This window comes from Pedobacter sp. GW821-FHT01D05, from assembly GCF_059422505.1.
In genome coordinates, this window is the sequence record NZ_JBWKXA010000008.1 from 173,015 (window position 1) to 230,646 (window position 57,632).

At 39.1% G+C, this 57,632-nt stretch carries 55 protein-coding genes (1 of these 55 cut by a window edge); 20 read left to right on the forward strand and 35 right to left on the reverse strand.

Going from position 1 to position 57,632, the window contains the following annotated elements; genetic code table 11:
* Positions 1-2,350 carry the 5' portion of an outer membrane beta-barrel protein gene (locus AC07VK_RS23125; RefSeq protein ID WP_492963231.1) on the reverse strand. 35 nt of this gene lie to the left of the window's left edge, so 2,350 of the gene's 2,385 nt are visible here — the first part of the coding sequence; it begins with the start codon at positions 2,348-2,350; the stop codon falls past the left edge of the window.
* Between the two features lie 216 nt (positions 2,351-2,566).
* Positions 2,567-2,773: a hypothetical protein gene (locus tag AC07VK_RS23130; RefSeq protein ID WP_492963229.1), complete on the reverse strand. Its 207-nt coding sequence runs from the start codon at positions 2,771-2,773 to the stop codon at positions 2,567-2,569.
* A gap of 351 nt (positions 2,774-3,124) precedes the next feature.
* On the opposite strand from AC07VK_RS23130, the gene AC07VK_RS23135 reads away from it, so the two are divergent.
* Complete coding sequence (locus AC07VK_RS23135; RefSeq protein ID WP_492963227.1) at positions 3,125-3,877, forward strand: LytR/AlgR family response regulator transcription factor; 753 nt, start codon at positions 3,125-3,127, stop codon at positions 3,875-3,877.
* Between the two features lie 7 nt (positions 3,878-3,884).
* Here the strand turns inward: AC07VK_RS23135 and AC07VK_RS23140 are convergent, their stop codons facing one another.
* Positions 3,885-4,037: a hypothetical protein gene (locus AC07VK_RS23140; RefSeq protein ID WP_492963225.1), complete on the reverse strand. Its 153-nt coding sequence runs from the start codon at positions 4,035-4,037 to the stop codon at positions 3,885-3,887.
* Positions 4,038-4,126: 89 nt separating this feature from the next.
* Here AC07VK_RS23140 and AC07VK_RS23145 point away from each other — a divergent pair, with 89 nt between their 5' ends.
* Both AC07VK_RS23145 and AC07VK_RS23150 read left to right on the forward strand, forming a co-directional pair.
* The gene (locus AC07VK_RS23145) at positions 4,127-5,212 is read left to right on the forward strand and encodes a sensor histidine kinase (protein ID WP_492963223.1); all 1,086 of its coding nucleotides are present in this window, start codon (positions 4,127-4,129) and stop codon (positions 5,210-5,212) included.
* Positions 5,213-5,535: 323 nt separating this feature from the next.
* Positions 5,536-6,633, forward strand: a complete 1,098-nt coding sequence (locus AC07VK_RS23150; protein WP_492963221.1) for an acyltransferase family protein — start codon at positions 5,536-5,538, stop codon at positions 6,631-6,633.
* A 976-nt stretch (positions 6,634-7,609) separates the two neighbouring features.
* On the opposite strand, the gene AC07VK_RS23155 is transcribed toward AC07VK_RS23150, so the two are convergent.
* A complete protein-coding gene (locus tag AC07VK_RS23155; RefSeq protein ID WP_492963219.1) occupies positions 7,610-8,485 on the reverse strand; it encodes an alpha/beta fold hydrolase in 876 nt (291 codons plus the stop codon).
* A 546-nt stretch (positions 8,486-9,031) separates the two neighbouring features.
* Between AC07VK_RS23155 and AC07VK_RS23160 the strand changes: the two genes are divergently transcribed.
* Positions 9,032-9,283, forward strand: coding sequence for a hypothetical protein (locus AC07VK_RS23160; RefSeq protein ID WP_492954249.1), 252 nt, complete (start codon positions 9,032-9,034; stop codon positions 9,281-9,283).
* A 74-nt stretch (positions 9,284-9,357) separates the two neighbouring features.
* Positions 9,358-9,528, forward strand: coding sequence for a quinol oxidase subunit 4 (locus tag AC07VK_RS23165; protein WP_477580423.1), 171 nt, complete (start codon positions 9,358-9,360; stop codon positions 9,526-9,528).
* A gap of 51 nt (positions 9,529-9,579) precedes the next feature.
* Here AC07VK_RS23165 and AC07VK_RS23170 read toward each other — a convergent pair whose 3' ends face one another.
* On the reverse strand, positions 9,580-10,086 hold the full coding sequence (locus tag AC07VK_RS23170; RefSeq protein WP_492963217.1) for a hypothetical protein: 507 nt from the start codon (positions 10,084-10,086) through the stop codon (positions 9,580-9,582).
* 31 nt (positions 10,087-10,117) lie between these two features.
* A complete protein-coding gene (locus AC07VK_RS23175) occupies positions 10,118-10,915 on the reverse strand; it encodes a DUF4382 domain-containing protein (protein WP_492963215.1) in 798 nt (265 codons plus the stop codon).
* A 194-nt stretch (positions 10,916-11,109) separates the two neighbouring features.
* On the opposite strand from AC07VK_RS23175, the gene AC07VK_RS23180 reads away from it, so the two are divergent.
* The 4 genes from AC07VK_RS23180 to AC07VK_RS23195 are packed head-to-tail and all read left to right on the forward strand — an operon-like array spanning position 11,110 to position 14,258.
* A complete protein-coding gene (locus tag AC07VK_RS23180) occupies positions 11,110-11,397 on the forward strand; it encodes a hypothetical protein (RefSeq protein ID WP_492963213.1) in 288 nt (95 codons plus the stop codon).
* An 11-nt stretch (positions 11,398-11,408) separates the two neighbouring features.
* Positions 11,409-12,260 carry a hypothetical protein gene (locus AC07VK_RS23185; protein ID WP_492963211.1) on the forward strand — a complete coding sequence of 284 codons (852 nt, stop codon included), beginning with the start codon at positions 11,409-11,411 and terminating at the stop codon, positions 12,258-12,260.
* Between the two features lie 5 nt (positions 12,261-12,265).
* Positions 12,266-12,940, forward strand: a complete 675-nt coding sequence (locus tag AC07VK_RS23190; RefSeq protein ID WP_492963209.1) for a response regulator transcription factor — start codon at positions 12,266-12,268, stop codon at positions 12,938-12,940.
* Positions 12,876-14,258, forward strand: a complete 1,383-nt coding sequence (locus AC07VK_RS23195) for a sensor histidine kinase (RefSeq protein WP_492963207.1) — start codon at positions 12,876-12,878, stop codon at positions 14,256-14,258. The genes AC07VK_RS23190 and AC07VK_RS23195 overlap by 65 nt, the downstream gene beginning before the upstream one ends.
* Positions 14,259-14,343: 85 nt before the next feature.
* Here the strand turns inward: AC07VK_RS23195 and AC07VK_RS23200 are convergent, their stop codons facing one another.
* Entirely contained in the window at positions 14,344-14,730 is a 387-nt protein-coding gene (locus AC07VK_RS23200) for a hypothetical protein (protein WP_494939838.1), read from the reverse strand.
* A 159-nt stretch (positions 14,731-14,889) separates the two neighbouring features.
* On the opposite strand from AC07VK_RS23200, the gene AC07VK_RS23205 reads away from it, so the two are divergent.
* Positions 14,890-15,087 (forward strand): DUF6597 domain-containing transcriptional factor, encoded by a 198-nt coding sequence (locus AC07VK_RS23205; RefSeq protein WP_492963203.1) that lies wholly within the window; start codon positions 14,890-14,892, stop codon positions 15,085-15,087.
* A gap of 52 nt (positions 15,088-15,139) precedes the next feature.
* Here AC07VK_RS23205 and AC07VK_RS23210 read toward each other — a convergent pair whose 3' ends face one another.
* The 3 genes from AC07VK_RS23210 to AC07VK_RS23220 are packed head-to-tail and all read right to left on the reverse strand — an operon-like array spanning position 15,140 to position 16,277.
* Positions 15,140-15,283 carry a hypothetical protein gene (locus AC07VK_RS23210; protein WP_492963201.1) on the reverse strand — a complete coding sequence of 48 codons (144 nt, stop codon included), beginning with the start codon at positions 15,281-15,283 and terminating at the stop codon, positions 15,140-15,142.
* An 8-nt stretch (positions 15,284-15,291) separates the two neighbouring features.
* Positions 15,292-16,023 carry a DUF3667 domain-containing protein gene (locus AC07VK_RS23215; RefSeq protein ID WP_492963199.1) on the reverse strand — a complete coding sequence of 244 codons (732 nt, stop codon included), beginning with the start codon at positions 16,021-16,023 and terminating at the stop codon, positions 15,292-15,294.
* A gap of 5 nt (positions 16,024-16,028) precedes the next feature.
* On the reverse strand, positions 16,029-16,277 hold the full coding sequence (locus AC07VK_RS23220) for a hypothetical protein (RefSeq protein ID WP_492963198.1): 249 nt from the start codon (positions 16,275-16,277) through the stop codon (positions 16,029-16,031).
* An 85-nt stretch (positions 16,278-16,362) separates the two neighbouring features.
* Here AC07VK_RS23220 and AC07VK_RS23225 point away from each other — a divergent pair, with 85 nt between their 5' ends.
* Complete coding sequence (locus AC07VK_RS23225) at positions 16,363-17,121, forward strand: response regulator transcription factor (protein WP_492963196.1); 759 nt, start codon at positions 16,363-16,365, stop codon at positions 17,119-17,121.
* A gap of 73 nt (positions 17,122-17,194) precedes the next feature.
* Here AC07VK_RS23225 and AC07VK_RS23230 read toward each other — a convergent pair whose 3' ends face one another.
* Positions 17,195-17,935 (reverse strand): SDR family NAD(P)-dependent oxidoreductase, encoded by a 741-nt coding sequence (locus AC07VK_RS23230; protein ID WP_492954237.1) that lies wholly within the window; start codon positions 17,933-17,935, stop codon positions 17,195-17,197.
* A gap of 92 nt (positions 17,936-18,027) precedes the next feature.
* Here AC07VK_RS23230 and AC07VK_RS23235 point away from each other — a divergent pair, with 92 nt between their 5' ends.
* Together AC07VK_RS23235 and AC07VK_RS23240 are read left to right on the forward strand one after the other, a co-directional pair.
* Positions 18,028-18,420 carry a winged helix-turn-helix transcriptional regulator gene (locus AC07VK_RS23235; RefSeq protein ID WP_492954236.1) on the forward strand — a complete coding sequence of 131 codons (393 nt, stop codon included), beginning with the start codon at positions 18,028-18,030 and terminating at the stop codon, positions 18,418-18,420.
* 190 nt (positions 18,421-18,610) lie between these two features.
* Positions 18,611-19,069, forward strand: coding sequence for a DinB family protein (locus AC07VK_RS23240; RefSeq protein WP_492963194.1), 459 nt, complete (start codon positions 18,611-18,613; stop codon positions 19,067-19,069).
* Between the two features lie 321 nt (positions 19,070-19,390).
* Here the strand turns inward: AC07VK_RS23240 and AC07VK_RS23245 are convergent, their stop codons facing one another.
* The 10 genes from AC07VK_RS23245 to AC07VK_RS23290 all read right to left on the reverse strand — a co-directional run bounded on the left by AC07VK_RS23245 (position 19,391) and on the right by AC07VK_RS23290 (position 30,583).
* Positions 19,391-20,359, reverse strand: a complete 969-nt coding sequence (locus tag AC07VK_RS23245; protein WP_492954234.1) for a helix-turn-helix transcriptional regulator — start codon at positions 20,357-20,359, stop codon at positions 19,391-19,393.
* Between the two features lie 51 nt (positions 20,360-20,410).
* Positions 20,411-21,016 (reverse strand): YdeI/OmpD-associated family protein, encoded by a 606-nt coding sequence (locus AC07VK_RS23250; protein WP_492963192.1) that lies wholly within the window; start codon positions 21,014-21,016, stop codon positions 20,411-20,413.
* A gap of 92 nt (positions 21,017-21,108) precedes the next feature.
* A complete protein-coding gene (locus AC07VK_RS23255; protein WP_492954232.1) occupies positions 21,109-21,627 on the reverse strand; it encodes a DinB family protein in 519 nt (172 codons plus the stop codon).
* Positions 21,628-21,691: 64 nt separating this feature from the next.
* On the reverse strand, positions 21,692-24,175 hold the full coding sequence (locus AC07VK_RS23260; protein WP_492963190.1) for a mechanosensitive ion channel family protein: 2,484 nt from the start codon (positions 24,173-24,175) through the stop codon (positions 21,692-21,694).
* Positions 24,176-24,248: 73 nt separating this feature from the next.
* Positions 24,249-25,985: an STN and carboxypeptidase regulatory-like domain-containing protein gene (locus tag AC07VK_RS23265; RefSeq protein ID WP_492963188.1), complete on the reverse strand. Its 1,737-nt coding sequence runs from the start codon at positions 25,983-25,985 to the stop codon at positions 24,249-24,251.
* The gene (locus AC07VK_RS23270; RefSeq protein ID WP_492963186.1) at positions 25,985-26,944 is read right to left on the reverse strand and encodes a FecR family protein; all 960 of its coding nucleotides are present in this window, start codon (positions 26,942-26,944) and stop codon (positions 25,985-25,987) included. The genes AC07VK_RS23265 and AC07VK_RS23270 overlap by 1 nt, the downstream gene beginning before the upstream one ends.
* Positions 26,945-26,954: 10 nt before the next feature.
* On the reverse strand, positions 26,955-27,557 hold the full coding sequence (locus AC07VK_RS23275) for an RNA polymerase sigma-70 factor (RefSeq protein WP_492963184.1): 603 nt from the start codon (positions 27,555-27,557) through the stop codon (positions 26,955-26,957).
* 127 nt (positions 27,558-27,684) lie between these two features.
* Positions 27,685-28,779, reverse strand: coding sequence for a hypothetical protein (locus AC07VK_RS23280; RefSeq protein WP_492963182.1), 1,095 nt, complete (start codon positions 28,777-28,779; stop codon positions 27,685-27,687).
* Positions 28,780-28,948: 169 nt separating this feature from the next.
* Positions 28,949-29,743: an SDR family NAD(P)-dependent oxidoreductase gene (locus AC07VK_RS23285; RefSeq protein ID WP_492963180.1), complete on the reverse strand. Its 795-nt coding sequence runs from the start codon at positions 29,741-29,743 to the stop codon at positions 28,949-28,951.
* A gap of 264 nt (positions 29,744-30,007) precedes the next feature.
* Positions 30,008-30,583 (reverse strand): Crp/Fnr family transcriptional regulator, encoded by a 576-nt coding sequence (locus AC07VK_RS23290; protein WP_492954225.1) that lies wholly within the window; start codon positions 30,581-30,583, stop codon positions 30,008-30,010.
* Positions 30,584-30,703: 120 nt separating this feature from the next.
* On the opposite strand from AC07VK_RS23290, the gene AC07VK_RS23295 reads away from it, so the two are divergent.
* Positions 30,704-31,444, forward strand: a complete 741-nt coding sequence (locus tag AC07VK_RS23295; protein ID WP_492954224.1) for an SDR family oxidoreductase — start codon at positions 30,704-30,706, stop codon at positions 31,442-31,444.
* Positions 31,445-31,600: 156 nt separating this feature from the next.
* On the opposite strand, the gene AC07VK_RS23300 is transcribed toward AC07VK_RS23295, so the two are convergent.
* From AC07VK_RS23300 to AC07VK_RS23345, 10 genes are all read right to left on the reverse strand, one after another.
* A complete protein-coding gene (locus AC07VK_RS23300; RefSeq protein WP_492954223.1) occupies positions 31,601-31,963 on the reverse strand; it encodes a hypothetical protein in 363 nt (120 codons plus the stop codon).
* Positions 31,964-32,051: 88 nt separating this feature from the next.
* Positions 32,052-33,182 (reverse strand): sensor protein KdpD, encoded by a 1,131-nt coding sequence (locus tag AC07VK_RS23305; RefSeq protein WP_492954222.1) that lies wholly within the window; start codon positions 33,180-33,182, stop codon positions 32,052-32,054.
* A gap of 6 nt (positions 33,183-33,188) precedes the next feature.
* The gene (locus tag AC07VK_RS23310) at positions 33,189-33,437 is read right to left on the reverse strand and encodes a hypothetical protein (protein WP_492954221.1); all 249 of its coding nucleotides are present in this window, start codon (positions 33,435-33,437) and stop codon (positions 33,189-33,191) included.
* 223 nt (positions 33,438-33,660) lie between these two features.
* Positions 33,661-34,731, reverse strand: a complete 1,071-nt coding sequence (locus tag AC07VK_RS23315) for a porin (protein ID WP_492963178.1) — start codon at positions 34,729-34,731, stop codon at positions 33,661-33,663.
* Between the two features lie 251 nt (positions 34,732-34,982).
* On the reverse strand, positions 34,983-35,543 hold the full coding sequence (locus AC07VK_RS23320) for a K(+)-transporting ATPase subunit C (protein ID WP_492956258.1): 561 nt from the start codon (positions 35,541-35,543) through the stop codon (positions 34,983-34,985).
* Positions 35,544-35,651: 108 nt separating this feature from the next.
* Positions 35,652-37,679: a potassium-transporting ATPase subunit KdpB gene (gene kdpB, locus AC07VK_RS23325; protein ID WP_492956257.1), complete on the reverse strand. Its 2,028-nt coding sequence runs from the start codon at positions 37,677-37,679 to the stop codon at positions 35,652-35,654.
* A 116-nt stretch (positions 37,680-37,795) separates the two neighbouring features.
* Positions 37,796-39,514: a potassium-transporting ATPase subunit KdpA gene (kdpA, locus tag AC07VK_RS23330; RefSeq protein ID WP_492963176.1), complete on the reverse strand. Its 1,719-nt coding sequence runs from the start codon at positions 39,512-39,514 to the stop codon at positions 37,796-37,798.
* Positions 39,515-39,553: 39 nt separating this feature from the next.
* Positions 39,554-39,631: a potassium-transporting ATPase subunit F gene (locus AC07VK_RS23335; protein ID WP_082035969.1), complete on the reverse strand. Its 78-nt coding sequence runs from the start codon at positions 39,629-39,631 to the stop codon at positions 39,554-39,556.
* Positions 39,632-40,221: 590 nt separating this feature from the next.
* Entirely contained in the window at positions 40,222-41,325 is a 1,104-nt protein-coding gene (locus tag AC07VK_RS23340; RefSeq protein WP_492963174.1) for a M20/M25/M40 family metallo-hydrolase, read from the reverse strand.
* Positions 41,326-41,344: 19 nt separating this feature from the next.
* Positions 41,345-41,950, reverse strand: coding sequence for an N-acetyltransferase (locus tag AC07VK_RS23345; protein WP_492963172.1), 606 nt, complete (start codon positions 41,948-41,950; stop codon positions 41,345-41,347).
* Positions 41,951-42,207: 257 nt separating this feature from the next.
* Between AC07VK_RS23345 and AC07VK_RS23350 the strand changes: the two genes are divergently transcribed.
* Together AC07VK_RS23350 and AC07VK_RS23355 are read left to right on the forward strand one after the other, a co-directional pair.
* Positions 42,208-42,405 (forward strand): cold-shock protein, encoded by a 198-nt coding sequence (locus tag AC07VK_RS23350; RefSeq protein ID WP_492956253.1) that lies wholly within the window; start codon positions 42,208-42,210, stop codon positions 42,403-42,405.
* Between the two features lie 93 nt (positions 42,406-42,498).
* Entirely contained in the window at positions 42,499-43,137 is a 639-nt protein-coding gene (locus AC07VK_RS23355; RefSeq protein WP_492956252.1) for a Crp/Fnr family transcriptional regulator, read from the forward strand.
* A 437-nt stretch (positions 43,138-43,574) separates the two neighbouring features.
* Here the strand turns inward: AC07VK_RS23355 and AC07VK_RS23360 are convergent, their stop codons facing one another.
* From AC07VK_RS23360 to AC07VK_RS23370, 3 genes are read right to left on the reverse strand one after another with little or no spacing between them, the layout of a single operon-like run.
* Positions 43,575-45,974, reverse strand: coding sequence for a hypothetical protein (locus AC07VK_RS23360; RefSeq protein WP_492963170.1), 2,400 nt, complete (start codon positions 45,972-45,974; stop codon positions 43,575-43,577).
* A 47-nt stretch (positions 45,975-46,021) separates the two neighbouring features.
* Positions 46,022-47,758 (reverse strand): RagB/SusD family nutrient uptake outer membrane protein, encoded by a 1,737-nt coding sequence (locus tag AC07VK_RS23365; RefSeq protein WP_492963168.1) that lies wholly within the window; start codon positions 47,756-47,758, stop codon positions 46,022-46,024.
* A gap of 10 nt (positions 47,759-47,768) precedes the next feature.
* Entirely contained in the window at positions 47,769-50,834 is a 3,066-nt protein-coding gene (locus tag AC07VK_RS23370) for a SusC/RagA family TonB-linked outer membrane protein (protein ID WP_492963166.1), read from the reverse strand.
* Positions 50,835-51,008: 174 nt separating this feature from the next.
* Here AC07VK_RS23370 and AC07VK_RS23375 point away from each other — a divergent pair, with 174 nt between their 5' ends.
* From AC07VK_RS23375 to AC07VK_RS23390, 4 genes are all read left to right on the forward strand, one after another.
* The gene (locus AC07VK_RS23375) at positions 51,009-52,307 is read left to right on the forward strand and encodes a hypothetical protein (RefSeq protein ID WP_492963164.1); all 1,299 of its coding nucleotides are present in this window, start codon (positions 51,009-51,011) and stop codon (positions 52,305-52,307) included.
* 129 nt (positions 52,308-52,436) lie between these two features.
* On the forward strand, positions 52,437-53,621 hold the full coding sequence (locus AC07VK_RS23380; protein WP_492963162.1) for a glycosyltransferase family 87 protein: 1,185 nt from the start codon (positions 52,437-52,439) through the stop codon (positions 53,619-53,621).
* Positions 53,618-54,550, forward strand: a complete 933-nt coding sequence (locus AC07VK_RS23385) for a glycosyltransferase family 2 protein (RefSeq protein WP_492956250.1) — start codon at positions 53,618-53,620, stop codon at positions 54,548-54,550. Before AC07VK_RS23380 ends, AC07VK_RS23385 begins: the two co-directional genes overlap by 4 nt.
* A 1-nt stretch (position 54,551) precedes the next feature.
* Positions 54,552-55,334 carry a polysaccharide deacetylase family protein gene (locus AC07VK_RS23390; protein WP_492963160.1) on the forward strand — a complete coding sequence of 261 codons (783 nt, stop codon included), beginning with the start codon at positions 54,552-54,554 and terminating at the stop codon, positions 55,332-55,334.
* Between the two features lie 24 nt (positions 55,335-55,358).
* Here the strand turns inward: AC07VK_RS23390 and AC07VK_RS23395 are convergent, their stop codons facing one another.
* Positions 55,359-57,125 carry a S8 family peptidase gene (locus AC07VK_RS23395; protein ID WP_492963464.1) on the reverse strand — a complete coding sequence of 589 codons (1,767 nt, stop codon included), beginning with the start codon at positions 57,123-57,125 and terminating at the stop codon, positions 55,359-55,361.
* Positions 57,126-57,632 lie beyond the last annotated feature (507 nt).

Here is a 57,632-nt window from a genome sequence, read left to right on the forward strand (position 1 = left end):
TATTTCGTTTAACCTGTATTTGCGCCTTGCCAAAACGGTAACTCAATCCCACATCGAATTTCCTCAGGTAGCTCTGATTTTCCCTGATCTGAAAAGAGTTATACGTGCTCGCCTCGGTAATTAGATACCTATATTTATGAAAGATATTGGCTGCAGAAAAGGAAATGTTCATCCTATTCTTTAGCAAATCCTTGCTTATACTTGCTGAATAATTGTAGAGGCTTGGCGTACTGCCCTGCAACAATAATATCCCATTATTGTAAGAGCCAGTAAGGCTTACACGATAATTGCTGCTAAACCGTTTGGATACAGAAAGGAAAGTATTAAAGTTCATTCTATCCGTTTTATAATAACCATCTATTAATTGTGCGCTCAAAGCTAGGTAGTATAGCGATAGATTGGTATTTACCGATATGTTTTTAGCGATAGTAAAGCTTAAATTGGCATCAAATCCTATCTTATCACTTTTCCCACCATTTCCGAAGGTCTCATTGTAGATATTAAGGGTCTGATCAAAGTAGTTAATAATTTCTACCTTATTTCTCGCTATGGCATAATTTAAGCCCAAATCTAAAGAGAGCTTGCCCGCATAATTAAAATTGAGCTCCAGAATATTACTGATCGACGGTTCCAGATCTGGATTACCATAGCTGACGCTATTAACACTGATCGTATTTCTAAAAGGGTTCAAATGCCAGATATTTGGCCTATAGATCCTGTTGGTGTAATTTAAGGTAAGTGAGCTAAACTTGGTGAGTTTATGCTGCAGCGCAACAAAGGGAATAAAGTTCGTGTAGGTTCGATCAATCTCATTATCTGAAATACCGCTGCTCTCCAAAGTGGTCAGTTCAATCCTAAACCCTAATTTGTAATCTATTTTATTGGTCTTAAACGCTGCTGTATTATAATAGCTATATACGTTCTGCTGGTAGCTAAAATCATTAGAGAGCTTAGTATAGTTCAAACTGGATTGTCTGTTAGAATAGAAATCACTAAAATTCTCTCTGAATATTGATTTAAGGCCTGCCTCAAGCTTTACCTTTTTCTCTACGGAAGTAAAATCGACCTGTGCAATATGCTCATTTCTTCCAGATCCGTTGTACTGGTTAAAATTATACCCAGCTACATTGATGATAGGTAAGAGCTGCGATTCACCATCTAAGAAATCTGCGCTCCTGGCAAAATTATAGGAAAATGTGAGTAGGCGATTTTTATGTTTTCTAAACTTGAGTTCGTAATTGAGCGCTGCATCTACTCCATTGGTAATACTTTGATTGGTATAACCCAGGCGGTAACTGCTCTGTAACTGATTGATATTGGACTTGGTTAAGCGATCAGCAGTACTAGTGGCGTTAAAATGGTTTAAACCAAGGGTTAATGTTAAGAGGTGCAGACTATCAATCTCATAGCTAGAGGAAAGTACACCAGATTGAAAACTGCTCTTACTGGTATTCTCGCCAGATTCGCTTAAGATGGGGGCAGCTGTATTATCGGCATACCGCAGCAGGCTTGAGCTGGTATTTGGCCTTTTTTGGTCGCTGATATTGGCCGATAAATTGACGGTAAACTTGTTTTTTTTAAATGAGATAGAGGTATTTCCGCTAGGTCCGCCTGGGGCACTATATCTCATGCCAAGTCTCACATTGTATTGATCCACTTGCTTTTTAACCATAATAATATTGATAATGCCCCCTACTCCTTCTGCATCATATTTAGATGATGGAACAGTCATTACCTCTATGCTAACAATATCGCTCGCCGGTATACCTTTTAGCACATCTGCGATATTTTTGGAGAACAGTGTAGATGGCTTGCCGTTGATGAGTATCCTAAAATCACTCTCCCCCTTTAAGGTTATTCCTGCTGGGCCACCCATACTGATAAAAGGTACTTTCCTAAACATATCAAAAGTAGAAAGGAACTTACGCTCCGGATCTGCATCAACCTGATAAACGATTTTATCGATCTCCCTTTTGACCAAGGGAGAAGTACTTACTATATTAACCTCATCTAAGAGGATTGTTTTCTTTTTTAGCTTAATTTCTAAGGAGGTATTAGCACTAATGGTTATTGGCACGAGATTTTCCTCAAAACCCACCTTACTTATAATTAGGCTATAACTGCCTGGTCTAATATTTTGAAATTGGAATACTCCATCTTTTGTGGTTGTAAGGGAAATAGAATCTAAGGTTCTTAACGGCCTTAACCTTACTGTTGCCGAAGTAATGTTCTCCGCTGTTGTCAAGTCCTTTACTATGCCTTTGAGAGTATATTGAGTGTCTTGAGCAGAAGCGTTCAAGCTTGCTATTGACAGGATAAAAATGAGGCACCTTAGTGGGTTGCATAACATATAGAGGGGCAAGTGGGTAAAGATCAACTGGTGTTTGGTATTGGATCAGCATTATGATTACATTTTGGTTATCAATAACACCAAGGTAATGGTAAGGGGTATTGGTTATAATATGCTATATTCCTTGTTTTCAATGTAAATAATATCCGGAGCAGTGATTTGCTCCGGATACTGAGACCGTTTGTAAGGCACGTTGTGGGCATGCCTCATATGCTATTACGGCTGTACTTCTACTTCTGCACTTCCTGAAACAAATACTTTGTCTGGGAAGTTCTGGCCATTCATTCCGCAAACTGTAGTCTCTTCGTAAAAGCAGTTACCATCTGTTGCAGCCTGAGTAGCATTAGCCTCTTTTGCAGTTAGCATTAATGCTCCTTGGGCGAACATTAAACCCATTGCGAATAATAAAACTTTTCTTTTCATTTTGTTTTTTGTTTTGTGGTTAATAAAAGATTTGTCCATAGTTCTCTCTTTTAGATGTTTTTTAAAAAAGATTTATACCAAAAGGATGATTTTCTATATATAACCCGTTGCTTTTTATAAATCAATCGGATGTGTAGACGCTATGGCAGCATTTTGAAATAGGTAATTTGGGATCATCTATCGAATGCTGGGATATGATGCGAGCCTATCAAGACCAGAGGCAAAAAAATGTACCATTTCCAATAAATGCAGCCTTACTAAACTTTTTTTCATTAAAAATGTCGATTTTACAATTAGAAAGCCTATTTTACATAAGTAATTATGGTGAGAAAATCTATCTGCTCTTGATGAATGTTTAATTGTGTTATTATCGACGACGAACCTCATGCGCTCGAGGGGCTCAAGGTCTATATAGAAAAGATTCCAAATTTAAATCTAGTGGGCTGGTATACCAACCCTGTTGAGGCGCTCATTAATATCCGCAAGGGTGATCCACTAGACCTCATCTTATTGGACGTAGACATGCCGGAAATATCTGGGATTGAACTGGCCAAGCTGGTAAGAAAGATGACCTCTAAGCTGGTATTTACCACAGCCCACACCAAATACGGCTACGATGCTTTTGAGGTCAAGGCAGATGAGTATCTCTTAAAGCCATTTTCGTTGGCCCGTTTCATGGAAGTCATCCACGAGCTGTTTCCAGAAGCCGATGGCATTAGGCCCAATGGCCTTGTAAGCAACATTCCAGAGGATTTTTTCTTTGTAAAAAGTAAGGAGGATAACCTCAAAATCGTGAAGATCCGGTATTTGGATATCATTGCCGTAGAAAGCAAGCTCAACTATATCCTCATCCATATGAAAGAGCGGAGCGTACTCACCTACATGTCTCTTACTGAAATAGCGGGCCGACTGGCGGCGCAAAAAGGATTTCTGCAATTTCAGAGAAGCTTTATTATCAATACTGACCATATTAACACCATAGAGGGGAACATGATCAGTATGGACAACGGAAAAAAGATCACCGTAGGCGATTACTTTAAAAAGGATTTTCATGAATTTGTATCCAAGCTCTTGTTAAAAACCAAGCGAAAGGGGCAATCCTGAACTTGAATTAATGGATGATTCCGGTTAGAGTAATGGAGATCGTGTTGGTAGTTGGATCGCCATTGGTGGTGGGCTCGGTATTGATGCCACTTGCAAATGATCCATTTGCCTTAAAAATAAAAATTGTACGCTTGGCCAGTTTAATTTGTTTTTGTTTCATCTTTTTGATTGAAACTTAGCTCATGCGTTTGTATGATCGAAAATTGTTATATATAAGGTTTGTTTTTCTATCTATAAAGCATATTTGGTATGAAAGTAGGGATAAAGGAAAGTTGGCTACATGTACTCATATGGTCTATTTTCATTGCTTATGAGAGTATAGTTGTAGGCATCGTCTTTGGGGTATTCGGTAATCCCTTAACTTATATTGCCCATTACGTTGTCATTATTAGCTACTTTTATCTTCTTTCTATTCTTTTGCTTCCTTGGGCCTTGAGACAAAAGGGGAAAGTGTTCTTGAGTGTACCGATAATGTTCTGTGCAGCAATAGCGGGTTATGTTATGGTAAACTTTTGGGTAGATCAGTTATTGCTGTCGATCGGTTCCATTAGCCATGTTGATAAGATCATCTTCAATAAGGGATATATTTTAAAGGAGCTCTACAGATGCATTTATTTTACCGGTTTTTCTACAGCTTACTTTTTTCTGTACAATTATCATCGGGAAAAGAATAAGACCACTGCCCTGGAAAAAATGCGTTTAGAGGATATGATTGCAGAAGAAAAGACGCAACTGGCACTGTCCAAGGCTCAAAATGATTTCTTAAGGGCACAGGTGAATCCGCATTTTTTATTCAACTCATTAAACTGCGTTTATCATAATATCGATCCAGATCCAAAACTGGCCAAAGAGGCTGTGATCATGCTATCTGAGATCATGCGCTATGCTGTCGAGACCTCACATAGCGAAGGACTCATTACGGTTGCCCAAGAGGTAAGCCAGGTGAATAAGTTGATTAGATTGAACCAATTGCGAAAAGTGAGAACACAATTTTTGCAGGTCTATGTTGAAGAGGAGGCTCGGCAATATCTCATGATCCCTTTAGTGATCTTAACGCTTACCGAAAATATATTTAAGCATGGTCAGCTTAGCGATCCCGATCAAGAAGCCGTGATAGCTATATTTACTGGTGAAGGTTTCTTACATATTCAATCCAGCAATAAGGTCAACCCTTCTGCTGTAGCAAATAGTACCAAAACTGGTATACTCAATATTCAGGAGAGACTAAACCATGCTTATGAGGGGCATTTCAGCTTTACCTATGGCACTAATCCAAATGGAATCTTCAATGCTAGTGTAGCCATTAGCCTTGAAGCACTTAATAAACAAATTTGAAGAGATATATTCTAAAACCAGCGTTTCTCAGAATCATCCCAACAATAACCTGGGATCTTTGATAATGCCAAAGTCCTTCAAATATTCTTTCGGCCTAACTAAAATTGATATAAGCGATAATGAAGTTGGTAGTATACTTCACCTTTTTACCTCACATCTAGCGCATGCTTTCCCAATAGCGTTAAAAGGGTATCGCACGTGGTTTATCAGGCAATACATTTGACTTTTCTTAGCTTAATTCATTACGTATCATTGTAGATGCAAAGTTATGGGATAAAGAATGTTGGTTATTTTTATGGCTTGCAATTTTTACAAGCCCTTAAATGAGTACTAATCTAAATGAGCTGGCCACTAAGCCACATTACCCTATATTAGACGGCCTTCGCGGTGTGGCCGCCATAATTGTTGTCACCTTTCACTTAACTGAGCCCTTAGGAACCGGGCACCTCGATATTCTGGTTAACCATGGTTATCTGGCTGTAGATTTTTTCTTTTTATTATCGGGTTTTGTAATGGGCTACGCTTACGACGACCGATGGAATAAAATGAGTGTGGGCAGTTTTTTCAAACGCCGTATTATACGTTTACAACCCATGGTGATTTTGGGGATGACCCTGGGCGCTATCGGATTCTATTTTACAGATTCTACCATATGGCCGCTCATTCATACTATTCCGCTCTGGAAAATGCTGTTGGTACTCCTTATTGGCTACACCATCCTACCTATACCACTATCGCTTGATATTCGCGGCTGGCAAGAGATGCACCCCATGAATAGTGTGGGCTGGTCATTATTTTTTGAATACATTGCAAATATTTTATATGCAGTATGGATCAGAAAGTTTTCCAAAACGGCATTAAGTATCTTAGTAATTATTGCGGCTATCGCACTGGCACATCTGGCCATTACAAACGGCGACGTTAGCGGCGGCTGGACACTGAATGTAGAACAGGTACGTATTGGCTTTACCCGTACCCTATACCCTTTCTTTGCGGGTTTATTACTTTCGCGTGTCGCCAAGCCCACCCAAATTAAAAATGCCTTTTTATGGTGCAGCCTTTTAGTGGCGCTGGTACTTTATATGCCACGCATTGGCGGTGCAGCGCATCTTTGGATGAACGGTATTTATGAATCAGTCTGCATTATAATCTTGTTCCCACTTATCGTATACATTGGCGCCAGTGGGATGCTGCACACACAAAGGGAGCACAGGATCTGCAAATTTTTAGGCGATATATCCTATCCACTTTACTTGGTACATTATCCACTGGTTTATTTTTACGTGGCCTGGATCAGCAACCATAAAGGCACAACCATTGTGCAGGCATGGCCTTATGCTTTGCTCATTTTAATCGGCAGTGTGGTTTTAGCATATGTAACCTTAAAATGGTACGATGAACCAGTGCGCAAATGGTTATGACAAAAGTTTGCCTAAGATTAGATTAGGTTTAAAAGAAGCTGTATCATCAATATAGAATCATCATTCTGTGGGTTAATTTTGTATAAAAATCAATATGGATGGATGACAGCATTGTTTTTGAAGTGATAGGCTGCGAAGAATCGTCATTGATAGAGGTTAGTATTTAGCCAAAAACAAAGGAGTTGGATGATAGGATTTGGCGGTTCGTCATTCCCAACTCGATTGGGAATCGTAATGCAAGCGCTTTAAGATTAGCTTCGCTGAGCACTGCGTGGTTACAGCCTGCGCCTATCGTGTGGACACATCTTTTGTTAATTCTAAATTTGTTTTTTAGTACACATTCATTAAGGCGGTCGTCCTGCTGAATTTATTTCAGCATCTTTCCTGCTATTATTAACTCTAGACACAAATATTGACGTTTCCCGCTCTATGCCGCGGTGGCATGGTACTTTGGAGCGCCAAAGTACCCAAAGCGCTCTGTCAATCCAACAATGGCCTTTCACACAGTCCTACACATATCAAAAAAACAGCGGCACTTCGTTTTGTGTTCAATACTTCTTTAAAACTTTAAATTAGCGTTTATGAACACAAAACCACTGCGTTTTAGGTTTGGCAATGCTATTTGTTCTTTACTGCGACTGTTTTTTTGCTTTCTCCGGCCCTTGGGATTGACGGGCGTTCTTCGGTAAAACCTATGTATGATTAAAGCAGGTCAGCATAACGCCTAAAAACCCATAAATCAAAAATGTGTCCACACGATAAGCCTGCGCGGGAAAGACGACCACTCTATTAAAGTCTGTCATTGATGACCTATCGAAGTCCCTGTTTAAATGCTATATAAAGCGTTTCAACCGCTATTGGTCTTAGCATCTCGCTAAGACCATGTTTAAATACTTTTAAGGCGTTTCGATAATCTCAACCTGACAAATTCGAATGGAATCACAACTTGTGACACAGGCTCTTCTTTTGGCTTATATTACTTTAAAAAATCATTTAGGTAAGCCGATATTGTTTTCGTCTGCATCATTAAGCTCACATGCCCCTGACCAGGAACAATGGCCAAATGCGATTTTGGCATCGCCCCCATATCGGCAAATTTGTCGCCGCCCAGTAATTGGTAGGTTTTACTCAACTCTACTTTATCCAGGCCATCATTATCTCCTGCGATGATTAATACGGGTGAAGTAATTTTCGCAATATTGGCGTCGCCCATATCGAATGTTGTTCCGGCAAAAACAATCATCTGTTCTATGAATTTTGTCCATTTTGTTTTGTCGGGCGCTACGGCATCATATGCCGTTTTCATCGGGGTATTTGCAAACATTTCAGGTTTCATATTTTTAAATGCACCTGCTATTTCAGGTCTCCAGCCAGTACTTTTATAAGTTGAAGAAATGATTACTAATTTTTTTACGCGTTTAGGATTTTGTATGGTCAACTTATAAGCTATAGAGCCACCCATACTGTACCCTACAACATCGGCACTGTCTACTTTTAAATGTTTCATTACACCTTCCACATCATCGGCCAGCACAGCCTGGTCTAATTTCCGGTCTGAAAAAGGTGTGTGCCCATGTCCTTGCAACTCGATGGCAATTACTTTTCTGGTTTTCGACAGTTCAGGTATTAATTCACCCCAGTTTGTTTCGATGGTCATAAAAGCACCATGCAGTAACACCAGTGGTTTACCCTCACCGTATACTTCGTAATAAACTTTAAGGCCGCTAACTGGTGCATAACCACTCTCGGCAGGTTTAAGTTGTTGCCCTTTTAATTGAGGTGCTACAAACATGATAATGGCGAGGAACAGTACTGATTTAAGCATATTACCTGTTTGGATTAGATTTTTCATAACGCTATTTAAATTTAGTTTGAACGATATTAACGATACAAATATGAGGTTCATCTGAGATTTTAACGCGACGTAAAAACGACAACTTCGGTGGCGAATTGCGACATTGTAGATATGAGGGTTAATGCCAATATGCTTAGAAAATTGCAAATGCCCCAGCTAATGGTGTATTGTCATCCTGAGGATATTTTATTGTATAAATATAGATGACAGCGTATTTATATTGCGGCGATAGGCTGTGAGGAATCGTCATTCCCAACTTGATTGGGAACCACGGAGTGCTCATTAATGCCTCTGAAAAAAGGAAAACTTATGAATAATCGTAATGCAATAAGCTTTAAGATTCCTGCCTGCGCAGGAATGACGACCTTTCTTTTGGAATCTGTCAATATAGCTTGTCGAAGGATTTAGTTAAATAACCTTTTGATTAGACTCATTTTTCGATGAGCTTTTTTTATTGAACCTGATCTACCGCTTTTAGTAGTTGCAGCTATCGTGTATATTTGAGCATTAGCTACGAGTGATTACGTTCAAAAACCAGGCAAAATGACACCAAAAGAATTAACGGAATTAACAGATGAGGAGTTGCTGCAAGAAGCAAAAAAAAGGAAATCGGCAGCCATAACCAATGCAATATTAATTGGATTTCTGATCGGTGTTGTATTTTTCAGCGTGTTGAAAAACAGTTTGGGTTTTTTGACGCTCATCCCTTTATTTTTCATCTATAAATTGGCAAATAATTCGAAATATGATAACAAAGAATTAGAAAACCTTTTAAAAGAAAGAGGATTGAAATGAAGGACAGTGGCCAGGAGATCTCTTTTCATTGAAGAACGGTCAGCAATTGGCACAGTTATCGCTTAGTCATGATTATGAAACAGATATATCTTATTGTAGCGTTATCGGTAATGCTGCTTACCAGTGCTTGTTATAGTACCAGAACTGCTGGTAATAGCGGAAAAGTTCCTCCAGGGCAAGCCAAAAAAGGAACAGGTTCAAAATCTGCCAGACCTTTTGCTCCGGGGCAACAAAAAAGAAATTAAAAAAGAAAACCCTCCAAATTTGGAGGGTTTCTTTCTTTATTACACAAACAACTAATGTTTTCCCTTACCGTTTCCATGGCCTTTGCCATTTCCGTTTCCTTTATTAAAATGCGGTGAGGGTTTTCCTTTATTGCCTTTATAAACTTTGGCATTACCCTTAGCCGATGAATATTTCTGGCCTTTGCTTTTTCCGATCGCCGCTTGGCCATGGTTGCCTTTAAATTTGGCATATTTTACTTTGTGGGTTTCGAAATAACGGTAAGGTTGAGGCGAGTTAATTACAACCTTGTAGCCATTATATAAATCATAGCCCCTATATCTCGGTGGAAGGGATGTGGTAAAAACCCAGCCTCCTGCACCCATATAAATAAACTGTTTTTTAGGCACATAATAATAGCTCTCAATATCGGGCAGGTAGTAATAATCTACATAATCGTAGCCAGTTGGACCCCATGCAGGCTGTGCACCTATGTTTATATTTACACTTACCTGGGCCTGAGCTTTAAAAGTAAGGCTGCTGCTTACTACAAGTAACAACAGCAAGAATAGCTTTTTCATCGTTTTAAATTTAAATATGAATAATGGGGTTTTACTGTCTTAAAGTAACCGTGCCCAACAATGTGTTTTGCCCTAAAGCCACTTTAACAGCAGTAATGGTACTATCTCTATAACCAACAACCGGTGCAAATTTAACCGAGTAGGTACCTGAAGATAAGCCACCTACAGTAAATTTACCGGTTAAAGGGTCGGCCACGGTACCTACAGTATCTGTACCAGCAATAACCAATACTTCAGGATAGCTTGCTAAAGGCAAAACAGTTCCCGAAATTAATCCGGTAGTTGCTGCTGCAATTCCGCGTACCACTGGTTTTAATAAATATTTTCCGTTTCCGGTGCTTACGATAGATTTCGCCGCATCAAAGTCTAACAGTAATGTATAAGCAGCGCCTTCAACCAATTCTGGATTAGCGGTTAATTTCACCTTCCAGCCAGATGTTTGCGCGCTCGGCGTTTTAAGTTCCTGCTGAACACCATTTACTACGATTGTATTTCCGGTTTCGTTAAGTACCAGTCTGATTTCGGTAATTTCTCCTGATGGCATTTCGCCCGAAGCAACCAAAATATCAGGATTACTGGTGCCGATCCTAAAATCAAGAATATCGAATATACCGGTACTTGCTGCAAATACATAAGGTTTATCGCCCGATACCAGTACAATCTCTTTTACACTTAAATTAATCTTATCGAAGTTGCCCGGGGCATCGGTCATTTTAATCTGAACTTTAGTTGTTCCCTGGCTTGATTCATTTTTTTTACATCCATAAAAGGCAATCATCCCGATTACGGCGAAGACAGCTAAAATGGTATTTACAAAATTTGTTTTCATAACTGTAGATTTTATTTAAAGTTTTACGCTTCAAAGTTGATGGCCGAAGATGAAAGCAACATGAAATTTAAAATTTATTTTTTTCATCTTAATTTCATGTTGCCAGTCTACTTTTGAAATGTGAGCGCACCATGTATGGTGGTTTTTAGGTAGGGTTTACCTCTTAGGGGGTAAACTTTTTTTATATTTATAAAATGATCCGATTCGCCGTTATTTTTTGCCTGGCTTTTGCCCCCTTATCGGGTGTTTTTGCCGTGCAACAAGATTCTACCACTTTAGCTGTTTCAAACCCACAGAAAGAACAAGTGATTAAAAAACAGGATAAAGAAAAAAAAGACAAACAGCCTGAAAATCAAAAACCAGAGCCACTACAGATCAAAGAAGTACCAAAAGCCAAAAGACAGGTAAAACCCATGGCCGTAAAGCCTAATGTAAAGGTAAAACCCATCAAGATTATTAAACCTAAGATTAAAAGGCCTTAAAGGATAAATCTATGCGCATCCGTCTCTTAATTTTCTTCTCATTTTTGGTCATATCGAATGTAAAGGCACAGCAGGATTCTACAAAAGCTACGCTTACACTTGCGGCCATGTACAATAGTAACATTAACTATTACGGACAGGTTACTCCTGAAAAATACCCGTATGTACTCTTTAATGCTACCTTACGGTTTCCAAGCGGTTTATATTTTTCGGGCGGTGGTTATAAACTCTTAAACTATGGATCAACCATTTCGGAAACAGATTTGGGCGTAGGTTACGATTATGATTTTAATGAAAAATTTACCGCTGGACTTGCCTATACCCATTCTTTTTTTCCGGCTAATTCTCCTTTGCTCCAGGCATCCAACAACAATAACATCAATGCATCGGCCGCCTACCAATGGCCCTGGTTTAAAACCGATCTTAGTCTCGATTTGGCCTTCGGAAAGCAAACCGATGGATTTATCAGTTTTAGCAATTCAAAAGAGATCGAACTGGGAACAGTGTTCAACGAAAAGAATCTTATTTCAATTACGCCAGCCGTAGAGATTACAGCAGGTACCACCCACTTTTACGAAACCTATATCATCGAAAAAAACAAAAGGCAGAACTCGAATGGGAACGGCAAAGGAAAAAGTGATACCGCTCCCGGAATCGTTAACGGGAGTACCACCGAGGTAGTTGAAAATACGGTTAATCAGTTTAAACTATTGTCTTACAATTTTAAGTTACCTTTAAACTGGAGTAATGGAAATTTCCTTGCCGAAGCCAGTTATCAATTCTCCATACTTGGAAACAGAAAAGAAGAAAATGTAAAACACCAGCAGTCTTTCTTTGGTTTAGCAGTTTACTATCAATTTTAATCCGTATGAAGGTATTGATCATAGAAGATGAAAAAACGCTTGCCTTTGAAATGGAAAAGTTTCTTAAAAAGGCTTTCTTCTTGTGCGATCTGGCCCATAGTTTTAAACAGGGTTCTAATAAGCTAGAGTTAAATCAATATGATTATGTGCTGATTGATTTAGGTTTGCCAGATGGCGACGGTTTTGAACTGCTCAGCAAGGCGAAAAAAAGCAATCCGGATGCAGCCTATATTATTCTTACGGCCAGAGGAAAATTAGAAGACCGCGTAGCGGGTTTAGATATGGGTGCAGACGATTATTTAGCGAAGCCTTTTTTTTTACCCGAACTCCAGTCGCGGATGCAGGCCATTGCCAGGCGAAAATTTAAAGTTGACGAAGCGTTAATTCCGCTCGGAAACTTTAACATCGATCTGCAAAAACGCTTCGTATTTTTTGAGGAGGAGCAGATTGAACTTTCGCGCAAAGAATTTGATCTTTTAAGCTACCTTCTACTGCATAAAAACAGGGTGCTTACCCGGATGCAATTGAGCGAACATATTTGGGGCAACTTTGTTGATGATGATTACGACTCGAACTACATTGATGCACACATTAAAAATATCAGGAAGAAATTAAATGTTTACGCCCCTACCGAATGGCTGGAAACCGTTAGAGGCGTTGGTTATAGAATTAAGAAGTAATTTGAAACTATCTACTAAACTTACTTTATTTATTACCGGATCTAAACTCGCCATTGTAGGTCTGTTTATTTTATTGCTCCCTTTTCTGATCGGGCAGGTTGCTTCTAACTACACCAACTTTTCGCTTAGAAACCAGCAGAAAAAAGTACTCCAAAACATCAACAAAAAGGGAATAGATTATTACTTCGAAGGAGATAACAGTTATGGTAGCTATACCATGCTGAAAGATGAATACATTGCACTCGAAACCGTAGCACAAACACTGAAATTAGATACCATACGCGATACCAAGCGTATTGTAGAACAAGATACCATCGCCTATCGGGTACTGAGTTTTACCTTTCAAAAAAACCAAAAAAACTACCTCTTAGAAATCGGTAAAACCACTGCCAGCATTAACCTTTATAATGATGCGCTCCAACGCTTTGCTTTATACGTGCTCATCATTCTTATTGCCCTAAGTATTATTATAGACTTGATTTTTACCCGGCAGTTAATTAAACCACTTGGTCAGATTATCAAATTAAGGCTGACCAACAGTAGGTTTCCCTTTAAAAAGAAACACGGCCATATTAACACCAGTACTCAAGACTTTAAATACCTCGATCATTCGCTCATTTCTTTAATGGACCAGATTAACGAAGCTTTTGAAAAGGAGCGGGAATTTACGGCCAATGCTTCGCATGAGTTTATGACGCCCATTAGTATATTACAAAACAAGATGGAAAACCTGCTTACTGAAGAATCGGCATCCGAAGCGGTACAGGAACACATTGTGGATATGATGAAAACACTGGAGCGGTTAAAGAAAATATCGCGTTCGCTCCTACTCATTTCGAGAATAGAAAATGAGCAATTCTCCAAACAGGATGAGATAGAACCGCAAACACTCTTTAATGAAATAGTGGAAGAAATAGGCCATAGGCTCGAAGAAAAAAACATTCAGATCGGTATCATGCTTAGCCATAATAAGCGTTTACGCCATATCAATCATGATCTTTTGTTTCAGCTCTTTTATAACTTAATTAACAATGCCATTAAGTTTAACAAAGAAAATGGGCGCATACAGATTTCTGATCACCTTGAAAAAGGTTATTATTCCATTCAGGTTAGCGATAGTGGCCAAGGCATTAAAGCAGAAGATATACCACATGTATTTGATCGTTTTAAAAAAACAGGTCATGCCGAAAATGCGGGCTATGGCTTAGGACTTGCCATTGTAAAAAGCATAGCGAACTACCTTAACTTAAAGGTTCAGGTGAATTCAATACTGGGAGAAGGAACAAACTTCAAAGTGATTTTCGAAGTATTAGATTAAAAATATCATTTGTTACGTTTGATATAGATTTCTACTGCAATGGTGACCATGACACAGATGGCAAGAAAAACTATTGTCCAAATCCTCATCGATTTTCCTTAGTATATTCAAAATAAGCTTTTGCACTTGCTAAAAAATTCACCCTGTATAAAGCTAAAGAATAGATAATCAAACCGGTAAACAGGGGAATCTTGCGCTCAATTGCATTATCACTAAATATCGCTGGTATCAGGATCAACATACTTAAAGCAGTAAGTACAGTAAAAAGATTTCGAGCCCAACTATAGCCTTTAAAAACCAGGTAGAGCATCAGTACTGTTAGCATTAACCTAATAATTTGTACTACAAGTTTAGACTTATCTATGTGCCCCAAGGCCACGTGATAAGTTACCAATACATATATGCTGAACAAAAGCATACTTGCCAATGAGCGAAGAATATCGTTCCTGCCCTTTTTTTCAAATTCATCCATGAGAAGCGTCAGATTTTTTTCTGATAGGCGAATATAATCATTAGCCATCCTTTCAAGAAATCATAAAGCGAAAATCCTTACGAAGTTTTAGCCAATTGAAAATAAGTGTAATAAGCACTATACTTGCATGCTATACCCTCGAATATGTTGCCATTAAAAATGCATCATCAAGAATTCGAACCTCCAGAAGAGCTGCAGGATACGATAAAGTGCTTTTGGTACAACAGAAGGGTATCTGGAGCAGAACTATCAAGCTTTGAAGTTGTACCTGATGGTTACGCAGAGATCATTTTTCACTTTGGAAGCGAAACGCCTTGTAAAACATTTACGCAAGTCCTTCGACAGGGCCCAGTATGACAATTATATTTATGGTACAGCCTTATTTTTGTTTGACAATATTTCAACAATCCTACTCCATCTTAAGCCAGGTATATCCTTCTGCCTTGATCTTGATTTTAAGTTGAATTTTATTCGCCGCATCTACCACATGGTTCGTTTTCTTTCCTGTTTCATCGGTTACAACCACATTACGGGTAATGCCTGCATAATACAAAGGAACGTTTAATGTTTCATCAATAAATCGATTGAAATGCCCAAAAATACCAACACAAAGCCAAATGTTAACATCCCTAAGCTATAAGCAATAATTGCTTTTAAGTAGCTCGCCACTTTTTTCCCGTTAAAAAACTGAGCTATAGCCCATGTGCTATAAACTGCCACTATAACGCCCGAAACTTTCATGAAACTGATTTTACTAAGTCCTTCGGCAATTGCAAAAGCAGAAATGATTAACATGCCAATCCCCATAACAAAGCACAGTAGAATCAATATTTCGAAGAAGTTGTAGCTGTATTTTTTAAAAAACAGCTTTAACCACAAGGAAATGCAAACACCCATTAAAATATTGGCATAACCATAATGCCCCTGTACCCAATCGAAAATTAAACCAATGCTTGTTTTTTTTACTTCCTTAAATTCAACATAACCTTCTTCAATATGGAAGAAATGACTAATTACTGTATAGATTAACGAGCTAACGATGATAAATATAACTGGTTTTACCAATCTACTCCGGTTCTCGCTAATGAATGTTCTGATATTTTGGCCGGGCCTGATGAGCAGTTCTTTTACGGTAAACAATATTCCTTTTTCGAAATGTAGAATATGTTGTATTTCATGTAAGATGTAGTGCGCATCTACCCTTTTAACATGTACCGGCTGACCGCAATGGCTGCAAAAGTTATCATTTACAACATGACTGCAGTTTCTGCAACTTATTAGATCAGGATGCATACAACTTATTGATTAACATTTGGTGCATTACGTAATCTGATCTCGTCATTTACCGATTTTAAAGAGCTGTAGATCGGCAACCAGGTAATGGGCAACACCATTACTGGGATAAATAACACCAATTTCGCCTTAAGAAAAAACAAGGCTAAGGAAATAAGCACTCCAAATATGATAAATCCAATTAAGGCACCCTTTAACTTCGACCTGGTTTTGTTTAATTCTGCCAGGCTTAATTCAGACCATTTTTTCATCATTCAAAATCTTTTCTTTAAAGGTGGATACAAAAATATTTTCAAAGGCTACACTTTAGTGTAAATTTGCTATTAAGCCATCCCCTAAATGAAAGACACCATTACCTCCTCCCTGCTGACTAAAAATAAAGTTGAAAAAATATCAGCAGCAGATCTTCAGCAGCAAGATTACATGGAAGCTATAAAAGCTTTTGCACGCTTAACCTATGAAAGTGTGTATGTGATCGATTACGAAAAAATGGCGTTTGAGTATGTTTCAGAAAATCCTTTATTTTTATGTGGTTATTCGCCTAGCGAAGTTTTGGATTTAGGCTATGAATTTTATTTTAAAAATGTTCCTGAAAAGGATCTTGCATTATTGAGTCTGATTAACGAGGCGGGATTCGATTTTTTTGAAAAACTACCTGACGAAGAAAAAAAACACTATAGCATTACTTACGATTTTCATCTGATTAATCGGGAAGGTAAACCCACGTTGATTAACCATAAACTTACCCCCTTGTTTTTAACTGGCGAAGGTAAGATGTGGAAAGCGATGTGTATTGTCTCCATTTCACAGCATCAGCAGGCGGGTAATATCTGTATTTACAAACAAGGTACCGATGATCTGTGGGCGTTAAATATCGAAAATAAAATCTGGCAGAAATCAGAGAAACCAAAACTCAGCAAGAGGGAAATCGAAATATTACAATTGCACGCTCAAGGTTTAACCATTAACCAAATTGCTGAAAAAATATTTGTTGCTCCTGATACCGTAAAGTATTATAGGCGACGGATTTTTGAACGATTGGACGTGAGTAATATGGTTGAAGCACTTTCGCGTGCGGTTAATAGCAAGATGATTTAGCCTCATCCATTTTTTACAATATTTTGATCGGGAATTGCCCTCCCGACCAAACCTGGCTTTATTGGCGATCACTTTAAGCGTTCAACCCACCGTCGATTGTTAAAAACGAGCCAGTGATGTACCGGGCTTCTTCGCTTGCAATAAAGCTTACAAATGATGCAATATCTTCTACCGTACCATAATCTGGCAAAGCCATGCGGGTTCTCAAGAAATCAGCCAATGGTGCATCTGCGGGATTCATATCGGTATTGATTGGTCCAGGCTGAATCAGGTTTACCGTAATTTTTCGGGCACCAAGATCGCGTGCCAAACCGCGTGTAAAACCCTGAAGTGCCGATTTGCTCATGGTATACAGAGTGGTTTCAGGACCAACAGCATTATCGCCCATGTTGCTGCCGATGGTAATGATCCGACCACCTTCGGGCATGCCTTTTACCGCAGCCAAAGCCGCCACAAAAACTGCTTGCACATTAACGGCCATAATTTCATTATAATCTTCAAGAGTATGTTCTTCAAAGGCTTTGCCAATATAAATACCGGCATTATTGATCAGGATATCTATGTGGCCAAAATCGGCAATTGTTTTAGCCACTGCGCCAGTTACTTCAGCTGGTATTGTACTGCTTGCTTTTAATGCCACGGCAAGCCCACCGGCAGCTTCAACCTCAGTCACTACGGCCGAAGCTTTTTCTGGTGAATTTGCATATGTAAATACCACTTTTGCACCTTCGGCAGCTAATCTTTTTACAATCGCTGCACCTATGCCCCGGCTTCCTCCGGTTACCAACGCAATTTTATCTGTTAATTTTTTCATCTGTATTTTTTAAATTTTATGCTAAAGTAAAAGAGATACTTTACATTTGCAGGTAAGCAACAAATTGTTAGGTACTAACAAAAAAGTAAGAAATGAGAAAAGAAACATCAACCAATGCTTTGAACGAAAAAATGATGATCGACAGCTGTGGCATGTCCTCATCGCTGGCGGTAATCGGCGGAAGGTGGAAACCCGCTATATTGTGTCGCCTTTCTTATGGTACCATGCGCTATGGCGAGCTTAAAAAAGACATTATTGGCATATCAGAACGGATGTTGGTGGCGCAATTAAGAGAGCTGGAGAAAGATCAGATTATTACCCGGGTTGTTTTTCCGGAAGTACCACCAAGGGTAGAATACCGCCTTACCGATTTGGGCCGTACCATGAAACCAATGCTGGATGCGATGTCTGACTGGGGCAATATGTACCGTGAACACATCAACCAAACACAAGATTTATCTGCTACCGTATTACAAGACAAGTAAATGAACTTGTGGTCTCTTTAAAAACTGCAAATTTTATGACTTTTAAAGGTTAGTCCTGCTTATCAGATTCTAAAAAATAAACAGAAATTTTAATAAAAAAATAACATGCTGTTTTTCGACTGACAAACAGCTGTCATAGGCCAGTCTTAGTTTTGTTCTATTCAATTAATATAACAAAATGTCAGCAACTATGATTACTAAAAGCGAATTACTTCAGCATTGGTTAGGCCACAGAAAACTAACCAGAAAAACCATTGAAAAATTCCCTGAAAAAGATTTGTTCGAATTTTCTATCGGCGGAATGAGGCCTTTCTCTTCATTAATTAAAGAGTTGTTATCGATTAATGTTCCTGGTTTAAAAGAAATGGTTACCAGAGAAACAGCACCTTTTAGTCATGATCTTCCACTGAATACCAAGGAAGAGCTACTAACAAAATGGGATGAGGATACCCCAAAAATTGTGGAATACTTTAACCAGATCGCTGAAGATCAGCTTCACGAAACCATTAAATTATTCGGGCAGTACGAGTTTTCGATCATTAGTCACCTCTTGTATTTCATTGATAACGAAATACACCACCGTGGACAGGGCTTTGTGTATTTAAGGGCCTTAGGTATTGAGCCTCCATTTTTCTGGGACCGTTATTAAAAAAGGCAAGAGACTGTATCATAAAGGCTATTTCTCCTCAGATGCTGTCATGTTGAGCCTGTCGAAACACCTTACGAGGTATTTAAATAAGTCCTTCGACAGGCTACCATTGACAGCGTCCAGTAGAGTGGTCGTCATTGCGAGAAGGAACGACGAAGCAATCTTTCGTGCTAGCCATCCTTGCTAGAAAGATTGCTTCGTCGGCTGAAAAAGCCTTCTCGCAATGACGATATTTTGAGACAATTTATCTCCATTAACATTTCCTGTCATTTATATTAATTTTTATAAAATAAATTATCCTTTAGAATGACAATTCTATATTTATGATATGGCCGCTTTGTTTTTTAATCTCTTCAAACCAGATTCCATTATCTCAACCAGTTCATTATTCAAATGGGCTGGTTCTATAATTTCCGCCACATCAACAAATTTAACAAACCAGCGCACAAAAGAAACTTCAGAAAGAGAACAGTCGAAATACATGACCACAAAATCATCCGAAATTTCTTCGCCTGTAAATCCGAAAATCTGTCGTTCCCAATATAGAAAATGGGCATACTTCCGGTCTACCCTAATTTCGACTTTCATCCTATTTTCAGATAGACTTTTATCCCTGAATTCGTTAATTGGAGGGTGTGCAATGGTGAAGCTTTCTTCGAGCATTAAAACTTTTTTAATCCTGTCTAATCTAAAATTGCGGTAATCTTTTCTTAAATGGCAATAGGCTAAAAGATACCAAAGACTGTGTTCGTAGAATACACCGATTGGTTCAACAGATCTGCCAACCGTATGAATATCACCACTTTTGAGGTAATCGATATGGGTTATCTTTTTCCTTAAGGTACTGTTGAGTAAAACATCGATAATGTTGGGCAGATAATCCTTAGATTTTAAGTCGTTTTTAAGATGTATGGTATCTTCTAAATGCAGGAAATCTCTTTTTTGATTCACCTGAAAAGAGCTTTTTATTTTGATAAGTGCTGCCTCAAAATGTTTTTTAACAAATTGGGTTTCGTGTTTCTGCATCACTTTTTCGGCAACCATTAAACTGAGAATCTCTTCTTGACTAAACCTCGACGGCTGCAGCCTAAACCCTTCCATAATCGAATAGCCAGATCCTAATTCATTTACAATCGGAATACCGGCAATCTCCAGGGCTTTTAAATCCCTGTAAATTGTTCTTAAACTGATTTCGAACCGCTTTTGTAATTCATCTGTAGTGACTACAGATTTAGATTGCAATAGAAAAAATATCTGTAGTATCCGGTCAAATCTTTTGGTAATATCCATTTTTAAAAATGCAGGTATTTAATTAAACTCCTAATTTAGCTTGTTTGCCCATTAGCGAAGAAATTGCTTTGGCAATACGTTTTCTGATGAGGATTTTACAAGTTCAAGAATTCTGTTTTGCCGGGTTTCTGCTTTTTTTGCCATTACGATCCATTGTAGAATGGCTTTCTTAGCAGATTTACTTAGGCCAAGAAAAAAAATCTTTGCGTCTTTGCTGTTTTTAAATTCTAAAGCTAAATCTTTAGGTATTTTAAGTGTTTCTACCGCATCTAACGCTGTCCATGACCCATTTTGTTTGGCTTTTTTAATGGTATCCAAACCTGCTTTTGCGATAAGTTTTTGTGCCAGCAGGCGCTTTACTTTTTCTTTATTGATTTTCGACCAAACGCTATTGGCTTTCCGTTTACAGAAAAACTGCATAAACGTGTCGCTATCTATCGACTTTTTTAAACTGTCTATCCAACCGAAACAAAGGGCCTCATCTACAGCTTCGCTCCAGGTAATGCTGGGCAAACCTGATCCCTTCTTGCTATAAACAAGCCAAACCGACGATTTAGAATCGTGATGCTCCATCAGCCAGTTCCGCCATTCTTCAATGCTGCCTGGACGAAAAGTTTCTATATCCTTTATTTTGTTTTCCGCTATTTCGCAATCCATAAAATAATTTTCCTGAACAGATTGTACATCAATTATTTAAACTATGCAGCAAATTTAGCAGGTAGAGTGACAACCCTATGGCAGTGGCGATTTTAAACTTCTTTAGAATTCTTCACTACGGCTACGGTAACCATCAATTGCCCTACATGGCGCATGGTATGCTCTGCCGCATGGAACAACAAGCCGATAACAGTTGAAGGGAGTCCGGCGCGACCTACGCCTCTATAATCGGGCAATGTGCTTGCATCTGTACTTTTGATCTGCGCTAATGCAAAATCTACCTGTTTGTTGAAACGGTTAACAAGGTCTGCCACGGTATATCCCGCTGCCGAATCTTTACCCTCTTCAGCCAACTGGGCAAACTGAAATTCAGAAAGACCTTCTGCCCTGGCATAAGTAAATACCCGATCAAGCACTCCACTTAAATGCTGAAGATGAAAACCTGTAGATGCCATTCCGGCGGGGCGTTGCCAAAGCAGTTCGATTGGGAATTCGACCATATACTCATTAATCTCTTCTCTTGCTTGTAATAAGGCATGTGCTACCGGCTGTAACATCGGAATAATTTCAGGCAGTGGCCCTCTTTGCCAAACTTCTAATTGTTGCGCCATTAATATTTATTTTTAAAATTTTAAATCAGATTTAAAGAAACCATTACCTTAATTAAAACAATTTTCATTCAGCTTGAGGCAGCTCTCCTTCTTTATCTGGATAATACAGGTGTACATCCTGACGTGGAAAAGGAATGGAAATATTATTGGCTTTAAATGCTTCCGAAATGGCTACAATCAGATCGCTTCTAATCGCATGGGCCTCGCGAATGTGTTTCGCCCAGAAAAAAATCTTTAAATCGATGGTACTTGCGCCAAACTGCTCGTACTGGACCAATGGTCCCGGGTTTTTATTTATCCGTTGTTCTGCGTCTAAAACCTCGCCGATTACCCTTCTGCATTTCTCTAAATCGGCATCGTAGGCAATGCCGAGCACTATGGCCACTCTTTTACGGTTACCGGCCAGCGACCAATTAACCAGGTGCGAATTTAAAAGATCTCCATTGGGCATTACCACATCGGCACCATCCCAGGTAGAAATCACACTACTTCTAAAACCGATCGATTTCATCGTGCCTCCCTGGCCATCAACATCAACGATATCGCCAACATTTACCGGCTTTTCAAAAGCAATAATCAGCCCGCTTACCAGGTTATTCACCAATGTTTGCAAACCGAAACCAATACCCACACCAAGTGCTCCAAGTACGATAGTAATTCTATCCATTGGAATGCCCGCAGCTGCAATCGCTAAAAACAAGCCAATGCCCAGGATAAAAATCCTGACCAATAAAATCCAGCTGCCAAGTCCCCGTTTTTGATGTTTATCTTTATCAACTGCCAAATGCTCATCAGACGCGAAGAATGAAACAATTTTAGATACCAGTACCGAAATAGCCATAATGGCCACAAACAGCACTAAACCATTAATACTAAAGGTATAATTACCAATCGTTCTATCCTGACTAAAGAAATTACCAAGGGGTTTTGCAAGGTATTCGAAAGCAGGAAAGTTACGGCCCATTAAAATTAACCAGCCAAATACCAGCAATACATAAAGTAGCAGTGGCGCTTTTTTTCCTACACGCTCAAAATTGAGATAGAAAAGTTTCTTATCCTGAACAGTATATACATCAAATGCCAATAACAAACCTTCATTTATAAACCTGACTACCCATAAAAAAAGAATAGCTACAACCACATTAAGGTAGCCGCCAATAAAAAGTGTTTTTGCAAGATTATAACGGCCAAATATATTGGCAAAAACAGCAAATAACTCGAGCAGAACCATAAAACCTATAGCGTACATAATCCATTTCTCCCTGAGCTCCTGCTGTTTTTTCTGTGTCAGGATAACAAGGCCTGATATTACACCTATAACTGCTGCAATTAATATAAACCAACGTTCTGTTCTGGAAGCTTGCAAAATCAAATTATCAGCAGCAGCCAAAATAAAAAACAACACCATAATGCCCCATACGCGAAGCCAATATTTTGAAATATATCCTTTAAAAATGATGGTGAGACAAACACACGAGATTAGCCACAGCACCACATTGAGAATAAATGGAGGTGATAAAAAGATAAACTGAAAGAGGCTGAGCACTAATAATATTGCTGATGCCAGCGGGTAACGTAATACAAGCTGACCCTCAAAATCCGCTTTTAAAAGTTCCCTTGAAGTGTATATCCGCTTTAGCGAGCGAAGGTATATATACGAAATGACCATTAACACAAACAATATGAACAGTTTGCCCGAATTGTTTTCCGAATAAAAACCAAGCGTAAGCAGGCCTTTTATTTTAGAGAAGTTTAAAATTTCGCCAAATGGCCTATAAAAACCTGCCGGCTCCCAAATATTGCCGAAATCACGTGCAAAAGCATTATAAGCCATTTTACGTTGATAAACCTCAATTTCATCAAGACCTATCTGAAGGCTTGACACTTCTAAATTGATGTGATTGAGAAGTGTTTGGATATTTCCACTGGCCCGTTTAAGAGCAGTATCAATAGGTGCTATTTCGTAGGCAACAACCGCAATTTTTTTTAGGTAGCCCATCAATTCTAAAGAATCTGATGGAAACTTAAACAGTGCAGGCATACTCGAAAGAGAATCTAAACGATAGCGAAAATTATTGAGCTCCTGTTGCCGCAAATCAAGGCCTGTTTTCCTTACTTTGGCTTTATTAAGCAGTTCATTTATGATCTTTGATGTAGCGGTAAGGTTTCTAAAAGTTTGAGCGGTTCCTTTATTGGTAAAAACACCATCTTTGGCAAGCATAAAATCTTGCTTTATCTGATCCAATTCGGCTTTTGTTCCTACAGTATCCACACTTGTTTTCAGATACATTTTTGCTTTTTGCATCACCATTCTGATTTCATCGAAGATTTTGGTCTGCGCCAGTATAGCTTTATCGGCTTCAAATTCGCCTTTGCTCTTTATAGCAGACCTACGGCCAAATTCCTGCATTTTGGCTACGAAGCCTTTTTTGGTGCTATCTGTTAATGCACCAAGTGGCGTACTATCTTGTTTTTGAGCCCTAGCGGCAAAACAGATCAGCAGGAAAACACCCACCAACAAATAAATACGATAAATTTTCAAAGGCATAAGCAAAATGAACTTAATCAATATTACTGAAAATGCCCCGCAATTCAAACAGCGAAGCCATTAAACACTGCGCTTACAACGAAACGGTAAGGCCAAAGTTCCAGCCTAGCCAACCTTCTGCACCGTTTTTAAAATGATTACTCCAGCCAGGTGCCAATTCCTTTTTATAATTTTCGCCAGAAATGGCTTCTCCCTTCACGTAATACGAATAGGCAGGTCCGGCAAAAATAGCAAGCCTCGATAAAGCGTTAAACTGCAGGTATGCCTGTAGCCTGTAGAGGTTGTTTGCTTCTTCAACATTACCGAGATATATGGATTGGATGGTTCCTTCGGCAGCGATAGCAAAACGTTTGTTTAAAATAAAATCATGACCAAGGCCTAATCCAAAAGTAAATGCCCGGGCAGTATCTGAAAAATTTTTACCCGCAATTAATAAGGTGTATAATTTGGCATTTCCGGTCTTAAAAGCGATATTGGTATTAATTACCTCGTTGTTATATACTGTTATCTTACGGTAGCCATTATTGGATAGGTTGATCAACCCGATACTGATACCCGATGATGAATCGGCCAGATTTACCACGCCCAGTTGAAAACCATCCATGTTTTTAGCATGGTTTACCAATCCGGCAAGCTGCATACCTTTTAAACAGCCTGAGGTTTTATTCAATACACCTGCCAGCTGAACCCCTGTGGTATTTTTGCTCACATTAATCAGTCCGGCTACCTGCGCTCCTTTAACATCTTTGCCCGCAAAATTGCCCACCCCGGCCAATTGTACTCCTCTAACCTTACTTTCTACCCTATTTAATAAACCGGCCACCTGCAAACCATCTACATTCATATTTACATCGTTGTAGGCGCCCGAAAATTGGGTGCCTTTTACTGATCCGCCCACTACATTGAACAAACCTGCTACCTGAATCTTTTTAATATCGCCTTTGGTTAAATTAAACGCACCCGCTATTTCAAAGCCATTTGTTCCGGCAGTATAACCACCAAGTATATTTAAAGATGCCTTGTTTACTACACTAGAACTCATACTGCCATGCGAACTTAAGCCAGGGGTAAACGATGCCTGAAAAGGTGTCTGCGCCAAAAAATCAGGAATATTCAGATTTTGGATGCGTTGCTTTGAGGAGAGCAAAAAACGCCATATTCCGCGCCCTCCAAAAGTGTTGGTGAAAAATGCGCCTTTCTCTTTATCCGGATCTTCATATTTCTCAGGCTTTATATTGATATCAGCCAGAAAAACCAGGGCTGTATCGCGATAGGTTTCTTTACTTGCTGTTAAAATTACGGCACTGTGCTCGCCTCTAAAACGCAATGTAAAATAACCATTGTTATCCGTAAGCGCAGCCTGAAGCAGTTTTTTTTCGTAAACACTGGCCTGTTTAACTTTATTGCCTGTTCTGGTATCAACCACGTAACCGCTTATCGCATATTCATTGTCGCCATTGGCAATGTGCTCTGCTTCTATTGTTAAATGATTTACGGCATAGCGAAGAATAATGTATTCGGCATTTTCTTTATAATCTACCTTACCATCAAATAGCTGATCTAAAACCTCGCGCAGCGGAACATTTTTCACATTCAGGCTCACCAGGCTATCCTGCCTGAACAGCACACCATTATAAGAAAAATAGAATCCACCAGCTTTGCTGATCATCTGCAAAACATTGCCAACCTTTTCCTGCTTAACATTTAAGCTTACTCCTTTGGATAAATTCCTTCTATAATCGACTGTGGTAACCTGTGCAGTACAATAGCCCGAAATAAAGAGTAATAAAATAATTAGTCTGGTCTTCATTATTTTTTAGCAGACAACAAAATGGTATTGCCGTTACGGGATAACTGTAAATTTAAGGTTTGGCAGATAATTTCAAGGTTCTGGTTTATCGACCCCATTTTTAAAGTGGTATTGATGGTTAAACCTTTAATCTTTTCATCCAAAGTGATGTTGCTTCCATAAGCCTCATTCAAAGTAATCACCAGTTTGGATAAAGGAATATTATTCGCCTGAAACAGATTGCTACGATAATAGTTATAAAGCTGATCGGTGCTTTGTTCTTTTACCAGTTTACGGGTACTGCCGTCGATGTGGACTTTTTCGCCCTTATAAAGCTTAATTTCATCATTGGCCATGCGAACCTTCACAATTCCGGTTTCTACGTTAATTTCAGTATCCTTTTTTATATGCTTAATATTGAAGGAGGTACCCACTACTTCTACACTTATCTGTTCGATATCGATTACAAAAGGATGTGTTTTATCTTTGGCTACATCAAAAAACACGTCACCTTGTTCCAATTTCAGTTTTCGGTTGTTTTTAAAGTTAGCGGCATAGCTTATTTTGGTATTCTTGTTTAAGGTCAGCGCCGATCCATCAGGCAAGGTTTCGGTACGCACCTGGTAAGTAGCGGTGAGTTCGGTATATTTTCCGGGGCCGTATAAACTATATGCCATCCATCCGCCAACGGCAATAAACAATACCGCAGCTATCCTTAGCCAAACTTTAGCCACATTTAACCGCTTAATGTTGCTGCCATGTGGTTTTAAATCTGCTCTTCTCGCCTTAAAACTTGCCCATGCCTGCTCTTCATTCCTTTTATTTTCATTTTTTAGGGTGTTGCTTACCTGCCAGATGGTTTCTAACTGCGTAAAATGCTTTTTATTGGCTTCAGCAGCGTCTAGCCACTTTTCTACCTTTTCATTTTCTTCTATAGAACTTTCTTTTAGAAGAACCTTTATCAATAATTCATCAGTCATGCGCTTTCTTCTAATTAAAAAAATCGTTGTAATACCATAATCCGAGTAAAATAAACACCAGGAAATCAGCCAGTTTTAGTCTTAAAATCCTTAAAGCCTTCCCCATCTGGTTTTCTACCGTTTTGATTGATAGACCTAAATGATCGGCAATTTCGCGGTATTTCAATTCTTCGAACCTGCTCATTTGGAAAATGGTGCGGCACTGCGCTGGTAAATGGTTCAGGGCATCTCTTAAATGCTGCTGTAGTTCTGTAAACTCTACTTTTGCAGTGGCAGCTTCATGTTCTGTATTCATGGTGTGTACCGTAAATTCCTGGTATTTGCTTTTGGTTTTTTCCTGTTTAATATAGTTTAAACTATCGTTGTAAACACATTTGTAGAGGTATGCTTTTATAGATTGTATTTTAAGGCTTTCTCTTTTTTCCCAAAACTTTAAGAACATTCCCTGTACAATTTCTTCAGCAACATCTTCATCCTTTAAAATCACCTGAGCATAAGCGTGCAGCGCGTTGTAATGCGTTTTGAACAAATATTCAAAGGCGGCATCATCATGGTATTGATCAATAATTTCGGAAGCTGCTGCTGTTAATTCCACTGGTTTAATTGTAGTCAAATATATATGTTTATTAATTATCGAATTTTGAATAAGGGAATGACTGAAGGATGGAATGATAGAATGACCGAATGTTAGCTGGTGCACAAATTCAATCATTCAAAACTCACTCATTCAATCATTTATCTTAAAAACTAATGGCCAAACCACCTGTATAGCCTAAAAATAGGGCATGTAAGGTATTATCTTTCCTATCCCAGCTTTTTACATAGTGTTTCTGTAGGGTTTTTCCCTCTTCGGTATTGGTTGATACAAAATTGAACGATGGGCCTGCAAAAAGTTCTAAATTTTGGCCTATCCTAAGCGATGGCAGTAACTGAAAGGTAGATTTGAAATAATTGCCCCGTTTAAAGTTTTGCAATGAACTCCCGGTAAGCTCTGCATTTAACCTAAAGTGTTCTGATTGAAAAAAGTGAGCACCTAAACCAGCTTCGAAAGCATAAACTTCATCTTTATTTTTAAAGTTATAACCAGCGCCGATAATACCGTATAATACTTTTCCGCCCGATCTGAATGTGGCCATGGTCGTTAAATTCTGGTTGGTAGTTAAAGCAATGCTTTTTTCGCCGTTTTTAACAATATTGATAATCCCGATTGGATAATCACTGCTATCGGCCACGTTAATAAAACCAGCAAACTGAACGCCTTTAACTTTCTTTGCCACATTGATAAAACCTGCAATTTGCGATCCTTTTACATTGCCTGCTTTATTCATAAAACCTGCAACCTGCACGGCAGAAACATTTTTCGAAGTCCAGTTTATAAAACCAGCTACCTGAGCACCGCTATTTTCTTTTGAGATATTGGCGAAACCGGCAATAGCGGCCCCATTCCCTCCCCCATAAGTATTGATAAAACCTGCAAACTGTGCTCCACTTGCTTTGCCACCAATGTGGTTAGAAAAACCTGCGAACTGTGTACCGCTTGTATTTTTATGCACGATATTGGAAAGGCCTGCGAATGAGATTCCCTTTTCTGCTGCCGAAACGCCAACCAAAGCGTTTAAAGAAAATACATTTGTATCTAACGCTGCATGCGTTCCGTTTGTGCTTACCGGGTATACAAAGCCAATATTTACTTTGTCTTTTTTGCTTTCTTGTGCAAAACCATTTAAGCCAATGATCAATAATATTGCTAAACCCAATGCTTTAACACCAAATGCTTTTTTGAAGTTAATGCTTGTTGCAAAGCTGTTTTTAATTTTTGTTGAAGTTGTGTCCATTTCTGTCTAATTTTAAAATGAGACAACAAACACGACACTTACCCCTATGTGCAGCAAAAAAATATTTCTTTGCACGCCAATATTATTGAAAGTTTTTTTTTAGCAGCTAAAAATGATAAATTAAAAGTTCACTAGCATGTTTATAAACGCCCAGATCAGCTATAATATACTACAATATCGATCTCACTAAACCGCCTTCTACCCTAATGGCAGCTCCATTGGTTCCGGAGGCTAACGGACTTACATAAAAAGTAACTGCGTTTGCAATTTCACTCACATCAAGAAAACGTTGCAGTAAGGAAGTGGGCCGCATGTTCTTAAAGAAATCGGCTTCTACCTCAGCAATAGTGATGTTTCCATTTTTGGCTAAATCTTCGATAAAAACACCTACCCCTTTTGATTTGGTAGGGCCGGGCAAAATTGAATTGACAGTTACCCCGGTACCTTGGGTTAATTCTGCTAAACCACGGCTAACCGCCAGCTGTGCAGTTTTAGTCATGCCATAGTGGATCATTTCATCGGGGATAAACACTGCCGATTCGCTGGAGATAAAAATAATCCTGCCCCAATTTTTCTTTAACATTTTAGGGAATAGCTGCCGCGATAATCTGATTCCGCTCATTACGTTAACTTCGAAAAACCTAAACCAATCTTCATCACTGATCTTTTCAAAAGCTTTAGGTTCAAAAATGCCTGCATTATTGATCAGTATATCTATCTCTGGAAGTTTATCGATCAGGTTATTTACCTCATCGGCTTTCGAAAAATCAGCAGCTATTCCTGAAATAAATTCGTTCCCGGCAATACCTTGCAACGATTTTACTGCTTCATCTACACTGCTTTGCGACCGGCCATTGATAATTACTTTTACACCTTCTTTTAACAAACTTTCGGCAATTGCGAATCCGATCCCAGCGGTAGAGCCGCTTATAAAAGCCGTTTTATGCTTTAACTGTAAATCCATTTTTTCTTTTTAAATAATGTTTATCATAAATAATTATTGCCCTAGGGTTATACAAACTGAACAATTTTTTGGGTAAAAAGTGTCATAGTAATATGCTAAAATGAATGGCAAGACTACAAGACTCGGGTATTGCTTTGAACAGGGACAGTTTAAAACAAGATATGCCAAAATAGCCTCCCTTATCAACTTCCCATAAACATATTTTCTTATCCGTAAACGTATCCCTGATCTGTGAGTTGATTAACGTTTAAGTGAAGATAATAACTAACTATTGATCTGCCTTCTGATCCTGGATAAAGATTGTGGTGTGATGCCCAAATAAGAAGCTACATCCGTTAATGATACGCGTAGGGCAATGTCGGCCTGACGGGCAACAAACAACCTATATCTATTGGCAGAATCCTGCCCCAAATAGGCATTTCGGATATTGATCTTGTCTATTAAAGCTTGTTGTGTAATCTGATCAATAAGTGTTTTAAGATATGGTACCTGTTCGTAAAGTTTCAAAAGTGTTGTTCTGTTAATACCTAAAACCTCACAATTGCAGGCAGCTTGTATACACTCTTCTGCTGGTATCTGCTTCTGGAAACTATTCAATATCGTACAAAATTGATTTTCTTTTAAAAAGTAATGGGTCACTTCATTCCCCTTTTCATTTCGGATAACGATCCGGAGTACGCCATCGACAATAAAAAAAAGTTCTTTACTAATACTGCCTGGCTGTGAGAGCGCTTCTCCTTCTTTAAACATTTTGGGATTAAAGGCTTCCAAGATATACTGTTCTTCTGCTGCCGAAATTTGATGGTAAAGTTTCAGGTAGCTGATAAGTTTGTTCGGCATTGGGATTTATATATGGTACAGAATTGAGTTGAACAAAAATACAAGCTCAGACCGTTTTTACCAATTGGTAAGTGAATTGGTCGTTGATATCTCAAAATTTGCACTTCAATTTACAACATCATGAAAATAAAAGCAAATGAATTTACACTGAAAGGAAAAACAGTGATCATACTAGGTGGAAGCTCAGGCTTAGGTTTTGCAACCGCACAGGCCGCAGCGCACGATGGTGCAAAAGTGATAATTGTTTCCGGTAATGAAAACAGGATTAATGAGGCGTTAAAATCCTTACCCGAAACCTGCAAAGGCTTTGCTGTAGATCTGAGTAAAGAAGAAAACATCAAACAGTTTTTTAATTCAGTCGAACCTTTCGATCACCTGGTATATACCGCAGGCGAAAATCTGGTATTGAACACGATTAATGAAACTGACCTCGATGATGCCCGTCAGTTTTTTACATTAAGGTATTGGGGTGCTTTTGCTGCAGTTAAATATGCAGCAAAGAAAATTAAGGCAGGCGGTTCTATTAATTTAACAGGAGGTATTGCCAGCCCAAGACCAAGTACCGGCTGGGGCGTAGCGGCCAGTATTTGTGGCGCCATGGAAGGCTTTACCCGTGCAATGGCTGTAGAACTAGCCCCAGTACGTATAAATTCGGTATCGCCGGGTGTGGTTAAAACCAATTTGTGGAATAGCATGAGCAATGAGGATAGAAATAACCTCTATGCTGGTGTAGGTGAACGTTTACCTGTAAAGCGCGTTGGAGAAGCCGAAGATATTGCGCAGGCATTTTTATACACCATGAAACAACAATACGGCACAGGGCAAGTAATTGTGGTAGATGGTGGTTCGGTATTGGTGTAAGCCACAATGAAGAAATCGTCATTTCGATCGGCTTGTAACGCAGTCTAGAAACCAGTTAGTGCTTAGCGAAGCTAAATCTACTGAGATCTCCCATTTCATTACTTTTAATCCAATAGCTCTAGGATCGAGATGACGACTTTCTGCAACTCCAAAATATCATGCAATTTGCCGTTTTAATGCTTTAAGTTGGGTGGCCAATAATACGCCTCCAAGAGCAGCGGTGAGAAAAATGCCTTCAAAAATCAACAATCGTTTTTTCTTTTTAAAGCCGCGGTAAAAGGTATGTGCTGCAATAACCCCCAGGCCAACAAATTCTATATCGCTTTGTACCCTTTTCGATGAATCTTTACTTTTAACCAGCACAATGCGCAATAATTTATCAATTAAACTGATGTTTTTAGAAACACCTTTTCTAATCTGTGCCTTACTTGCCGAAGCGCCCAATTTCTTAGCTGCAGTTTGTAATCCTGTAGTGGTGATCTCGTTAATCAAATGTGTTTTAGTATCGTTTTTTTCCATATCGCTTTCAGTAGGTTCTATTATTTCAACCCAATTTAAAAGGATATGGTTTTGATTATTTGAGAATGATGTAGACAGCCATTGTTATTTAAGAGAGAATTACCAGATCGATGTCTTTCATTGCCAGGTTTTTCAATAAACCATTAAAAACCGCCGTACGCAGAATGACCTGAAAAATATTAAGATGGGGTTTCCCGATGCAAATGGTGGTAACTTCTTTCTCATTGGCAATATCGATGATGGTTCTGGTAATCGCATTACTCTTTACTTTGATCACCTCGGCCCCAAGCTCGGTAGCCAGTTTAAAATGATTAATCAAATGGCGTTGTTTGTCTAGTTTAATACGCTCCATGCTTTCACTATCACTCTGCACATACAACACAATCCATGGCGATCGGTAATAAGAAGCCAATCTTGCTGTTTTCCTGATCACTACCCCTGCAGTCTCGGCATTAGAAGAAATACAGGCTAAAAAACGTTCGGGCCGAAGTTTGATTGATTTTGGGATTTCGGTCTGAATTTTCCGTTCTACCTGGTGCACCACCTCTTTTAAGGCCAGTTCGCGCAGCTGAAGAATTTTATCGGACTGAAAAAAATTGCCAAGTGCCCTTTCGATTTTCGATTGATCGTAAATTTTGCCTTCTTTAAGGCGGGTAACCAATTCGTCAGCGGTAAGGTCGATGTTCACGATTTCATCGGCTATCTCCAATATCTTATCCGGGATACGTTCGGTAACAGCAATACCTGTAATCTGCTCAATTTCTTCATTGATGCTTTCCAGGTGCTGAATATTTACGGCCGAGATCACGCTGATCCCTGCTTCGAGCAGGTCGAAAACATCTTGCCAGCGTTTGGTATTTTTGCTGCCCTCGGCATTGGTATGGGCAAGTTCATCAACAATAACAATCTCAGGATGGCGGTTCATAATCCCTTTCAAATCCATCTCTTCGATTTCCTTACCCCGATAAAAAATTTTCCTTCGTGGAATAATTGGAAGGCCTGCAACAAGGGCTTCTGTTTCTGCCCTTTTATGGGTTTCAATATAGCCGATACAAATGTCTACTCCATTCCGCAGCAGCGCATGAGATTCCTGGAGCATCCGGTAACTTTTGCCCACACCGGCACTCATGCCGATATAGATCTTGAGCTTTCCGCGCCTGGATTTTTTAACCAGATCCAAAAAATGCCTGACCGACTCTTCTTTTTGTTCTTCTTCCATGATGTTTTACCAGGTAACAGTCATTATTCCTTTTTCTATCAATATGGTGATGGCAACAATCATAACAAGGGTAAATAATACCATCGTAAATTTAAGCGAAATCTTTCTGGAAAGCAGTTTAAAGTATTTTTCCGTAGCATAACTTTTTTTGATGGCAGATGTTTTTTTCCTTTTTAATGAGCTTAATTTTCTCATCATTAACATTCCAAAGAATGCTAAAAACAGACTGAACAATATTTCTATGTAAGGATGCATTGTTTTTAATATTAAAAATCATTAATCTGTCATGTTGAGCCTGTCGAAACGCTTTACCATACATTTCGGTTAGTACTTCGACAGGCTCAGGATGACAAAACTAAAGCGTAATCGTCATTCCCGCACAGGCGGGAACCACCAAGTGCTCAGCGAAGCTAATCTAACACACCATACATTAGCATTAAGATTCCCAATCAAGTTGGGAATGACGACCTGAATCTTCCTAAAACGAAACCGCTATACTCGCTGTAAGGGCTGCGTTCGCATTTACCGCGGCGCCTTCTCTTGCAAATATTTTATCTTTACTATCGTAGGCTTTTCCTTCCAATCTGATTACTGCATTTGCTATGGGCGAATAATCAAGATTTAGCGAATAACCCTTGGTTTTAAAACCTTCTGGCGTTCCGGTTGCAATAAAAATTCCGTTTTTATCTTCATAGTATTCGAATCTTCCGGCAACTGCCCATTTTGGTGCAAATTTATATTGTAGTATTGCTACGGGTGAGATCACCTCGTTTTTATCATCACTTCCTTTTTGTTTCTGCTGGGTTCCATAGTCGAATCCAAGGGTTACGCCAAATTTATCGGTAAGTTGAAAGATACCATAAACGTTGTGGTAAAATCTATTTACCCTAACCGAATCAGCACCTTCTGTTCCAAGATAATTGCTGTAGTTTACCGTGATTTTATCAGTCGGTTTCCAGGTGAGTTGCAGTCCACCGGCAGGTTTATCATTCCCGTTTTGGCGGCTAATGCGCTGCCATCCGTTAAGGTAAAGTGCTGTTGCTGTAAATTTGCCATCCTTAGTACCATAAGTAACTTTCGCACCCGACTCGTAATAAGGGGTATTCTCTGAAGAAATATTCCTGGTGAGTACCCAACAGTCTTTCGAAACCGCACCTTCAAAACCAATATGCGAAGAAAAGATTCCGGCGTCAATCCAAAGGTTCTCTGATTTCGATAATTTTACGCCTGCATTGGCCTCGAAGATATTTTTTAATACCCCAGGTTCGGCAGCAAGATTGGCATTGGCATAAGTTCCAGCCATTACCGCTAAGTTTGCGCGGATATTTCCACTGTCATACGCAGCTTTAATAAATCCAAGGTTCAGGTTAACTTCGTTTGCACGGTTATGTGAATAAATAAACCCTGGGCGGTTATGGTCGGCCGGTTTGTTGAAATCGTATCCATAATAAGCCTCAAGATAACCTGTTACTTTAATTTTTGGTTCATCCTGTGCTTTCGCGAAAAATGTAGTGGTAAGTGTAGCGGCAAGTAATAATAATTTTTTCATCTGTATTCTATTTATTTTTATCTGATTGTTTTTATTGGGTAAAGCATGAGGCCCTTTTTTTATGTTTTGGGCCAAATGCATCGCTATTATTATTGTTTTGGGATATTGTTTTTGTTAAAGCTCCCTCGTTTTCGTCATTGCGAGGAAGAATGACGAAGCAATCTCTTTTGCTATCATAAGCTTTCAATATAGATTGCTTCAACCAATGAAAAATTGGTTTCGCAATGACGACTTTGGGAGGAAAGCTTCAATTAAAGTTCATCAAGGGCAAGGTTTAGTTTCAACACATTTACCGATGAAGGACCAAAAACACCCATGAATGGCTTAAGGGTATTCATCGCAACAAGTTTTTTTACTTTTTTCTCATCTATATTTCTGGCTTTTGCCACCCTCTGGATCTGAATGGCAGCACCTTGCTCAGAAATATTTGGATCAAGCCCGCTTCCTGATGCAGTAACCATATCGGCTGGAATATCTGATTTTTTGATACCTGGATTGTATTTCAACAAAGTATCGATACGCGACTGTACCTCTTTTAAATAGTCGGGGTTAGACGGGCCTTTGTTAGAACCTGCAGAACCCGCTGCATTGTAAGCAACTGCCGATGGTCTTCCCCAGAAATATTCTGGTTTGGTAAAAGATTGGCCTAATAGCGCATAACCTACTGTTTTACCATTTTTGGTAATTTTTTCTCCTCCACCTTTTCCGTTAGACATTTTGCCTATAAAGGCCACAGTGATTGGATATACTACGCATAACAGTACCAATAGGACTAGGGTTAAGCGGATGGATTGAATAATGTACTTTTTCATTTTATTTTTATTTTTATTTCTTTTGTTCGATTCGTCATTCCCAACTCGATTGGGAATCTTAAAGCTCTTGCATTACGATTCCCGCCTGCGCGGGAATGACGAACTCTCTTATACAAATAAGCCGACCAATAAATCGATTATTTTAATCCCAATAAATGGGGCTACTACCCCACCAATGCCATATATAAACAGGTTTCTGCGTAATAAAGCAGTTGCGCCGATAGGTTTGTAAGCCACACCTTTTAATGCTAACGGGATCAGGATCGGGATAATGATGGCGTTAAAAATTACTGCCGACATGATGGCTGATTCTGGTGAGTGCAGGCCCATAATGTTCAGGCTTTGCAAGGCAGGAATGGAAGCAATAAACAATGCCGGAACAATGGCGAAATACTTGGCCACATCATTCGCAATGGAAAAAGTAGTCAGTGTACCGCGCGTAATAAGCAGTTGTTTACCGATTTCTACGATCTCGATGAGTTTAGTAGGGTCGTTATCCAAATCGACCATATTACCTGCCTCTTTTGCAGCCTGCGTTCCACTATTCATGGCTACACCAACATCGGCCTGTGCCAAGGCAGGTGCATCATTAGTCCCGTCCCCCATCATGGCTACCAGTTTACCTAGGGTCTGTTCGTCTTTGATGTAGTTCATTTTATCCTCGGGTTTGGCTTCAGCAATAAAATCGTCAACACCAGCTTTCTCAGCAATATATCTAGCAGTCAATGGATTATCACCAGTAACCATCACAGTTTTCACACCCATTTTCCTTAAACGTTCGAAACGTTCGCTGATACCAGGTTTAATAATATCCTGTAGTTCGATTACGCCAAGCGCTTTTTCATTTTCAGATACGACTAGCGGCGTTCCTCCATTGGTCGCAATGGCTTTCACATGATTTTCGATATCGGAAGGAAAAATATTTCCTGCTTTTTCGACAATATTCCTGATCGAATCGAAAGCGCCTTTTCTAATTCTTCTTCCATCAAGGGTGTCTAATCCACTTGAACGGGTTTCTGCAGTAAATTTGATAAACGTAGATCCCTCGGGTGTGCCGACAGATTTAATACCCTGCTCTGCAGCCAGTTCGATGATTGATTTCCCCTCTGGGGTTTCATCGGCCAAAGAACTTAGCACACAGGCATCGGTAAAAGCTTTGATGTTTACACCTGCAGTTGGATAAAAATTGGTCGCTTTACGGTTACCAATGGTGATGGTTCCGGTTTTATCTAAAAGCAATACATCAATATCACCCGCAGTTTCTACCGCTTTACCCGATTTGGTAATTACATTGGCTCTTAGCGCCCTGTCCATTCCGGCGATACCAATTGCAGATAAAAGTCCGCCAATGGTGGTTGGGATCAGACATACAAACAGCGAGATCAGCGCGGCAATGGTAATCGGTGTATTGGCATAATCGGCAAAAGGTTTAAGCGTTACACATACAATGATAAACACCAGGGTAAAACTGGCCAATAAAATGGTTAAAGCAATTTCGTTTGGTGTTTTCTGGCGCGATGCACCTTCAACCAAAGCAATCATCTTATCTAAAAAGCTTTCTCCGGGAGCTGTGCTCACCTGAACTTTAATCTCATCAGATAAAACTTTTGTACCGCCTGTTACTGAAGATTTATCACCTCCGGATTCGCGTATTACAGGAGCAGACTCGCCGGTAATGGCCGATTCATCAATGGTGGCAATACCTTCAATAATTTCTCCATCAGTTGGAATGGTATCGCCTGTTTCGCAAATAAATACATCGCCTTTTTTTAACTGGTTGGATGAACGGATTTCGATGGTTCCGTTAGCCAAAAGTACTTTTGCAGGTGTTTCTTCCCTTGTTTTACGAAGACTGTCGGCCTGAGCTTTTCCTCTTGCCTCCGCAATAGCCTCGGCGAAGTTTGCAAACAACACGGTAAGCAAAAGCACTAAAAAGATGAAGAAATTGTATAATGGCGATCCTTGCCCACTGTGGCTAAAAGAGTATACGGTAACATACGCCATTACCAGTGTTCCGATTTCGACGGTAAACATAACGGGATTACGGACCATTACCCTTGGGTCAAGCTTGATGAAAGATTGTTTTAGCGCGGTCTGCACCAAGGCAGGTTCGAACAATTTATTATTGGGTTTCATTTTCTTTTAATTTATTTATTGATTGTCATCCTGAGCTTGTCGAAGGACCTTTGATGAATGCATTTCGACTATTTGTCCCGATTTTTTATCTGAAGGCTCAAAGTGACAACTCTCATTTATTTAAGCATGGTAAAATATTCCGCCAACGGTCCTAAAGCCAAGGCAGGGAAATAAGAAAGTGCATTTAACACTATAATAACCGCAAAAGTCATCAGGGCAAAGGTTTTGGTATCTGTTTTAAGCGTACCAGCCGATTCAGGAATGAATTTTTTAGCGCCTAGTAATCCAGCGATGGCAACAGGCCCGATAATCGGTAAAAAACGGCCTAGGAAAATCACAATACCGGTAGATAAGTTCCAGAAAATATTGTTATCTCCCAATCCTTCAAACCCAGAGCCGTTGTTGGCGTTAGATGAAGTCATTTCATAAAGCATCTCAGAGAATCCATGGAAACCAGGGTTATTGAGCCAGTTTTTAGGTTGCACTGCCCAAGCTGCATCACCATGGCTAGTAAAGATATAACTGGCGATCGCAGTTCCCGAAAGGATCAAAAACGGACTTAACAAAGTGATAATAGCCGCAATCTTAATCTCTCTGGCTTCTACTTTATGCCCAAGAAACTCCGGCGTTCTGCCCACCATCAAGCCTGAAATAAATACAGCAACAATCAGGTATATGAAGTAATTTAATAAACCTACGCCGCAGCCTCCGTAGAATGAGTTGATCATCATTCCAAGTAATTGCCATGTGCCTGACATTGGCATGGTACTATCATGCATGCTGTTTACCGAGCCGGTAGAAATAATTGTCGTCACAGTTGCCCAGTAAGCAGAGGCAGCCGGACCGAAGCGGACCTCTTTTCCTTCCATTGCGCCTGTTGTTTGCGAGATACCCATTTTGGCCAGTGCCGGATTACCGCCCAGCTCTGAGCTAAGCATAGGTAAAAGCAACATGAACAAACCAATGGTCATAACCCCAAAAATGGTCCAAGCTAGTTTTTTCCTGCGGATAAAATAACCAAATGCAATTACCATTGCAATAGGAATAATTACCTGCGCAACCAGCTCAACCATATTGGTAAAGTAGCTTGGGTTTTCAAATGGATGTGCCGAATTGGCTCCGAAATAACCGCCACCGTTAGTACCTAAGTGTTTAATGGCAATCAATTGAGCCGCTGGCCCTCTTGAAACATGTACAGTATCGCCTTGCAGCGAGATAAACTGATCTTTACCCTCATAGCTCGCCGGGGTACCGTTAAAAGTTAAGATTATTGCCATCACAAAAGATAATGGCAATAATAAACGGGTAATTGATTTAACAAAGAATTCCCAAAAGTTGCCAAGTTCTGTTGTTGTTTTATCTCTAAAAGCTTTGAAAAGGACCACCGCAGCCGCTATACCTGTTGCAGCGCTTACAAACTGAAGAAACATCAGTACGTATTGCTGAGTGAGGTAACTTACGCCACTTTCGCCCGAATAATGCTGCAGGTTACAGTTGGCAACAAAGCTGATAATGGTGTTGAAGGCCAGATCTGGCGTCATCGCAGGGTTGCCATCCGGGTTGAATGGGAGTTTATCCTGGAAGATGAGTACAAAAAAACCGTAAAACAACCACAGTATATTAATGGTAAGCAGTGCTTTTAACTGCTGTTTCCAGTTCATCTGTTCTTTAATGTTGATTCCGGAAAGCTTGTAAATACCAGTTTCCAATGGCTTTAAAAAATCTGTCCAGACTTTTTCTCCTGCAAAAACCTTTGCCAGGTATTTACCCAGTGGTATTGCGATGACCAGGGTGAGCAGGAAGGTGGCGATAATGCCTGTTAATTCAGTGTTCATTTTTTGATTTGTTAATTATCCTCCGTAGAGGAGAAAGGATTAAAATTTTTCGGGTTTGATCAGCACGTAGATCATATAGATAAATACGGCGATGGCGATAATGAATAATGCGATCATAATGTTAGATTTTTTCGAACCAGTCGATTGATTTGTAAGTAGCCCAGCAGAGCAGGATGAGGATTAAAAAAATTAGTATTGTCATGATATATTGATTTTACATGCCATTAGCCAACTCTTATACCACAAAAGAAAAACAAACCACAAACAAATGATTTACAATTAGTTATAAATAAAAAGAATTTTTAAATTTAAATTAGACATAAAAAAACCCTTCCATTTTGGAAAGGTTTTTTTCATTTGGGAAGACGATGATATTGTTGTCATCCTGAACTAAGCTCTGATCTTAGCCCTCACTAAGACCCCCACAATTTAATTCCGTGTTCTCCGGGTCTCCGTGGCAAAAACTATAGTCTTAGCGAGACGCTAAGACTAGGAAAGAGCAAAAACTAAATCCCTCCAATCTCTGGTCTTAGCGTCTCGCTAAGACCTCAGAATTAAATTCCATGTTCTCCGGGTCTTCGTGGCAAAAACTATAGTCTTAGCGAGACGCTAAGACTAGGAAAGAGCATCTCGCTAAAACCTCACAATATAATTCCGTGTTCTCCGGGTCTCCGTGGCAAAAACCAAATCTTAGTGAGAAGCTAAGACTAGGAGAGCTCCAAAGTTTCAAGTAAACTGATGTAAATATCAATCCCTTCTTCAATTTCCTCAATGCCAATAAACTCATCGGCAGTATGAGAGCGTGCAGAATTACCTGGCCCCATTTTTACTGAAGGCATATCTAACCAGCCTTGATCGGAGCTTGTTGGCGAAAGGTAAGTTTTCCTGCCAAGCGAAAGTCCGCTTATTACAACAGGATGAAGCATATCGATAAAAGATGGCTTTAATACATTTGGCCGCAAAGTAAAATGACATGAGGTATGATTGACAATGGTATTCACGATTTCTCTTTCGGTATAATTATGGTCGAAACGGATATCTACCGTAAAACTGCACTCAGCCGGAACAATGTTGTGTTGAATACCTGCCCTGATCTCTGTAACCGTCATTTTAACAGGCTGTGGTTGATCGTCCATAATAGGAAACAGATAATTTTTGAACCAGTCGATATCTTTAAGGGCATGGTAAATGGCATTATCGCCTTCCTCTCTAGCCGCATGGCCTGAGCGGCCTTTCGAAACGCAGTCTATTACCATCGAACCTTTTTCGGCAATGGCCATATGCATACCCGTGGGTTCGCCTACAATGGCAAAAGAGATTCCTCTAATTTCAGGTAATATGCTGCGGATGCCCAAGTCTCCCGAGGTTTCTTCTTCTGCAGTTGCCGCAAGACAGAGGTTAAAGGGAAGATCTTTTCGATCATAGAAATACAAGAAAGTAGCGGTTAAAGCCACCAGCGAACCACCCGCATCATTACTACCCAGTCCGTATATTTTTTCATCCTCTATAATCGGACTAAAAGGATCTCTGCTATATTGATCATTAGGTTTAACCGTATCGTGATGAGAGTTTAACAGGATGGTTGGCTTTGAAGTATCCAGGTGTTTATTGTAACACCAGATATTATTGTATTTCCTAAAAGTGTTTATGCCTTGCAGGTTTAAGAAAGATTCGATCTGATCGGCAGTTAGCATCTCATCGCCACTGATAGAAGGAATAGCGATTAAGGAGGAAAGGAGTTCGAGTGATTCCTGGTAGAGGTGGTTAAGGTCAGGACCTTCGGTAAGTTTTATTTTACTGATCGTGTTCATGGTAATGTGATTAGGTATTTTAAGAATAAATAACTTCCTGGTAGAGCTCAGCTTGCTGATAAACCACGGGCTGTGCATCAGCAAAGTATTCCGGATCGAAAAGCATAGCGGTACAGAGGCAATTGCATTTTTTCTTGCGTGTTAAAATATCGTAGTTCACACAGCTTTTGCAGCCTTCCCAGAAATGCTCATCGTGGGTGATCTCGGCAAAACTGACTGGCAGAAAACCAAGTTTGGCATTCATCCGCATAATTGCCGGGCCAGAGGTAATGCTAAAAATTTTCGAATTGGGATACAATCTTCTCGACATCTTGAAGATTCTGTTTTTGATGGATCTGGCTACTCCAGAATTCCTGAATTTGGGTGCAACAATAAGTCCTGAGTTGGAAACGAAACGTTCATTTTCCCAGGTTTCGAGGTAAGAAAAACCTACCCACTCGCCAGTATTAGTTAAAGCAATAACTGCCTTGCCAGCAGCCATTTTCTCAATTACCGAGGCTAAGGTTCTTTTTGCAATACCCGAACCTCTTGCGATAGCTGATTGTTCTGTTTCCTGTATAATTTCTTGTGCGTAATGTGCATCGCCTTGATCAGCAATGCGGACAAAAATGATGTGGTTATCCATTATGATTTAAATTTCATGCCAGGCCAATCACAAAGGGAATGCCCAAACCAGTATTAATAAACAAATAGCAGTTTAAACAATGATAATGGCCTTTATTTTTTTTCTTCGGCTAGCATATTTTGAAAGCACATTACTAAAATGGAAGGGTTAATTTCATTATGGTAAACTATTGCTCCATTTAATAATTCTGAGTATCAACAGGCCGAAAAACCTTATTTGCACATTACACGTATGTTAGTGAACCAAACAGACATATAATGAGAAAGGGCAGGATAATACACATCGATAAATCGGTTGGCTTTGGGTTTATACAAGACGAAAATGAACAGGAAATTGCATTTTGTTTAGCAAATCTTAACGAAAATATTGATACAGGTGACCTGGTAGAATTTAGAATCGAACTAATGGCGCATGGGCTAATGGCCACCAACCTTCGCCTATTATTACTTATTTAAATGCACGTTTTAAAATTATTTTTGTATATTATATATAGCAAGATGATTATTTATCAAAAAAGATCTCTTTTTGAACCTAAAATTTATAACATTATGCCCAATTCTAACAACAGTTCTTTTGTGCAGCCACTTCTCCAGTATATGGAACAATACCATAAACTTTCCAGTAGCCTTATTGCACAGTATGAAAAACATTGCTCATTGGTCATAGTCAGAAAGAATAAACACATTGTTTCCCCTGTCGACAGTAATGCAGCACTTTACTTTGTAAAAAGTGGCATTGTTCGTGGTTTTATAAAAGACCGCGCCAAAGATATTACCACCTGGTTTTGTTTTGGGAATAATATTGTAGGCGCCATTCGTCACCCTGATTTACAAGCTAACCACTCTGTAGAATATTTACAGGCTTTAGAAGATTGCGAATTGATCCGCATTCCTTATACGTTAATCGATTATGCCTACGCTCATTTCGAAGAAGCCAATATTATCGGGCGAAAACTGTTAGCAGTACATTACTATGCTGCATCCGAAAGATCTATCCTGGCCAGAATACCTAATGCGTTGCGTCGGTACCAAAAGCTTGCTGAAAGCGGAAAAATAGACTTAAACAAAATACCGCTCCGCTATCTGGCAAGCTATTTAGGAATGAGATTGGAAACCTTAAGCAGGGTAAGAAGCAAAGAACTGCATAGAACCGAAAATCGAGGCATTCCAGTATCAATAGAAGTGTAATACATTAAACCCCGCAGTTTAGTTTGGATGAGAATCCTCCAAAAAACAAAGCTCATAATAATGATCGGGCCCTTCTATTAATCAACTAAACCTTATAAATACTAGCCAAATATTTATCATTCAAAAGTAAGTCTAAGTGTATTAATTGAAAATTAAGTTAGAATTAAATGAAAGAAATAACTTAGCAATATCGAAAATATTCATAAATTAAAATCAAGTACAAGAGCAGGAACGCCCTTATACTGATTTGCACTATCATCAATAAAAGATGCTCAATAGATATTCCTAATATCCAATTGGTGTACAATTATAACGGCTATCCATCATAGTTCATAATTTTAGTCCATCCAGTACCCTACCCAAAAATATGCCCATATAAAAAACTAATAACCAGCACAATAAAATACAGTCGTTTTTTACTACTATCTAGATTTTTATTAGAAATAAGTAAACGTTACTGTCGATTGGCAGTCTTTATTTGCAATTGCCCTTATCCAGTGTGCGCTAAAGCCATTTGGAAATTCATAATTAATGGTTTGCCCAGCTTTGATTGAAAATGTTTTGTACGGATAGAAACCTGTTAGGTCGAAATTTACTTCTAGTTTGATATCCACATCTTTATCCGCGGTAATACTTACTTTTTTCTGATCATAGCCGGTCATTAAATAAGGTAATGAAGGATCGTTTGCTTTAACCCGGGTATTTTTCCATACGCCCCCCTTGCCAACAGCTTTACCCATTTTCCACAGGTCGTCTATACCGCCGTACCACAATCCATTGGTTACGTTTCCGAAATAATGTTCATCAGGTTTGGCTGCCGTTTTAGTACCGCTTAACACCAATAAACCTCTCCAGGTACAAAAATCGACAATCTTTTTATTGTGGGTGGTAATTGGCCGAATAGCATTGAAACCCGATTCGCGGCCAACTTCGTAAAAAGTCCCCTGAATGTTCAGCATAAAACGTTCTGATTCTACTTCTCTCTTATCACGATATAAAAACTGTTCATAATCTGCAGATCCTTTTGGCAAACGGAAAGTACCTGTTTTATCTTTGATAATAATTGATGCATCATCAACGCTGTATGTTTTCTTCAGCGCCAATAGTCTTTTCATTTGCTGGGTACTATCGGCAGTATTGCTTAAAAAATTCAACTTTTCATCCACCTCGGTGTATTGATTTTTCTCTTTTGAGATTTTGAGTACCTGCAGATTTTTGTTGTGCCCCGAAGGCCGGATCAGGCTCTCATTAACTTCAGTCTTTTCATTTATATCAACCAAAGTGTTAAATATTGGGTCTTGAATTTTATGCATCTCCCCTGTAAAATGAAAGAATGCTGATGCATTGCAATTTTTGTTTGTTTTAAACCGAACCCAGGTTGCTTTAAAATCGGCAGGAAAGATAAAATACTGGTAGGCATTGGCTGCAAGAGCTACGATTTTATAATCTTCCCATTTGTTATTGCCTGTTTTATCAATCTGGATCGTAAAACTAACGGCTTGATTTGATTTTTGAGAAAGGTGCAATACCTTCTTGTTAAAACCACTGATCAAAAACGCATCGGAAGGTATATTTGCCTGCACATTGTCATTATCCCAGGGGCCACCCCACCCTGTTGCACCGCCCCAGTTTTTCAGATCGCTCCATTGCCCGAACCACAGATTGGACTGAGCCCTGCCAGCCATAGGATTTTCTAGTACTGTAGTTTCGTCTGTAGCAATTACAATCTGATTATTCCAGCTACAAAAATCGGGAATATAGCGCAAATGACTGTTTACAGCTTCAATACCACTACTGTTTGCACGTGAAAATGTCTTAGGGAAATCGTACATCATGCCATGCATATCCATCAGCATTTTGCCATTGCCAACTTCGCGAATGCGCGGCCATTCAGTATACCACCCCCCTCTATGATCGTATGTATGGGCAGCTTTAGGCAAACGATAGGTATACCATTGCCCTCCATCTAATAATTTCAGCATGACAGAGCGTTTATCCCAGCCAATGCTCCACAAAGGGCTTTTATCTGTTGGCGAGCCATAAATACCGCCCGGACCTGTAACATCCGTAAACTGTCTGCGCTCGATAATTTTCCAGGTTTTGCCGTCCCAACTCGCCAAAACACCTTTTTCTTCATCGTTTTTGGGTAAATCGCCTGCTTCGAGCATATCTTTTGTGAGCTTAAAAACAGCTTCTTCTCCATTATTGGCCACAACAAGTTGGCCTTGGGCGGTATATGCACCTTTACCATGCCAACCAGGTACAGGTTTGTTAAACAATTTCTTTACGGCCAGGCTATGTACGTTGGTTTCGTATAACATTCCCTCCATATCATAAAAATAAACCATATTAACAGGATCGGTAAGGTGGCGTGTAGTTGCTGTCATTCTACCAGGCATCACCGAAAATGGAATAACCCTTACTTTACCTTTATCATCAATAAAATAGTTACTGGTAATTAGTTGATTTGATTCTTTGTGGATCATCCTGTTTGCTGGCGTACCGCCAATACTTTCGGGGTGAACAGTAACATTAAGGTTCTTATCAATGCTATATAATTTATCAGAACTTCCTTTGGGCATGTGTGGTGAATAAGTTACCATCCAGAGTTTACCGGCCCAAGGTGTAATGGCACCAATACCATTTTCACCACCATCGCCATAACTTTTAATTGCTCCCTTTTTAAGCCAGTCTTGCTTGTCCCAGCTCTCGTTAAATGTTGCTAAATGCGGGTAAATCCCGCTCACCTGTAAGGGTTTTTGTGCATGGGCCAAATGGACCATGAGGATGGCAGCGCTTATTAAAGTGCTACATTTTAATATCAGGTTTTTTTTCATGTGCATGGTTAAAGCAGCCGAAAGGGTTTACTTCCGGCTGTGATCTATTAGTAATTCGGGTTTTGTGTTAATTTAGGATTTGCCCTCACCTCAACAGCTGGTAATGGCCATAAGTATTGTTTCGATTTATCAAAGTTGCGCTGAAATAAAACTTTAACATCTGCGCCAAAACCGCTATAATCGGCAATACCATCGTCATCTAATGGTGTAACGCCTGGGAAAGGCCATTTCGCTCTATTTTGGTTTAATGGATCTGGTAAGCCAATAACAGGACGTGTGAGTGCTTTTTCTGCCAATTTCCATCTAATCAAATCCATGTAACGCAGGCCTTCAAAAGCAAACTCAACCCTACGCTCTCTTCTCACCACATTTTTTAGTTGGGTTAAATCTAAAGTAGTAATTGTTGGATAAGAGGCCGTTTGAGTAACAGGTACACCATATGCCCTGGCCCTAACTTTATTGATGGCATCTAGTACCGTTGCATCAGCCTGCCCCAATTCAATTTTTGCCTCCGCATAAGTAAGTAGTATTTCTGCAAAGCGGATAATGATGGCATCATTATCTTCCTTATGTGTATCAGACCAACTCTGAGATACACCTTTTTTAAATACAAAACCGGTAAAACTTGCAAAAGGTGCGACAGCACGCGTATCGTTGTTGGCTACTTTTCGGCCTAACTTATTGCTCCATACCTGTGCAGAATCGGGGTGTGGATTATAATTATAGCCTAACCAGTAACTAGTACGCGGCACCACTGTTGAAGGAGTATTATTATAAAATGGTACTATGGTAGCGATTAACCGTGGATCGCGGTTGGTGAAAGGATCTAATGGATTGTACAAAGAAGATTCATCAATTGGTTTTCCATCTGTACACTCGAACGCATCTACCAATTCTCGGGTTGGCAAGGTAGCACCAAAACCACCAGCATTACGTGTTAAGATGTCATCTGGTACACTAAATACCTGTTGTGTTTGGTCTCTAGGTATGCTGAATATAATTTCTGCACTTTGCTCGCCAGCTAATTGGAAAAGGTTATCATAGGAAGCGTTCAATGTATACGCTCCAGCTCCTGTTAAATTCATAACCGCTAACGATGCTGTTCTGGCAGTTTCCCAATCGCCCATATATAGAGCAGTACGTGCTTCTAAGGCCAATGCTGCACCTTTAGTTAGTCTTTTTACAGCCGTGCCATAAGTTTGAGCCAAATTTTGTATAGCAAACTCATATTCTCCTTTTAAAAAAGTATAAATATCAGTTTTACTGGTTTTATTTATATTTTTTGCCTCTTCTATGGTTAGCGTTTTGGTATTTAAAGGCACATCACCAAAATGAGTTATTAATTTGGTATATTGGTATGCCCTGATTAATCGCATTTCTGCTTCTAACCTGGTGATAATAGCCGCAGGTGTACTAGCTGCTGCCCGATCTTTATTTTCTAAGAAGGTATTTACCCTTGCAATGGCCTTATAACAGTTTAAATAGTAGGTTTGTACATTGGCATTATCAGAGGCCAGGCTACCTGCTATAACAGGATTACCACCTGACCCACCCCTATAAAAACAATTATCAGAGAAAAATTCTTCCCATGTACCAGTTGCAGTCTTAGCTGAGGTCCAAAAATCTACCCGATATAAATCATTTACCGCCAATTCCAGTTCATTTTGGTTAGTATAAAAGCTGCCCGTAGCAGGACTGGATGGATCTGATAAATCAAGTTTTTTGCATGACGATGCGGTAACAAAGCCTATCGCCAAAAATGTATATATGATGGTCTTATTCATTTTGTATAGATTAAAATTTAACACTTATACCACTTAGAAATGTAGTAACGATAGGATAGTTTGCATTGCCAGATTCAGGATCGGCATATTTAGGATATTTACTACCAGTTAAGAAATCGTTAGCAGAAATATATAGGCGTACAGATTTAAGCCCCAGTTTTTGAAAAACATTATATTGATCAAAAGTATAACCAAGCGTAACATTTTTTAACCTGAAATAAGAACCATCAAACAACCAAAAATCTGATGAAGCGTAGTTATTAGTGGCATTCGTATTGGTTAACCTGGGCAAAGTTGCCGCCAGGTTTTGCTCAGTCGTATTGCTTTTGCTCCAAAAATTGCCTTCTAAATAAGTTGGGAAATTACCAAACTGTTCCTGGAAAGGCCGCACAATATCATTGTTCAATCGGCTTAGTTTTTTGCCTACTCCTTGAAAGGTAATACCAAAATCAAAGACTTTGTAACCTAAATTTATATTACCACCGTATTGGTAACGGGGCAATGATCCGCCCAATAACACCCTATCGTCAGCATTAATTATTCCATTGCCATCTATATCTTTATAACCAATATCGCCAGCAGTTACTGCAGCGCTGGTTTTTGCTGTACCTGCTGCTGGGGCCGTTTGATAAATACCTGTACTCACATAACCATACCATTCGTTAAACTGGCTCCCCTCCTTATTAACTAGAGTACTACCACTTTCTTGGCGTGTACCACTCATGTTTTTTATTTTACTTTTAGCATCAGAAATATTAAAACTAGCACTATAAGTAAAATCGTTAATTTTATCTTTCCAGTTTAGGCCAAGCTCCCAACCACTTACATCAAGTATACCCGCATTTTGTTGTGGTTTATCGTAGCCCATATTTAATGGAATATCAAGCAACAACAAAATATCCTTGGTGCTTTTTTTGAAATAGTCAGCAGTAAGGTTTAATCTATTGTTTAAAAACGTGACATCCAATCCCACGTCTGTAGAGCGTGTGGTTTCCCATCGGATATCATTCACCGCATAGGCAGTCTGGCTTCCAGAACTTAAAGGAACGAGTACACCATTTTGATAGAATAAAACATTTCTGAGATCAATATTGGCCTGGTAAGGATAATAAACTTGCGCCCCTCCAGGACCATTACTGATCCGTTGGTTTCCAACCTCCCCATAGGATGCTCTCAATTTTAAGAAATTAATCCATTTTGCCTCTTTTATAAATTTTTCTTCTGAAAGCACCCAGCCTGCTGAGAACGAAGGATAGGTTGCACTTCTAAAACCTGGTGCAAACCTTGAAGATTGATCTAACCTTAAATTTGCCTGAAAAAGATACTTACCCATAAAATCATAACCCACACGGCCAAATACAGAGTGTAAACTTTCCTCGGTTGCACCACCAGCATTATCACGTAATGCAGTTGAGCCGACTGTTAAATAAGGAAAATCTAACAAAGGGAAGCCATCTCTGCTTGCGCTAAGTGATTCAGCATTAGAATAAATGCTTTCGTAACCTGCCAGAGCGCTAAAATTATGTTTGTTATTGAAAGTTTTGGTGTAATTAGCCAAAAGTTGCCCGGTAATTTGGTAAATTTCATCCCTATCCTCGTCTAATGTGGTAAGCGAAGTGTTGCTTGCCGCACTCGGGCTACCATCGGGATTGGTAAAGGCGATTTTCTTTGAAAATGCCTTACTCTTATTAAAGTCGAAAGTTGGCGCAACAACCGCAGTCAATGTTAAATTATCAATCGGTTTAAAGTTTAACGCTAATCTAGCTTGAAGCTGGTTAGATTTTGAGGTAGTTATGCCTCCTTCATTTAGTTGTGCTAACGGGTTTCTTCCATCTTTTGCAAGGGCATAAGCGCCGTTTGTATAGTAAGCTGCATATACTGGAGGCATCACCCGTGCTTCGTAAATAGGTGTTTGGCCACTAAAAGGATTAGTAACAGGAGATAGGTTATTTAAACGCCGAAAGGCCAAATCTGCAGTTGCACTAAATTTATTACTGATTTTAATATCGTTGTTTACCCTAAATTGATAACGTTCGTAATTATAATTATCGTAAAATGCCCCTACATCCTGATAACCCAGCGAAACTTTTGTTTTTAACTTTTCAGTCCCAGAGGTAAACACCAAATCATGTTGCTTTCTTGGAGCATATTTATTTGTCATGATTAGGTGCTGCCAATCGGTATCAGCAAAAGGAAATTTATCTGGAGTGGCTGATCTGTTTTTTTCGAAATTGTCAATCGCATCCTGTGCATACGGACCTGTTGCGGCACCATCATTAACAGCTTGTTCATTAAAGTAGCGCATGTATTTTGGCGAATTTACATATACAGGCAGGGCTGTTGGCTTTTGCAAGGCGTACTCGAAATTGTAATCTATACTCGAAGCACCCGTGGCACCACGCTTGGTCGTGATTAAAATTACACCGGCAGCACCCCTGGAGCCGTATATTGCGGCTGAAGCTGCATCTTTTAATACACTCAACGATTCAATATCATTTGGGTTAACCAAATCCATGCTGTTCACTGGTATTCCATCAACAACAACTAAGGGGCCGTTGGTGTTAAGTGTAGTTACACCTCTAATTTGTACCGTAGCGCCAGCCCCTGGTGCCGAACTGCTACGTGTAACACTTACACCAGGAACTGCGCCCTGCAAAGCTTCTGATACTTGCAAGGTTTGGCGGTTTGTAATGTCTTGTCCACTAACAGTTGCTATTGCCCCCGTTAAATCTTTTTTCTTCTGTGTACCATAGCCAACTACTACAACATCATTTAAGTTCTTCGTGTCGGCCACTAAGCTGATGATAATACTAGTACCTGTTATTGAAATGGTTTGTTCCTGATACCCGACATAGGTAACCAACAGTTTATTGGTACCGTTAGGAACATTTAAGCTAAACAGTCCGTTAGCGTCAGTTGTGGTACCTGTTTTTGCTCCGGGAATACTAATTGTAACGCCTATAAGACTTTCTTTGGTAGCAGCATCAATTACCTTTCCGGTAACCAATTTAGTTTGTGCTTTTAATGCATGGCAAGCGCAGAAAAAGAGCACAAATAGGAGTAATTTTTTTTTCATTAAATTTGGTTAGTTTTATAAAAAATAGTTTGTTTTGCAGCTTGTGATTTTTACAATCATTTTGCTCCAATAAATTTATACAATGATTCACATCCCAAATCGTTAAGCATCTGTACAAAGATTTATCAATATTATTTACAATGCAACTAACTACAAAACAGCCACTTAAACCAAATGAATGATGAGTCTGTACAAGCTGAAAATTCTGTTTTTTTTAAACAGCTTGATATCTGCTGCAAAAAGGTAGCACAGGCAGTTGGCGAAAAAAGCATTTTGGAATGGAAGAATAGCGATTACATCAAACTTAGTGGTTTACTACATCGAAAAACCAAGGTTCATTTAAGTGAAAATACGCTTAAACGGATTTTCGGAAAACTTAAAAAACCTACCCGTTATTACCCACAAAAAGCAACAAGAGATGCACTTGCCCAGTTTATCGGTTTCAGAGACTGGTATGAGTTCGAACTTTTGAATCCTGTTACAGAAAAAGTAGATTTAATTGCCGTACCCGATAAGGTAGATTCAAAATCAAAGGAAATTAGTAATAAGAAAAAGAGTTATATCTATTTAGCATTAGCGGTAGTTGTAATGGCTATTATTGGGATTTATTATTTCATTTATAATAAAGATGAGGTAAACAATGTTAAATTAACCTGTTTAAATCCTGAAGGCAAAAGCCCGCATTCTGCAATCTTTAAATTGGCTTATAAAGGAAGTATTCCTGATGATTCATCGACTTTTTTCATCGACTTTGGAGATGGTAAAACCAAACGATCAGCAACTACAAATGCAGCTGTTAACCATTATTATGAAACACCTGGAAGATACTTCCCTGTTCTATTCCACAAAAATACGCCGATAGATACGGCTTATGTATATCTTCAAAGTAAAGGATGGGATGTTATTGCAACGATGCTGTACGATACAACAAGGGTATATCCAATTTTAAAGAGAATTGTTGATGAAAGTGATTATCACGTAACAGCAAAAGAATTATCGACTGCAGGTGTTGATACTAACAAAACCTTTTTTGTATCATTTAGTAATGTCAGACCATCGCATATCAGTGCCGATGACTTCGAATTTGGTGCAGACATTATCACTTCAGCTGAAAGAGCTGGAGTACGCTGCTCGCAAGTTGATATTGCGGTTTTTGGCGATAGAGGCAATCATAGCCTTAGTATAATGAAGCCCGAATGTACTGCCTGGAGCTCATATAAGTTTTCGGAAATGGCCAGAAAAGGAGAAAAAGATGATTTAAGACAGCTCGGCTATGATCTTACTGGAGGTGGCAAGGTAAAATTACGGATCAGGAATCAACATGTGGCGCTGATTATCAATAACAAAGAAATTTTTAAAACTCAATACAAAGTGGCTATTGGAAAACTGATGGGCTTTAAAATCATGTTTGCCGGAATCGGCACTTTCAAAAACTTTAATCTGGCTGATTTAAAAACAGGAGAAAGATTTTAACCCAACCAGCGTTTTACATTTTTTTGAAAGATGATTCACGCACTTTCGCATTTTCCGTAACGGGAATCATTAAAAGAATAGATGATTATGCAAAATGTTAAAATGGTTATATTGCGGCACTAAATCATAATGAATAACTCAAAAAACGCTAATCTTAACAAGCTGTTCTCATTTCTATTAAAAAAGGAATGCGTAATTGCCATTTATATGCTATTGGCTATTGTAGCAGGTTATAAACAGTACCACCATCATTCTTACAATAATTATCTGATTTTCAAATATGTATATTGGCATACAATTGATCTTCAAAATTTGTACAATAACTATTCCGAATACCGAGATAGTAACCACTATGGCCCTGTGTTTTCGGTTTTTATTGCGCCATTTGCACTATTACCTGATGGTTTAGGTTGTATCCTTTGGAATATAGCCAATGTATCGATACTGCTCTGGGGAATTTACAGTCTCCCTATATCGTTAAACAAAAGGACTATTATTGCCTGGATCTGTGCACACGAAGCCTTAACTGCACTCTTTAGTTTTCAGTTCAATATTGCCCTAACAGGGATTATTTTACTCAGTTTTTCTTATCTTATTAAAAAGAAAGAAATACAATCTGCTTTTTTTATCGCCTTTGGTACTTTGGTTAAACTATATGGAATTGTTGGACTGGCATTTTTCTTTTTTAGTAAGAACAAGTTAAAATTTATCATAAGCTGTTTTATTGCATTTGCGGTACTGTTCGCTTTACCTATGGTTATTTCATCTCCGGCATTTGTAATTCAATCATATACCGACTGGTACCATTCCCTTGCCCATAAAAATGATTTAAATGCATCATTAACTTCCTTCCAGGATATTTCTTTGATGGGTATTGTACGGCGGGCAACAGGTAACATAAATATTCCCAATGCTCCATTTTTATTGGTTGGTCTTGTACTATTTGGTTTGCCTTATTTACGGATTAAGCAATATAAACACCTCGGCTTTAGGTTAATGTTATTGGCATCGACACTTATTTTTACGGTTATATTTAGCAGCGGTTCTGAATCGCCAACCTATATTATCGCTTTTGCAGGTGTTGCCATTTGGTTTACGGTGCAACAAAACCCTAAAAAAGGATGGATAATAGCCTTATTTATTTTTGCATTTATATTAACCAGCCTGTCACCAACCGATATTTTCCCAAGGTCGTTTAAAGAATTTATTCGTCTATATTCGCTTAAAGCCCTACCTTGCGTTATCATTTGGCTAACCATAATTTATCAAATGATGAAAGAAGATTTTGAGTCTTATCTGATTGCCGATAAATGAATAAACTAGTTTCTATAGTAATCCCTGCTTACAATGAAGCCGATAATATTTTTGTAATAGCCGAAAGTATTAAAAAAGTTTTTTCGACCATCAATTACGGTTATGAAATTATCCTGGTGGATGATGGAAGTGCCGATCATACCCTCGAAAAAATAAAAGATTATGCCTCAACAGCAGGTAATATATTTTTCCTCGAGTTTTCTAAAAACTTTGGCCATCAACTGGCGGTTAAAGCAGGCATGGACCATGCTTTTGGCGATTGTGTAATTTCGATGGATTGCGACATGCAACATCCTCCTGAACTGATTCCGGAAATGCTGCAGAAATGGGAGGAAGGTTTTGAGGTGGTGTATACCATCAGGGAAGAAGATAAAAATTTATCAAAAGGAAAAAGAAGTTCATCAAACCTATTCTATAAAACCTTAAACTGGTTATCAGATATTGATCTCGAACCGGGCGCAGCCGATTTCCGCCTACTTGATCAAAAGGTGGTTAGCGTTTTTAGGAATTTCCATGAAAACGAGCCCTTTCTACGTGGTCTGGTCAAATGGCTTGGTTTTAAGCAATTCGCCATTCGTTACAACCCGGCAGCCCGTTTTTCGGGGAATAGCAAGTATACCTTTAAAAAGATGTTAAGGCTGGCCTTACATGGCGTTACCTCTTTCAGTATAAAACCCTTATATTCTGCGGTATACCTGGGTTTCATCCTTTCTTTTGCCTCTGTATTGTACATACCCTATATTATTTATGCATTTGTAAATCATGTAGAGGTTTCTGGTTGGGCTTCGGTTATTATGACTATTGTCTTTTTTGGAGGGTTACAGCTCATTATCTTGGGCATTATAGGTATTTATGTAGGCAAAATGTTTATGCAGTCTAAAAACCGCCCTAATTATATTATCCGTTCAACCAATATCCCCCAAAAATAAAATGGTACTGTTAAGTTTTGATATCGAAGAGTTTGATATGCCTTTTGAATATGGAAAAAATATTTCATTCGAAGATCAGATTGCCATTTCGAGGGCTGGCACCATTACCATTTTAGATATTTTGGATAAATATGAAGTGAAGGCTACCTTTTTTTGTACGGTTACTTTTGCCGAAAATATTCCGGATCTGATTAAAAGGATTACCGAAACGGGGCACGAACTCGCCTCACATGGTTACTATCATTCTGATTTTAAACCAGAGCATCTTCTCCAATCGAAACTAAAATTAGAAGAACTCTCTGGCAAAGAAATTACAGGTTACCGCATGGCCAGAATGATGCCTGTTGACGAAAAGGAAATTGAAAAAGCCGGATATACTTATAATACTTCCATTAATCCAACCTATTTACCAGGGCGATACAACAATTTTAATGTATCCAGAACACACTTCATCAAAAATAATGTCCTACAGATTCCAGCTTCCGTAAGCCCATTAATTAGGTTCCCGTTATTTTGGCTGTCTTTCCATAATCTGCCTTTAGGCATTTACAAAACATTAGCAAGCTGGACATACAAAAAAGATAAATACCTGAATATCTATTTCCACCCCTGGGAATTTACCGATTTAGAAGATTTTGACCGCTTTGGTTTCCCAGCTTATGTAAGAAAAAACACGGGCACAAAAATGGCAGAACGCACAGAAAATCTTATTTCGTGGATGAAGGCTAAAAATTATCCCTTTGGCACCTTTCAGGAATTTATCAGTACTATTTCTTCAAACTGATAACTGCCAATTGTAAACTTAAAACTATTTATACGTTTCGGCCAATTTAAGTGCATTATAGGCATTAACAATACCTCCGCTAACACATATTTCGCTAAAAGGCGTTCTAACATTCTCCCCCTTTTCATTTTTATATTTCACCTTGTGTGTTACTTTCGAAACAGATTTCATGATAATCTCCCTTACCTGTGCTGGTTTTAAGTCTGGGTAATAGCTTAAAATTAAGGCCGCTAAGCCAGCCACAACAGGGGAGGCCATACTCGTTCCATCAGCCTCTTCATATTTATTATCAGGAACAGTTGATCTGATTAAAAATCCCGGAGCAAAAACATCTACATTATATTTGCCATAATTAGAGAAATCAGCCTTCAGGTTATCATCATCTTTATAAGCACTTGCCCCTACTTCGATCCAATTATTGGCATGGGGAAGGTTAAACTTTGCTGAGTCGATGGGTACAGGTTTTATTAATGCAGATCGGTCATAAGCTGGCCTCATGCCCATTCCGTTGTTCTGTGTCATTGGCTTTGGTGGGGTAAAATCAGGCTTGCTAGGTTTTTTATTGGCTTCTTTATAAGTTTCAGCCTCTTTACTGTCGAAAAACTTATTAGGAAAATTCTCTTCAACATCATTATTCTGGTTATCGTTTCCGGCTGCATGCACCAATAATACACCTTTAAGTGCTGCATATTTTACTGCCGAGTCTACTGCTTTTTTATCCCACTTGTAGCTTTTACCAAAACTCATATTAATTACTTTAGCACCATTATCAACCGCGTATCTGATACCATTGGCAACATCTTTATCACGCTCATCCCCGGTAGGTACCACCCTAATGGCCATAATACTCACATTATTCGCTACGCCCAAAATACCTACAGAATTTGTACGATCAGCACCAATAATCCCCGATACGTGTGTACCATGAAAAGCATCAGGGCCTTTTACATCATTGTTCCCATAATCTTTCTGATAAGGATTGCTATAATCATCGCCAACCAGTTCTGCACGCATATCATATTTAGGGTTTAAGTTGTACTTCAGCATCGCATCGTATTGCTTGTACCCCTCTTTTATGTTTTTATAAAATTTCTCGAAACTACCATCCTCCTTAGCCCCTTTTCTGATGATTGTTTTTACCTGCTCTTCAGTTTCATCATCGGCTTTGTACTGATCTACATCTATCATCGTCGGGAGCTCTTTTTTATTGATCTTGGCTACAGAATCTAAAACTTTGTTAATGGCAATCAGAACAGAAAAAGTATTGCTGGCATCTTCGTATTTCTTACCAAAATCACCCACCATCTTCTTATAGAGTTTAAATTCTTCCTTCTGAGTACTATCTAAAGGTGTTAAATTTGTTGTTGATTGATATTTAGGCGTATAAATCCTTAATAAACGTACCAATTCCAAATTATCAAATTCTAAATTACCTTTTTTTGAACCAATGAAATTCCAGCCATGGATATCGTCAATATAACCGTTACCATCATCGTCTATTCCATTTCCTGGGATTTCTCTTTTATTCGTCCATAAAACATGCTGCAAATCTGGGTGATTGGTATCTACTCCACCATCAATTACCGCCACAATGACATTTTGCTTAGGTTTTTTATCTTTTAAAAGTTCACGATAAGCTTTCTCCGTACTGATACCAAAATATCCATTCTCCAATAAATCGAGATTAAACCAATTTGCAGGCAGTTGTACATTCTTGCTCTGTGCAAAAGCGCCAAAATTTATACACAAAATAAAAGCAAGAAAAGTTAATTTCTTCAGGTTCACATTCATCATCATAATATGTACGTAATACTACAATAATACGGTTTTATTACCTGGAGGCTGAAAGATTTTACATTTTTTAACAAGAGTAGAATAATCGGTTTTTGGAGCGCAATAGCAGTAAAATGTAGGTCGCGTTCCGTCCTGCTGTACGCTGCAATCCTTTTGGGAAACCCCTTATGATAAACAAGCTACCTATGCCCAAAACGATTTCCGCTGCCATCAGGGCTATTGAACCTGGGCCAGTAGTGTAAAACTCAGCGGAGATCTGCGTAAACAGGCCCTTAACTTTTCTTAACTCCTTAACGGTAGTAATAAGCCCCGTTACAGTTTTTAACCATTAAGGAATTAAGGCCATTAAGAAAACCAGGGCGAAGCTATAGCCTGGCTTTTCTCAACTGCTTAATGGTAATTGAGAGTAGGAGGTTTACAAAAGGCTATAAACCAAGAAAACCCTTCAACATTGCTGTTAAAGGGTTTCTTTTAAGATCTGGCACCGACCTACTCTCCCACGTG

Coding starts and splice junctions, on each gene's coding strand:
- AC07VK_RS23130 (WP_492963229.1), bottom strand. CDS start 2,773: ATGAAAAGAAAAGTTTTATTATTCGCAATGGGTTTAATGTTCGCCCAA.
- AC07VK_RS23135 (WP_492963227.1), top strand. CDS start 3,125: ATGTTTAATTGTGTTATTATCGACGACGAACCTCATGCGCTCGAGGGG.
- AC07VK_RS23140 (WP_492963225.1), bottom strand. CDS start 4,037: ATGAAACAAAAACAAATTAAACTGGCCAAGCGTACAATTTTTATTTTT.
- AC07VK_RS23145 (WP_492963223.1), top strand. CDS start 4,127: ATGAAAGTAGGGATAAAGGAAAGTTGGCTACATGTACTCATATGGTCT.
- AC07VK_RS23150 (WP_492963221.1), top strand. CDS start 5,536: ATGAGTACTAATCTAAATGAGCTGGCCACTAAGCCACATTACCCTATA.
- AC07VK_RS23155 (WP_492963219.1), bottom strand. CDS start 8,485: ATGAAAAATCTAATCCAAACAGGTAATATGCTTAAATCAGTACTGTTC.
- AC07VK_RS23160 (WP_492954249.1), top strand. CDS start 9,032: ATGACACCAAAAGAATTAACGGAATTAACAGATGAGGAGTTGCTGCAA.
- AC07VK_RS23165 (WP_477580423.1), top strand. CDS start 9,358: ATGAAACAGATATATCTTATTGTAGCGTTATCGGTAATGCTGCTTACC.
- AC07VK_RS23170 (WP_492963217.1), bottom strand. CDS start 10,086: ATGAAAAAGCTATTCTTGCTGTTGTTACTTGTAGTAAGCAGCAGCCTT.
- AC07VK_RS23175 (WP_492963215.1), bottom strand. CDS start 10,915: ATGAAAACAAATTTTGTAAATACCATTTTAGCTGTCTTCGCCGTAATC.
- AC07VK_RS23180 (WP_492963213.1), top strand. CDS start 11,110: ATGATCCGATTCGCCGTTATTTTTTGCCTGGCTTTTGCCCCCTTATCG.
- AC07VK_RS23185 (WP_492963211.1), top strand. CDS start 11,409: ATGCGCATCCGTCTCTTAATTTTCTTCTCATTTTTGGTCATATCGAAT.
- AC07VK_RS23190 (WP_492963209.1), top strand. CDS start 12,266: ATGAAGGTATTGATCATAGAAGATGAAAAAACGCTTGCCTTTGAAATG.
- AC07VK_RS23195 (WP_492963207.1), top strand. CDS start 12,876: ATGTTTACGCCCCTACCGAATGGCTGGAAACCGTTAGAGGCGTTGGTT.
- AC07VK_RS23200 (WP_494939838.1), bottom strand. CDS start 14,730: ATGGATGAATTTGAAAAAAAGGGCAGGAACGATATTCTTCGCTCATTG.
- AC07VK_RS23205 (WP_492963203.1), top strand. CDS start 14,890: ATGCATCATCAAGAATTCGAACCTCCAGAAGAGCTGCAGGATACGATA.
- AC07VK_RS23215 (WP_492963199.1), bottom strand. CDS start 16,023: ATGCATCCTGATCTAATAAGTTGCAGAAACTGCAGTCATGTTGTAAAT.
- AC07VK_RS23220 (WP_492963198.1), bottom strand. CDS start 16,277: ATGATGAAAAAATGGTCTGAATTAAGCCTGGCAGAATTAAACAAAACC.
- AC07VK_RS23225 (WP_492963196.1), top strand. CDS start 16,363: ATGAAAGACACCATTACCTCCTCCCTGCTGACTAAAAATAAAGTTGAA.
- AC07VK_RS23230 (WP_492954237.1), bottom strand. CDS start 17,935: ATGAAAAAATTAACAGATAAAATTGCGTTGGTAACCGGAGGAAGCCGG.
- AC07VK_RS23235 (WP_492954236.1), top strand. CDS start 18,028: ATGAGAAAAGAAACATCAACCAATGCTTTGAACGAAAAAATGATGATC.
- AC07VK_RS23240 (WP_492963194.1), top strand. CDS start 18,611: ATGATTACTAAAAGCGAATTACTTCAGCATTGGTTAGGCCACAGAAAA.
- AC07VK_RS23245 (WP_492954234.1), bottom strand. CDS start 20,359: ATGGATATTACCAAAAGATTTGACCGGATACTACAGATATTTTTTCTA.
- AC07VK_RS23250 (WP_492963192.1), bottom strand. CDS start 21,016: ATGGATTGCGAAATAGCGGAAAACAAAATAAAGGATATAGAAACTTTT.
- AC07VK_RS23255 (WP_492954232.1), bottom strand. CDS start 21,627: ATGGCGCAACAATTAGAAGTTTGGCAAAGAGGGCCACTGCCTGAAATT.
- AC07VK_RS23260 (WP_492963190.1), bottom strand. CDS start 24,175: ATGCCTTTGAAAATTTATCGTATTTATTTGTTGGTGGGTGTTTTCCTG.
- AC07VK_RS23265 (WP_492963188.1), bottom strand. CDS start 25,985: ATGAAGACCAGACTAATTATTTTATTACTCTTTATTTCGGGCTATTGT.
- AC07VK_RS23270 (WP_492963186.1), bottom strand. CDS start 26,944: ATGACTGATGAATTATTGATAAAGGTTCTTCTAAAAGAAAGTTCTATA.
- AC07VK_RS23280 (WP_492963182.1), bottom strand. CDS start 28,779: ATGGACACAACTTCAACAAAAATTAAAAACAGCTTTGCAACAAGCATT.
- AC07VK_RS23285 (WP_492963180.1), bottom strand. CDS start 29,743: ATGGATTTACAGTTAAAGCATAAAACGGCTTTTATAAGCGGCTCTACC.
- AC07VK_RS23290 (WP_492954225.1), bottom strand. CDS start 30,583: ATGCCGAACAAACTTATCAGCTACCTGAAACTTTACCATCAAATTTCG.
- AC07VK_RS23295 (WP_492954224.1), top strand. CDS start 30,704: ATGAAAATAAAAGCAAATGAATTTACACTGAAAGGAAAAACAGTGATC.
- AC07VK_RS23300 (WP_492954223.1), bottom strand. CDS start 31,963: ATGGAAAAAAACGATACTAAAACACATTTGATTAACGAGATCACCACT.
- AC07VK_RS23305 (WP_492954222.1), bottom strand. CDS start 33,182: ATGGAAGAAGAACAAAAAGAAGAGTCGGTCAGGCATTTTTTGGATCTG.
- AC07VK_RS23310 (WP_492954221.1), bottom strand. CDS start 33,437: ATGCATCCTTACATAGAAATATTGTTCAGTCTGTTTTTAGCATTCTTT.
- AC07VK_RS23315 (WP_492963178.1), bottom strand. CDS start 34,731: ATGAAAAAATTATTATTACTTGCCGCTACACTTACCACTACATTTTTC.
- AC07VK_RS23320 (WP_492956258.1), bottom strand. CDS start 35,543: ATGAAAAAGTACATTATTCAATCCATCCGCTTAACCCTAGTCCTATTG.
- kdpB (WP_492956257.1), bottom strand. CDS start 37,679: ATGAAACCCAATAATAAATTGTTCGAACCTGCCTTGGTGCAGACCGCG.
- kdpA (WP_492963176.1), bottom strand. CDS start 39,514: ATGAACACTGAATTAACAGGCATTATCGCCACCTTCCTGCTCACCCTG.
- AC07VK_RS23335 (WP_082035969.1), bottom strand. CDS start 39,631: ATGATCGCATTATTCATTATCGCCATCGCCGTATTTATCTATATGATC.
- AC07VK_RS23340 (WP_492963174.1), bottom strand. CDS start 41,325: ATGAACACGATCAGTAAAATAAAACTTACCGAAGGTCCTGACCTTAAC.
- AC07VK_RS23345 (WP_492963172.1), bottom strand. CDS start 41,950: ATGGATAACCACATCATTTTTGTCCGCATTGCTGATCAAGGCGATGCA.
- AC07VK_RS23350 (WP_492956253.1), top strand. CDS start 42,208: ATGAGAAAGGGCAGGATAATACACATCGATAAATCGGTTGGCTTTGGG.
- AC07VK_RS23355 (WP_492956252.1), top strand. CDS start 42,499: ATGCCCAATTCTAACAACAGTTCTTTTGTGCAGCCACTTCTCCAGTAT.
- AC07VK_RS23360 (WP_492963170.1), bottom strand. CDS start 45,974: ATGAAAAAAAACCTGATATTAAAATGTAGCACTTTAATAAGCGCTGCC.
- AC07VK_RS23365 (WP_492963168.1), bottom strand. CDS start 47,758: ATGAATAAGACCATCATATATACATTTTTGGCGATAGGCTTTGTTACC.
- AC07VK_RS23370 (WP_492963166.1), bottom strand. CDS start 50,834: ATGAAAAAAAAATTACTCCTATTTGTGCTCTTTTTCTGCGCTTGCCAT.
- AC07VK_RS23375 (WP_492963164.1), top strand. CDS start 51,009: ATGAATGATGAGTCTGTACAAGCTGAAAATTCTGTTTTTTTTAAACAG.
- AC07VK_RS23380 (WP_492963162.1), top strand. CDS start 52,437: ATGAATAACTCAAAAAACGCTAATCTTAACAAGCTGTTCTCATTTCTA.
- AC07VK_RS23385 (WP_492956250.1), top strand. CDS start 53,618: ATGAATAAACTAGTTTCTATAGTAATCCCTGCTTACAATGAAGCCGAT.
- AC07VK_RS23390 (WP_492963160.1), top strand. CDS start 54,552: ATGGTACTGTTAAGTTTTGATATCGAAGAGTTTGATATGCCTTTTGAA.
- AC07VK_RS23395 (WP_492963464.1), bottom strand. CDS start 57,125: ATGAATGTGAACCTGAAGAAATTAACTTTTCTTGCTTTTATTTTGTGT.